Origin of the sequence: Heliorestis acidaminivorans (assembly GCF_008933955.1) — a bacterium.
Taxonomy (GTDB): domain Bacteria; phylum Bacillota; class Desulfitobacteriia; order Heliobacteriales; family Heliobacteriaceae; genus Heliorestis; species Heliorestis acidaminivorans.
Genome location: NZ_WBXO01000003.1, coordinates 1 through 57,671 on the forward strand (window position 1 = coordinate 1; position 57,671 = coordinate 57,671).

Annotated in this window: 48 protein-coding genes (1 of these 48 running past the window's edge); 11 read left to right on the forward strand and 37 right to left on the reverse strand. The window is 40.7% G+C overall.

Going from position 1 to position 57,671, the window contains the following annotated elements; translation table 11 throughout:
- Nucleotides 1-198: hypothetical protein (locus tag F9B85_RS14555; RefSeq protein ID WP_207707040.1), on the reverse strand; the 198-nt coding region annotated here is incomplete at its 3' end.
- A 384-nt stretch (nt 199-582) separates the two neighbouring features.
- Here F9B85_RS14555 and typA point away from each other — a divergent pair.
- Nucleotides 583-2,424 carry a translational GTPase TypA gene (gene typA, locus F9B85_RS04860; protein WP_151619122.1) on the forward strand — a complete coding sequence of 614 codons (1,842 nt, stop codon included), beginning with the start codon at nt 583-585 and terminating at the stop codon, nt 2,422-2,424.
- 93 nt (nt 2,425-2,517) lie between these two features.
- Here typA and F9B85_RS04865 read toward each other — a convergent pair whose 3' ends face one another.
- Nucleotides 2,518-4,428, reverse strand: a complete 1,911-nt coding sequence (locus tag F9B85_RS04865; RefSeq protein WP_207707041.1) for an SLC13 family permease — start codon at nt 4,426-4,428, stop codon at nt 2,518-2,520.
- 86 nt (nt 4,429-4,514) lie between these two features.
- A complete protein-coding gene (locus F9B85_RS14875) occupies nt 4,515-5,336 on the reverse strand; it encodes a methyl-accepting chemotaxis protein (protein WP_279237724.1) in 822 nt (273 codons plus the stop codon).
- 249 nt (nt 5,337-5,585) lie between these two features.
- Here F9B85_RS14875 and F9B85_RS04875 point away from each other — a divergent pair, with 249 nt between their 5' ends.
- On the forward strand, nt 5,586-7,208 hold the full coding sequence (locus F9B85_RS04875; RefSeq protein ID WP_151619124.1) for an ATP-binding protein: 1,623 nt from the start codon (nt 5,586-5,588) through the stop codon (nt 7,206-7,208).
- A 106-nt stretch (nt 7,209-7,314) separates the two neighbouring features.
- Here the strand turns inward: F9B85_RS04875 and nhaA are convergent, their stop codons facing one another.
- Nucleotides 7,315-8,628: a Na+/H+ antiporter NhaA gene (gene nhaA / locus F9B85_RS04880; protein WP_151619125.1), complete on the reverse strand. Its 1,314-nt coding sequence runs from the start codon at nt 8,626-8,628 to the stop codon at nt 7,315-7,317.
- 138 nt (nt 8,629-8,766) lie between these two features.
- Here nhaA and F9B85_RS04885 point away from each other — a divergent pair, with 138 nt between their 5' ends.
- Entirely contained in the window at nt 8,767-8,958 is a 192-nt protein-coding gene (locus F9B85_RS04885; protein ID WP_151619127.1) for a hypothetical protein, read from the forward strand.
- Nucleotides 8,959-9,426: 468 nt separating this feature from the next.
- Here F9B85_RS04885 and F9B85_RS04890 read toward each other — a convergent pair whose 3' ends face one another.
- The 10 genes from F9B85_RS04890 to purB all read right to left on the reverse strand — a co-directional run bounded on the left by F9B85_RS04890 (nt 9,427) and on the right by purB (nt 19,104).
- A complete protein-coding gene (locus F9B85_RS04890; protein WP_151619509.1) occupies nt 9,427-9,675 on the reverse strand; it encodes a DUF2325 domain-containing protein in 249 nt (82 codons plus the stop codon).
- Nucleotides 9,676-9,869: 194 nt separating this feature from the next.
- On the reverse strand, nt 9,870-10,304 hold the full coding sequence (locus F9B85_RS04895; RefSeq protein WP_151619129.1) for a CBS domain-containing protein: 435 nt from the start codon (nt 10,302-10,304) through the stop codon (nt 9,870-9,872).
- Between the two features lie 122 nt (nt 10,305-10,426).
- Nucleotides 10,427-11,746, reverse strand: a complete 1,320-nt coding sequence (purD, locus tag F9B85_RS04900) for a phosphoribosylamine--glycine ligase (protein ID WP_151619131.1) — start codon at nt 11,744-11,746, stop codon at nt 10,427-10,429.
- A gap of 107 nt (nt 11,747-11,853) precedes the next feature.
- Nucleotides 11,854-13,467: a bifunctional phosphoribosylaminoimidazolecarboxamide formyltransferase/IMP cyclohydrolase gene (purH, locus tag F9B85_RS04905; protein ID WP_151619133.1), complete on the reverse strand. Its 1,614-nt coding sequence runs from the start codon at nt 13,465-13,467 to the stop codon at nt 11,854-11,856.
- 69 nt (nt 13,468-13,536) lie between these two features.
- Nucleotides 13,537-14,142, reverse strand: coding sequence for a phosphoribosylglycinamide formyltransferase (gene purN, locus F9B85_RS04910; RefSeq protein WP_151619135.1), 606 nt, complete (start codon nt 14,140-14,142; stop codon nt 13,537-13,539).
- A gap of 27 nt (nt 14,143-14,169) precedes the next feature.
- Nucleotides 14,170-15,267 carry a phosphoribosylformylglycinamidine cyclo-ligase gene (gene purM, locus F9B85_RS04915; protein ID WP_151619137.1) on the reverse strand — a complete coding sequence of 366 codons (1,098 nt, stop codon included), beginning with the start codon at nt 15,265-15,267 and terminating at the stop codon, nt 14,170-14,172.
- Nucleotides 15,268-15,300: 33 nt separating this feature from the next.
- Nucleotides 15,301-16,749 carry an amidophosphoribosyltransferase gene (gene purF / locus F9B85_RS04920; protein ID WP_151619139.1) on the reverse strand — a complete coding sequence of 483 codons (1,449 nt, stop codon included), beginning with the start codon at nt 16,747-16,749 and terminating at the stop codon, nt 15,301-15,303.
- Between the two features lie 24 nt (nt 16,750-16,773).
- Nucleotides 16,774-17,025, reverse strand: a complete 252-nt coding sequence (gene purS / locus F9B85_RS04925) for a phosphoribosylformylglycinamidine synthase subunit PurS (RefSeq protein ID WP_151619141.1) — start codon at nt 17,023-17,025, stop codon at nt 16,774-16,776.
- A gap of 16 nt (nt 17,026-17,041) precedes the next feature.
- Nucleotides 17,042-17,758 carry a phosphoribosylaminoimidazolesuccinocarboxamide synthase gene (gene purC, locus F9B85_RS04930; RefSeq protein WP_151619510.1) on the reverse strand — a complete coding sequence of 239 codons (717 nt, stop codon included), beginning with the start codon at nt 17,756-17,758 and terminating at the stop codon, nt 17,042-17,044.
- Between the two features lie 50 nt (nt 17,759-17,808).
- Nucleotides 17,809-19,104: an adenylosuccinate lyase gene (gene purB / locus F9B85_RS04935; RefSeq protein ID WP_151619143.1), complete on the reverse strand. Its 1,296-nt coding sequence runs from the start codon at nt 19,102-19,104 to the stop codon at nt 17,809-17,811.
- Between the two features lie 593 nt (nt 19,105-19,697).
- On the opposite strand from purB, the gene purK reads away from it, so the two are divergent.
- Together purK and purE are read left to right on the forward strand one after the other, a co-directional pair.
- A complete protein-coding gene (gene purK / locus F9B85_RS04940; RefSeq protein ID WP_151619144.1) occupies nt 19,698-20,834 on the forward strand; it encodes a 5-(carboxyamino)imidazole ribonucleotide synthase in 1,137 nt (378 codons plus the stop codon).
- Nucleotides 20,835-20,919: 85 nt separating this feature from the next.
- Nucleotides 20,920-21,405, forward strand: coding sequence for a 5-(carboxyamino)imidazole ribonucleotide mutase (purE, locus tag F9B85_RS04945; RefSeq protein WP_151619146.1), 486 nt, complete (start codon nt 20,920-20,922; stop codon nt 21,403-21,405).
- 163 nt (nt 21,406-21,568) lie between these two features.
- On the opposite strand, the gene F9B85_RS04950 is transcribed toward purE, so the two are convergent.
- Nucleotides 21,569-22,936, reverse strand: coding sequence for an NCS2 family permease (locus F9B85_RS04950; protein WP_151619148.1), 1,368 nt, complete (start codon nt 22,934-22,936; stop codon nt 21,569-21,571).
- A 122-nt stretch (nt 22,937-23,058) separates the two neighbouring features.
- Between F9B85_RS04950 and F9B85_RS04955 the strand changes: the two genes are divergently transcribed.
- Entirely contained in the window at nt 23,059-23,874 is an 816-nt protein-coding gene (locus F9B85_RS04955; protein ID WP_151619150.1) for a UbiA family prenyltransferase, read from the forward strand.
- A gap of 5 nt (nt 23,875-23,879) precedes the next feature.
- Here the strand turns inward: F9B85_RS04955 and F9B85_RS04960 are convergent, their stop codons facing one another.
- The 10 genes from F9B85_RS04960 to F9B85_RS05005 all read right to left on the reverse strand — a co-directional run bounded on the left by F9B85_RS04960 (nt 23,880) and on the right by F9B85_RS05005 (nt 36,122).
- Nucleotides 23,880-25,169: a Ger(x)C family spore germination C-terminal domain-containing protein gene (locus tag F9B85_RS04960; RefSeq protein ID WP_170270186.1), complete on the reverse strand. Its 1,290-nt coding sequence runs from the start codon at nt 25,167-25,169 to the stop codon at nt 23,880-23,882.
- Nucleotides 25,170-25,249: 80 nt separating this feature from the next.
- Nucleotides 25,250-26,347, reverse strand: a complete 1,098-nt coding sequence (locus F9B85_RS04965) for a GerAB/ArcD/ProY family transporter (RefSeq protein ID WP_151619153.1) — start codon at nt 26,345-26,347, stop codon at nt 25,250-25,252.
- A complete protein-coding gene (locus F9B85_RS04970) occupies nt 26,340-27,944 on the reverse strand; it encodes a spore germination protein (protein WP_243138091.1) in 1,605 nt (534 codons plus the stop codon). Before F9B85_RS04970 ends, F9B85_RS04965 begins: the two co-directional genes overlap by 8 nt.
- A 157-nt stretch (nt 27,945-28,101) precedes the next feature.
- Complete coding sequence (locus F9B85_RS04975; protein WP_151619157.1) at nt 28,102-29,502, reverse strand: methyl-accepting chemotaxis protein; 1,401 nt, start codon at nt 29,500-29,502, stop codon at nt 28,102-28,104.
- A 39-nt stretch (nt 29,503-29,541) separates the two neighbouring features.
- On the reverse strand, nt 29,542-31,545 hold the full coding sequence (locus tag F9B85_RS04980) for an ATP-binding protein (protein WP_151619159.1): 2,004 nt from the start codon (nt 31,543-31,545) through the stop codon (nt 29,542-29,544).
- Nucleotides 31,546-31,629: 84 nt separating this feature from the next.
- A complete protein-coding gene (locus F9B85_RS04985) occupies nt 31,630-32,013 on the reverse strand; it encodes a flagellar brake protein (protein ID WP_170270187.1) in 384 nt (127 codons plus the stop codon).
- 542 nt (nt 32,014-32,555) lie between these two features.
- Complete coding sequence (locus tag F9B85_RS04990) at nt 32,556-32,816, reverse strand: AbrB/MazE/SpoVT family DNA-binding domain-containing protein (protein WP_151619164.1); 261 nt, start codon at nt 32,814-32,816, stop codon at nt 32,556-32,558.
- A 343-nt stretch (nt 32,817-33,159) separates the two neighbouring features.
- Nucleotides 33,160-34,038, reverse strand: a complete 879-nt coding sequence (gene speE / locus F9B85_RS04995) for a polyamine aminopropyltransferase (RefSeq protein WP_151619166.1) — start codon at nt 34,036-34,038, stop codon at nt 33,160-33,162.
- Nucleotides 34,039-34,328: 290 nt separating this feature from the next.
- Nucleotides 34,329-34,700 (reverse strand): hypothetical protein, encoded by a 372-nt coding sequence (locus F9B85_RS05000; protein ID WP_151619168.1) that lies wholly within the window; start codon nt 34,698-34,700, stop codon nt 34,329-34,331.
- A 159-nt stretch (nt 34,701-34,859) separates the two neighbouring features.
- Nucleotides 34,860-36,122 (reverse strand): methyl-accepting chemotaxis protein, encoded by a 1,263-nt coding sequence (locus F9B85_RS05005; protein ID WP_151619170.1) that lies wholly within the window; start codon nt 36,120-36,122, stop codon nt 34,860-34,862.
- 271 nt (nt 36,123-36,393) lie between these two features.
- Between F9B85_RS05005 and recQ the strand changes: the two genes are divergently transcribed.
- The gene (gene recQ / locus F9B85_RS05010; RefSeq protein ID WP_243138079.1) at nt 36,394-38,217 is read left to right on the forward strand and encodes a DNA helicase RecQ; all 1,824 of its coding nucleotides are present in this window, start codon (nt 36,394-36,396) and stop codon (nt 38,215-38,217) included.
- Between the two features lie 92 nt (nt 38,218-38,309).
- On the opposite strand, the gene F9B85_RS05015 is transcribed toward recQ, so the two are convergent.
- The 4 genes from F9B85_RS05015 to F9B85_RS05030 all read right to left on the reverse strand — a co-directional run bounded on the left by F9B85_RS05015 (nt 38,310) and on the right by F9B85_RS05030 (nt 41,544).
- Nucleotides 38,310-38,627, reverse strand: coding sequence for a DUF4405 domain-containing protein (locus F9B85_RS05015; RefSeq protein WP_243138092.1), 318 nt, complete (start codon nt 38,625-38,627; stop codon nt 38,310-38,312).
- Between the two features lie 108 nt (nt 38,628-38,735).
- A complete protein-coding gene (locus tag F9B85_RS05020) occupies nt 38,736-39,212 on the reverse strand; it encodes a hypothetical protein (protein ID WP_151619174.1) in 477 nt (158 codons plus the stop codon).
- A 120-nt stretch (nt 39,213-39,332) separates the two neighbouring features.
- Nucleotides 39,333-40,820 carry a sensor histidine kinase gene (locus F9B85_RS05025; RefSeq protein ID WP_151619176.1) on the reverse strand — a complete coding sequence of 496 codons (1,488 nt, stop codon included), beginning with the start codon at nt 40,818-40,820 and terminating at the stop codon, nt 39,333-39,335.
- A 13-nt stretch (nt 40,821-40,833) separates the two neighbouring features.
- A complete protein-coding gene (locus F9B85_RS05030; RefSeq protein ID WP_151619178.1) occupies nt 40,834-41,544 on the reverse strand; it encodes a response regulator transcription factor in 711 nt (236 codons plus the stop codon).
- Between the two features lie 205 nt (nt 41,545-41,749).
- On the opposite strand from F9B85_RS05030, the gene F9B85_RS05035 reads away from it, so the two are divergent.
- Together F9B85_RS05035 and F9B85_RS05040 are read left to right on the forward strand one after the other, a co-directional pair.
- Nucleotides 41,750-42,526, forward strand: a complete 777-nt coding sequence (locus F9B85_RS05035) for a class I SAM-dependent methyltransferase (protein ID WP_151619180.1) — start codon at nt 41,750-41,752, stop codon at nt 42,524-42,526.
- 139 nt (nt 42,527-42,665) lie between these two features.
- Complete coding sequence (locus F9B85_RS05040; RefSeq protein WP_151619181.1) at nt 42,666-43,118, forward strand: hypothetical protein; 453 nt, start codon at nt 42,666-42,668, stop codon at nt 43,116-43,118.
- A 62-nt stretch (nt 43,119-43,180) separates the two neighbouring features.
- Here the strand turns inward: F9B85_RS05040 and F9B85_RS05045 are convergent, their stop codons facing one another.
- From F9B85_RS05045 to F9B85_RS05055, 3 genes are all read right to left on the reverse strand, one after another.
- A complete protein-coding gene (locus F9B85_RS05045; RefSeq protein ID WP_151619183.1) occupies nt 43,181-44,779 on the reverse strand; it encodes a sensor histidine kinase in 1,599 nt (532 codons plus the stop codon).
- Nucleotides 44,776-45,483 (reverse strand): response regulator transcription factor, encoded by a 708-nt coding sequence (locus tag F9B85_RS05050; RefSeq protein ID WP_151619185.1) that lies wholly within the window; start codon nt 45,481-45,483, stop codon nt 44,776-44,778. The genes F9B85_RS05045 and F9B85_RS05050 overlap by 4 nt, the downstream gene beginning before the upstream one ends.
- Before the next feature lie 246 nt (nt 45,484-45,729).
- The gene (locus tag F9B85_RS05055; RefSeq protein ID WP_151619187.1) at nt 45,730-47,172 is read right to left on the reverse strand and encodes a 4Fe-4S dicluster domain-containing protein; all 1,443 of its coding nucleotides are present in this window, start codon (nt 47,170-47,172) and stop codon (nt 45,730-45,732) included.
- A gap of 494 nt (nt 47,173-47,666) precedes the next feature.
- Here F9B85_RS05055 and mgtE point away from each other — a divergent pair, with 494 nt between their 5' ends.
- Nucleotides 47,667-48,761, forward strand: coding sequence for a magnesium transporter (gene mgtE, locus F9B85_RS05060; RefSeq protein ID WP_151619188.1), 1,095 nt, complete (start codon nt 47,667-47,669; stop codon nt 48,759-48,761).
- Between the two features lie 179 nt (nt 48,762-48,940).
- On the opposite strand, the gene F9B85_RS05065 is transcribed toward mgtE, so the two are convergent.
- The 3 genes from F9B85_RS05065 to F9B85_RS05075 are packed head-to-tail and all read right to left on the reverse strand — an operon-like array spanning nt 48,941 to nt 53,803.
- A complete protein-coding gene (locus F9B85_RS05065; RefSeq protein WP_151619190.1) occupies nt 48,941-52,030 on the reverse strand; it encodes an efflux RND transporter permease subunit in 3,090 nt (1,029 codons plus the stop codon).
- On the reverse strand, nt 52,027-53,265 hold the full coding sequence (locus tag F9B85_RS05070) for an efflux RND transporter periplasmic adaptor subunit (protein ID WP_243138080.1): 1,239 nt from the start codon (nt 53,263-53,265) through the stop codon (nt 52,027-52,029). Before F9B85_RS05070 ends, F9B85_RS05065 begins: the two co-directional genes overlap by 4 nt.
- Before the next feature lie 13 nt (nt 53,266-53,278).
- On the reverse strand, nt 53,279-53,803 hold the full coding sequence (locus F9B85_RS05075) for a PadR family transcriptional regulator (protein WP_170270189.1): 525 nt from the start codon (nt 53,801-53,803) through the stop codon (nt 53,279-53,281).
- A gap of 219 nt (nt 53,804-54,022) precedes the next feature.
- Here F9B85_RS05075 and F9B85_RS05080 point away from each other — a divergent pair, with 219 nt between their 5' ends.
- Nucleotides 54,023-55,534, forward strand: a complete 1,512-nt coding sequence (locus F9B85_RS05080; protein ID WP_151619196.1) for an N-acyl-D-amino-acid deacylase family protein — start codon at nt 54,023-54,025, stop codon at nt 55,532-55,534.
- 124 nt (nt 55,535-55,658) lie between these two features.
- Here F9B85_RS05080 and guaA read toward each other — a convergent pair whose 3' ends face one another.
- Both guaA and hpt read right to left on the reverse strand, forming a co-directional pair.
- A complete protein-coding gene (guaA, locus tag F9B85_RS05085; RefSeq protein WP_151619198.1) occupies nt 55,659-57,200 on the reverse strand; it encodes a glutamine-hydrolyzing GMP synthase in 1,542 nt (513 codons plus the stop codon).
- 36 nt (nt 57,201-57,236) lie between these two features.
- On the reverse strand, nt 57,237-57,671 hold the 3' portion of the coding sequence (gene hpt, locus F9B85_RS05090; protein WP_151619200.1) for a hypoxanthine phosphoribosyltransferase. 105 nt of this gene lie beyond the right edge of the window; the window shows 435 of its 540 coding nt (coding positions 106-540); its start codon lies off the right edge, out of view; it ends in the stop codon at nt 57,237-57,239.

A 57,671-nucleotide genomic window follows, 5' to 3' on the forward strand; every position in this document is an offset into this window, starting at 1 on the left:
GCGCCATGGATGGCAATAGCGGTTAACATCCTTTATATCCTTATATTCCGGAGCTTTGACAAGCTCTAAATAGACTTTAATGATAACTGTTACTTTCCTCAGTTCTACATTGTCTATTACGACAACGCAGAAGGCTAATTCAAGCAATAGTTTCAGAATTGATTGGTGTCTCTGCCTTTCGGCTTCGACGTTTCGCACGCTTGACTTTTTTTACAACTGTTTGATTTTCAAGGACCAGATGTTATTTCGTCGCATTTCTTTGTTTTTTCGTTGTTTGCGACGGAATTACATAGTATCACGGAACATTATTGATTTCAAGTGTTAATTTGTTCCTGTTCGGGTGAAACTGTTTTTTGTGTGACCCGAACGAGATAGAATGTTATCATAAAAAATCGAAACGTGCAACCCCATTTTCAAAAAAAGATATAGAATTGTTTAACAAAAGTTGCTTGACTCTTATTTTTCTATGAACATATAATTGAAAGGATCGAAAGCTAGAAAAACTAAGAAGGTAGTAACGAATCAAAGAAGATAGGCTCGTTTATCTAATGCAAGGGCTCATCAATTGAAGGAGAGAAATTTGTGAAACGGACTGACCTAAGGAATATCGCGATTATTGCCCACGTTGACCACGGCAAAACCACTTTGGTTGATGGCTTGCTAAAGCAATCTGGTATTTTCCGTGAAAATGAAGAAGTACAGGATTGCGTCATGGACTCTAATGATTTAGAGCGAGAGAGAGGTATTACCATCCTCGCTAAGAACACGGCTGTTTCTTACAATGGAATCAAAATTAATATTGTTGATACACCAGGTCACGCAGACTTTTCAGGAGAAGTTGAGCGCATCCTCTCTATGGTAGACGGTGCTATTCTCCTAGTTGACAGTGCTGAAGGTGTCATGGCACAGACAAAGTATGTTCTACGTAAAGCCCTCGAGAAAGGCTTGCGTCCTATTGTAATCATCAACAAAATGGACCGTCAAGATGCAAGACCTGCTGAGGTTCTTGATGAGATACTGGAGCTTTTCATTGATCTTGGTGCTGATGATGATCAGCTTGATTTCCCTGTACTCTATGCTGTGGGCCGTGATGGCTGGTCTAGTCTAGAGCCACACGAAAAAGGTGAAGATTTACAGCCTCTTTTTCAAAAGATTGTAGAACACGTGCCTGTCCCTGAAGGTGATAATGAAGGTCCCTTACAGTTCATGATTACCACATTAGATTACGATAACTATGTAGGCCGTATTGCTGTTGGACGTATTCATCAAGGTAAAGTAAGAACAGGACAGCAGGTATCGGTCTGTAAAATCGATGGTACTGTAGCTAAAGGTAAGGCTCAGCAGATTTTTACCTATCAGGGCTTAAGCCGTATTGCTACGGAGGAAGCAACAGTCGGTGATATTATTGCCATCACCGGTTTGTCTGATATTAATATAGGTGAAACTATCTCCGATCCAGAAAACCCTGCACCTCTACCAGTCATGAAGATTGACGAACCTACCTTGCAAATGACTTTTCAGACCAACACAAGTCCCTTTGCTGGTAAAGATGGCGATTTCATTACCTCGCGTCACTTACGCTCACGGCTTTATAAAGAGTTAGAAAAAAACGTAGCTCTACGCGTTAGCGACACAGAAGATCCTGATGTTTTCCTTGTTTCTGGTCGTGGTGAACTACACTTGTCAGTTCTTATTGAGACAATGCGCCGTGAAGGCTACGAGTTGGCTGTTTCCAAGCCACAGGTTATCATGCATAGAGACGAAGCAGGTACTTTACTTGAGCCGATTGAAGACTTAATCATCGACGTTCCAGAGGAATATATGGGCGTCGTTATGGAAAAGCTTGGCACACGACGGGCCGAAATGACTAACATGAATCCATCAGGTTCTGGGCAAGTTCGTATCGAATTTACTATACCTGCTCGAGGCCTAATTGGATATCGCACCGAATTTTTGACAGATACAAAAGGTTTTGGTGTTATGCATCATCTCTTCCGTGGTTACGAAGCACATCGTGGCGATATTCCCGGACGTTCCAAAGGTGCTGCTGTGGCCATTGAGCAAGGCACGGCCACACTATACGCCATGGGATACTTGCAAGAACGGGTAAACTTTATAATTGAACCAGGTGCAGACGTTTACGTTGGCATGATTGTTGGTGAAAACGCTAGAGAGCAAGATATGGAAATCAACGTAACGAAAACTAAGCACTTAACAAACATGCGCAATAGCGGTTCTGAAGGTGCAATTTCTTTGAAAACACCCATGCGTCTTTCATTAGAAGATGCTCTAGAGTGGATTGACGAAGATGAGCTAGTAGAAGTTACACCTAAAAATATCCGTCTTCGCAAAAAAATTCTTGATCCTCATGTGAGAGCCAGAATGGCAAAAGATAAAAACATGGCTACAAAAAAAGGAAAATAAAAAGGAAAGACCTTAAAAAGCCTTTCCTTGCGGCTGTCGATAAATCAATCTTATCGACAGCTTTTTTATTGTATTACATCTCTCTAATTGTTCTTAAAAGGGAAAAAGCAAAGGTAAAAGGAACATCATAACAACACCAATTAAGATCTGTAAAGGAACTCCTACTTTTGCAAAGTCACTAAACTTATAACCTGCTGGAGCCATAACCATAGCGTTAGTTGGTGAGGCGACAGGTGTAGCAAAAGCCATACTGGCAGCTATTGCGACAGTTAGCAAAAAGGGATAGGGACTTACGCCTACACTAACGGCTGTAGCAATCGCAATGGGAGCAAATAAAACGGCCGTTGCTGTGTTGCTGATAAACTGACTAAAAAATGTGGTCAACAAATAGATGCCGGCCATCACTGCAAGTGGGCCATAGGGGCCTAGTAATTGTACTAATCCTTCGGAAACAACAATTACGCCACCTGTCTTTTCCAGTGCTGTAGCCATAGGTAGCATAGCCGCAATAAGAATAACACTTTCCCAGTTAATTGAATTATAGGCTTCTTCAACATTGCGCAAACAACCCGTAATAATCATCAGAATCGCCGCAACTAGTACAGCAATAACAGCTGGAACAACTTCAAAGGTCATCATCGCTAGCATGGCAAACATAATAGCTACAGCTACAGGTGCTCGACCACTAGTTGCCGCTTTGCTCGCTTCTTCTTTTGTTTGCCCTACAACAACCACATCATGTGTTTCTTTAGCTAGTAATTCAATCTCTTCCCAGGGCCCTTGCACTAATAAAGCATCGCCAAAGCGCAGTCGCTGTCTTGGAATGTTTTCTAAGAGCTGTTCCCCTCTTCTATTAATGGCAAGTACATTAACATTATACTTTTCTCGAAAGCGCCATTCTTCAATGTTGTGATCAACCAAGCTAGAGTGAGGTGTTAAAAGCACCTCTGCCAATCCCAGCTCCCGTCCTACAAGTTGATCAGCCGTAGTAAGGGGAGACTCAGAAAAGCCCTCTGTATCTTCTCGATCTACTTCTGCTTCTTCTGGTCCTTGTTGAATAGCCAAGTTGTAATTAAGAGCCAGCTTATGCACTTGTTCCGGCACACCCTGTACATAAACAATATCCTGATCTTTGATTACACTATCCGGTCCGGCCATCTCTCGGGACATAGTTGTACGCAAGGGACTTCTGCCGCCCTTGCGTTTGATCTCTAATACTGAAATATCGTATTTCGAGGGAAGGGCCAGATCTGCCAATTTCTTTTCTACCATGGGGGAGCTACGACGAACACGAAGCCGAAAGATGTTGCCTGATAAGTGGTAAAAGTCAGCCAACTCTTGTGGTGTCAAATTGGCCGAACGGTTTAGCATTCTTTCATCAAGATTCTGTCCCGGCAATAGCTTCCTACCAATGGTGAGCATAAAAAGAATACCAAGCAACAATGCCACCAAGCCTGCAGGTGTATAATCAAAAAAGCCCAGTCTTGCATAGCCATATTGATCAAGTGTTTCACTTACGATTAAGTTAGGCGGTGTACCAATTAAAGTCATAACCCCGCCGAGACTACTAGCGAAGGCTAGAGGAATCAATAGACGACCTGGATGAATACGTGCGTCCATGGCCAGGCTAACAATAATCGGTAAAAAAACAGCAACAGTACCAGTATTGCTCATGAATGCACTCAACACCGCAACCACAATCATAACCAGTACTAATACATAAGTCTCATTATTACCAGCCGTGCGCAGTAATCTACTGCCCACGGCTTTAGCTACTCCTGTTCTAAAAAGTCCGCCACCGACAACAAAGAGACCTGCAATCATTAGTACAATTGGATTAGAAAAACCAGCTAATGCTTCTTGTACATCTAATATGCCTGTCAAAGTTAAAGTTAGCAGAGCACCTACAGCTACAAGATCAGAGCGAAGTCGATCAACCATAAACAAAGCTGTCGTTACTGCCAATATAGAAAAAACAAGCACCATTTCTGCAGTTACAGTCATCCTTATCTACCTTCTCTCCTCCCAGCAAATGCTCTTAGCTAACTATTCCATCTTCATCCTTTCTTAACCTGCATAAGGCGATAAAATTATACAATCTTCGCGACTTCTTCGATTTTGTGGGCTGAGTCGGAAAACTCTTGTACGGAAGCATAGATCTCTTCAGTAGCCGCTACTTGTTGATGGCCAATATCTGTAGTCTGTGAAATCTTACTGTTCATTACTGTAACACGCTCTTTAATTAAATCTAGAATCTCACGAATTTCTTTTACAGATTGAGCACTGTTTACGGCCATTTTACGAATCTCCTCAGCCACAACGGCAAACCCCTTGCCTTGATCACCTGCTCTAGAAGCTTCAATAGATGCATTGAGACCAAGCAAATTCGACTTCATAGCTACATCATTAATAAATTTTAAGATCTTATCCGTCTTTTTTACCTGTTCCAAAACTTCATTGCTTAAGCGATTAAGCAATTCCTGTTGCAAAGCTAGCTCTTCTGCCGACTCTGCTAGTTCTTTGGTGGCTTCTGATATTTCTTTTGACGATGTCACGATCATTTTAGATATGCCTAATAAAGTTTCCTGTGTCTTCAAGCTTAAGCCTAAGGCTATCGCTCCGACTACCTGCCCATGGTCGTCTTTGACTGGAACGGCAAGGGATTTGAAGGGAATTCCAAAAACTTCAGCTGGTATGGTTACACTGTGCTCCCTACCTGAGTTGATGGCATGATAAAGTCCATCTTCAGTAGAAATTTTTCTACCTTTTAAGTCGCTCCCTAATGAAATTTCCCTACCTGGAAGATAATATAAGAATTTTTCCCTATCTGTAATACCTATCATACAATCTAGGGGCATTAGTTTTTGAATCAGTGGAGCTACATTGATGATTGATTGTAGTCTTTCATCCATTTTGTAGTACCTGCCTCTCATCAAAATGTTCACAAAAGAAAAATCATAACAATACTTTCCTATTAATTTCTTCTACAGAAGGTTAGTGAATCCTTCAATTTTAATGTAAATTATCCTAATATAACCTGAGCATTATTTTTTATTTATTTGGCCATTAAAATTAATTTCTAGGAAGATCGTCATTCTAACTCTAAAAAAGCTGTGGTATGATGAATTCATATTTTTACCTGCACATAAAGGAGATTATTGATGGTTATAAGCATACATTTTGCAACTTCTTTTTCTAAAAATTTCTTACTAGCCTATCGATATGCTAGCAAGCATAGTACTTTTCGCAAAAAAAGCCATAACGGGCGGCAGGGCTATCAAGTAGAACTTGGAAAAAGTCCTGAAGACTTAATCTTCCTCACTGAGATATGGGATCTTGTAAAGGATGACCGCAACAGTCAGATCCTAGCAGATGAGCAGGCTGTACAGCGAGACTCTTTTGAGTTAATCATACAATGCTTGCGCCAGTGTCTAAAATCTTCGGACCGAAATATCCATTGCAATGGACTGACACGTGATTACATAGATCATGATGGAGCTATTTATTTTTTGCCGGGCTGTCGATTCCTTGTCTTCGATGATTTTGCTGTTAACGACTCGGGACAGCGCTGGTATCGTTATGGTACTGTTGATAGCGAAGGTGTTTTTTACGTTGATAAAAGTGCCATATCATCTGCTGTTGAACAGTTAGCCAAACAAAACAAATGTTTTTATTGTCCTCTCTTAACATGGAAGGATGTACAAAAGCAAGTTCAAGCTTTGCCAGATAGCATCAATGCTGAAGAAGATTCAAACTGGATTCATCTATCTCGTGAAGGACGTATCATTGGTGTAACTCGTAAACCTTCTGTATCAGCACGCGGTCGAGCAGACATGGATACATCTCTAACAGGTCAATATGCTGATGCATCGAAGCGAAAAAGAGAGGAAGCTCTTACTGCTTCTTCAGAAGGTACTAATGATATAATCGAACCAGTAAAAATGCCCAAAAAAATCTCCTACCATGATGTAGGAGGATTAAGAGAAGAAACTCGTTTACTTAGAGAAGCAGTTGAACTTCCCCTGCGCTATCCAGAGCTTGTACAAGATCTTGGTATCAAGCCACCCAAAGGTGTTCTGCTATATGGTCCGCCAGGTTGCGGTAAAACTTTACTCGCCCAAGCTGTAGCACAAGAAGTACAAGCTACTTTTTTCTCTGTAAAAGGTCCTGAATTTCTGTCACCTATGCACGGACAAAGTGAAAAAAAACTACGTGAACTCTTTGCTCAAGCAGAAAAGAAAGCACCATCGGTAATTTTTTTCGATGAAATTGACGCCTTTGCTTTTGACCGTAGCCGAGCTACAGCAACTTTTGAAGCTACTTTAGTCGCTCAGTTTCTCTCACTAATGGATGGCTTTGACCGACGTGGTCAAGTAGTCGTCATTGCCACAACAAATAGACTGGATATCTTAGACCGAGCTTTACTGCGACCAGGTCGCTTTGACTATCGAATTCGTGTTTCTCTCCCTCAGCGAATTGATCGAGAGCATATTCTACGACTCCATACAACCAAAATGCCCTTAGATGAAAAAGTTGATTTGCCAGACTTAGCCGATAAGACAAAGGGATATACTGGTGCAGATCTTGCGGCCCTTTGTGCTAAAGCCGCTCTAATCGCAGTTAGCCGTGCCTTAGGTCAAGATATGAATCACTGGCCATCAAGTCTTGATAAGGAGCTTACATCGCGCATTAAGGTTACTCTAGAAGATTTTAATGACGCTCTTCAACAAGTTGTTCCATCGACTGAAGATGATGAAGATGACGACCTTGCTAGAGCTAAGTAATTTTAAGGTTAAAGTAAAATGCAGAAGAGCCTACTCCTCATATATGGAGTAGGCTCTTCTTATTGCATTCTAAGCATTTATTATATTGAGTCAATTAACTATCTTGTTAGGAAGTGGCAGTTGCTTTGCTAGCATCACGCTTTGCCATATAGCGAAGCGTGAAGTATCCACCAAGACCAGAAATAAGAGAAGCAAAGAGGATGCCCACTTTAGAAAGTGTTAGGAGACCATGATCTTCAAAGGCCAAACCGCCGATAAAAAGAGACATGGTAAAACCAACACCTGCTAACATACTAACGCCATAAACGTGGGTCCAGGTAACACCTTTTGGCAAGGAAGCCCAGCCCATTTTGACAGCAATATAAGAGAATAAGGTAACACCAATCTGCTTACCTAAGACAAGACCAAGGATGATACCTAAGCTAACAGGGTGGGTCAATGAATCTACTAGTCCACCTTCAAAGACAACGCCAGCGTTCGCTAGAGCAAAGACAGGCATTACGAAGTAAGAAACATAAGGATGTAAACTGTGTTCCATACGATGTAGCGGAGAGTCTACACTTTCACAGTTGCTTTCTAAGGCTTGTACACAAACTTGATGATTTTCTGTCATGTTTACTTCGCCTTTGCGACCGTTACCTGCATTCTCAAAATCTTTGATCAGTTTGCGTGTCCGATTCATAAACTCTTCGGCATTAATCTTAGAACTAGCAGGAATAGTCATAGCCAGTAAGACACCGCCGATAGTTGCGTGTACACCTGACTTTAAGAAAGCAAACCAAAGTCCAATACCAAGTAAGATGTAGATTAGAGGGTGACGAACTCCAATAAAGTTAGCTAAAGCTAATACAGCTAAGAAGCCAAATGCAACAGCCAAGGCCATTCCAGAGATATCGGCTGTATAGAAAAGAGCGATGACGAGAACTGCGCCAAGGTCATCGACAATAGCTAAAGCAGCGAGGAAAATTTTCAAGGCAAGTGGAACTCTTTTTCCAAGTAGTGCTAAGATACCGAGGGCAAAAGCAATGTCCGTAGCCATTGGAATACCCCAACCGGTAATCCCTTCTGTTCCCCAATTCAAAGCGGCATAGATACCGGCAGGAACAACCATACCACCAATAGCTGCTGCAATAGGGAAAGCTGATTGGCGAGGCGATTTTAATTCACCGTGCAAAACTTCTCGTTTAATCTCCAAGCCAACGACAAAGAAAAATATGGCCATCAGACCATCGTTAATCCATAGAACTAGAGGCTTCGTAAGGACAAATTCACCAATGCCTATTGTAAAAGGAATTTGCCAGACCATTTGATAAGATTCGCCAAGGGGTGAGTTAGCCCAGGTCAGCGCAATGACGGTACATAAGAGTAGAAGAATCCCGCCTGATGCCTGTAACTGAAAAAACTGCTGAAATGGACGCATTAGTCTCTCTGTGAAGGTAATGGGCTTACTTATAGCGAGCACTCCTCTCTTATTTGATCAGTGATAAGCCTATGCAATCTGTCTTAGATCCTTCTCTTCGCATTCTCTTCTCCACAAAAAGAAGCCTTTTTTCCTTGAATGGGCACAAAAAAGGGAGGAAAGGAAGATCTCCCCAACCCCCATTGGAAAAGGGATGCAGTGGACTATGTACAAGGCTACTATGCCCTATACAAATATTCCAATCTGCTAGCCTTAGCTTCGTCCATTCATTACAAGCCTGTCCACCTAATTCATCTATTTTTGACTTATCAGCTTATCTTAGACAAGTAAATGAATTAGTGAGTAAGGATCTACGTCATATTCTATCAAATCTGTATATTTATTTTCAACCATTCTCTCAGAAATTTTATGGTTATTTTTTACACAAACTTTTTTGAATGTCTGTAGCTCCGCTTCTCTCTATTGTAAGGGGTCACTTGAGAAACTCACATGAAGAAGGACTTGCTAAGTCATGGACAGCATTCATAGCTTTCGAGATCACCGTGCTTATCACACTCAAATATTTTCTTATAAGGGGGACTCTTTGTCAATATCCTTTGTGATTGTTACTGCTATCATTATTATGTTAGATAACTTTACTTTTATCGGTGATCGTAAGTTTTTTTATAAAAAAAATTGTTCCTATTTTTTTCTTTTTACCACGTTTAAATACACTTTGCCATGAAAAAGCAAAACGACCTTATTTAGGAAGGTCTCAAAATCATAAAAAATTTTATGTAAACTTTTTAATTGTACAAACTAACAGCGTAAGTCGGAAATACCTCTGCGTAAAAAAATCATGCTAATCCCACGCTTTTTAGCTTCTTTTTTTACAAAGTTTACAGCATTATGGTTAATAAAACCTGTAAGTACCACAATTTTAGTAATTCTAGATAAACTAGGGCGACGACTTCTGCCATCCCAGTGAATTAATTCTTCTTTACTGTACTCTGGTGGCAATAAGCGTTCAACTGCACCTAAACGATCTGCACCGACGACAAGACACATTTTCTTCAATACCTCCTCATGATCACTAATAACAAGAGGTTTATAAGTTATATTAATAATTATATGCTAATTATAGTTGATATTGGTTTTCATCGTCAATGGTAATTTTTATGACTTTGCTGTAAGTACACAAAAAGAGCTCTTAAACTGCAGTTATGAGTACAGTAAGAGCTCTTTTTAGTTTGAATATATTACTACATCAAGGGGCGCGAGGGCTCAGAAATATCCGAAAGGGCATCTCCTGCTTCATCATCGTAGATATCCATCACAGCTAGATCGCCCAGTGCTAAAATACCAACCAATTTTCCTTGATCAGTGATGAGCAGACGACGAATCTGATTTTCAGCCATAATTTCAGCAGCTTCATGAATGTCTGTGTCAGGTGAAGCTGTGATTAACTCTTTTGTCATGACTGATTGAATTTTAGTTGTCTTTACATCTTGGCCTTTGGCCACTGCTCTAATGACAATATCTCGGTCCGTAATGATGCCCACACATTTGCCATTATCAACAATAGGCATGGCACCAACATCAATAGAGCTCATAGTTTTGGCCGCGTCAACTAAAGTCTGATCAGAGCTCAAAGTTTTTACATCGCTGGTCATGATATCTCGTACAGGCTGGTTCATAGACGAAACCTCCTTCCCTACTATCGTAAAATGAATCACACACACTATAGAATGCCTCTTCTTGATGTAATTCATCCCGATGAGAGAAGGAGGTTTTGGAAGTTTAAGGTTTGAGATTTAGTTTAAGATAAACGTTCTAAAGCTCTACGTCCAATATCTTTACGGTAATGTGCACCAGCAAATGTAGTTTTTTCTGCTTGACGGTAAACTAATTCAATAGCTTCTCGAATATCTTTCCCTTTAGCCGTTATACCTAAAACGCGACCACCACTTGTTACAACATCACCATTAGTTAGATTTGTGCCGGCATGGAATATTTCCACCTTTTCCAGCACATCGTCAAGACCTTGAATAACTTGACCTTTTTCATAACTATCAGGGTAGCCTTTAGCTGATAAGACAACGCAAACTGTTGCTTCTTCGCTCCACTTAATTTCTATTTGATCAAGCTTTTTCGTCAAAATAGCTTCAATGATATCGACTAGGTCTGTCTCTAAGCGCATAAGTACAGGCTGGGTCTCGGGATCACCAAAGCGTGCATTGTACTCTAGTACTTTAGGACCTTCAGAGGTAATCATTAATCCAGCATATAAGACACCACTGTAGGGACGACCTTCTGCTTTCATGGCCTCAATAGTGGGCTTTAAGATTTTTTCTAATACAATTGGTGCTAAGTCAGCTGTATAAACCGGTGCTGGGGAGTAAGCTCCCATACCACCTGTATTGGGGCCTTCGTCGTTGTCAAAAATGCGTTTATGATCTTGAGCAGATACCATTGGTACAATGACATCGCCATCAGTAAAGGCTAGAATACTAACTTCTTCGCCTTCCATAAATTCTTCAATAACTACACGGCTTCCCGCATCACCAAAGCGATTACCTTCTAGCATTGAACGAACAGCATCTTTGGCTTCCTCAATAGAAGATGCTACAATAACGCCTTTACCAGCCGCTAAGCCGTCAGCTTTAACTACACAAGGGCAGGTACTTTGAGTAGGTTGGCGTGATGCAAGATCATCGATAAAGGTAAGTGCCGGTTCCACTTCCGTAAATACGCCATATGCGGCTGTAGGAATATTGTATTTTTGCATCAAGTCTTTGGAGAAAGCCTTACTTCCTTCAATCTCTGCCGCCGCTTTTGTAGGACCAAAAATCATCAAGCCATGGTTAGTAAAAGTATCTACAATTGCTTTGGCCAAAGGTGCTTCAGGACCTACTACGGTAAGATCTATTTTGTTTTCCCAAGCAAAAGTTAATAAAGCCGTTACATCGTCTGCCGGAATGTCGAGACATTGTGCCATTTGAGCAATTCCTGCGTTTCCAGGCGCACAATAAATTTCATCAACGCGAGGACTTTGTTTTATCTTCCAGACAAGAGCGTGTTCACGACCGCCGCCACCTACAACTAGTACTTTTAAGCCTTTTGCTTTCAATGTATTCACTAAAGTAACTCTCCTTCCCAAGGATCGAAATCTACCAAAAATTCTATATGCCAATCTGGCCTGAGAAAATATCCTCAGGCCAGATTGAGCGCTTTATTAAATATTTATTAATGCTTGAAATGTCTCATGGCTGTAAAGACCATAGTCAAGCCAAGACGGTTGCAAGCCTCAATAGACTCTTCGTCACGAACAGATCCACCCGGCTGAATGATAGCGGCGATTCCATACTTAGCCGCCATTTCTACAGTATCTTTGAAGGGGAAGAAAGCGTCAGAAGCTAGAACAGCACCTTTTGAAAGCCAGCTATCAAGATCAGGGCTTGCTTCTTTTTCTGTACCGATAGCCGTTCCCCGAGCTTGTTCAAGAGCAATATGGGCAGAACCAACGCGGTTCATCTGTCCTGCACCTACGCCAATAGCTACACCATCTTTAGCAACTACGATGGCGTTAGACTTGACGTGTTTTACTACTTTCCAAGCAAAAAGCAGATCACGGAGTTCCTCTTCTGAAGGAGTTCGCTCTGTTACTACTTTTAAGTCTTCTGCTTTGATCTGGCCATAATCGCCATCTTGTAACAGGAAGCCACCACGAATCTTTTTCAGATCGTAGGAAGGAGCCGCTCCTTCAAGTGAACCTACTTCCATGATGCGCAGATTCTTTTTCGTTTTCAATACTTCTAGTGCTTCTGCTTCATAAGAAGGTGCAATAACTGCTTCCATGAAAGTTTTGACAAGTTCTTGTGCTGTGGCAACATCAACTGGACGGTTGCAAGCTGTAATACCACCAAAAGCTGATACTGGGTCTGCGTCAAAAGCTTTGATATAAGCTTCTTCTAAAGTTCCAGCAATAGCTGTCCCGCAGGGGTTGTTATGTTTAATGATCGTTACTGCAGGATCATCAAATTCACGGACAAGCTCTAAAGCGGCATTTAAGTCAAGCAGGTTATTAAAAGATAATTCTTTTCCCCACAGTTGCTTAGCTGTTCCAGCACCAGCTCCTTGATAAGCAACTTCTTTATAAAAAGCCGCTTTCTGGTGAGGATTTTCTCCGTAGCGTAGATCTTGGACTTTTTCTACTGTGCCTTCGGCAAAAATAGCTAGTCCACAATCTTCACACTCTGCTTCCTTATCCTTGAGGCCTTCGCATTGCCCTTTTAAGTAAGCGGCAATGGCACTGTCGTACTCGGCTGTATGGGCGAAAGCTTCTAAAGCTAGCTGGCGGCGTGTCTCTGCAGAGACGACACCTTTTTCTTTCAGTTCCGCTACAATGCCGTCATATCGATCTGGGTTTACAACGATCGTTACAGAAGCATGGTTCTTTGCAGAAGCACGCACCATAGCAGGTCCACCAATATCGATGTTTTCGATGGCTTCTTCAAAAGTAACGCCTGCTTTGGCAATTGTTTCACGGAATGGATAGAGGTTAACAGCTACTACGTCGATAGGGGTAATGTCATTATCTTTTAATTGCTCTAGATGGTCAGGCGTACGACGAGCTAAAATGCCGCCATGTACTTTGGGATGTAAAGTTTTTACACGTCCATCAAGAATTTCAGGGAAGCCTGTAATTTCTGTAACGTATTTAACTTCTACACCTGCAGATTTGATCGTTTTAAAAGTGCCTCCTGTAGAGACTACTTCAAAGCCTAATTCCACCAAAGCTTGGGCAAATTCAACTACACCTTTTTTGTCTGAAACACTGATTAAAGCACGACGCTTCACAGCGGATACCTCCTCAGTTTGATAACCTTAATTTGACAAACAGCTCTAGATGCTCTTGAAGAGCATTTATTAAAGTATTTGCACTTTGCGTCCTTCTACACGCAATCTTCCCTGAGCTAACAGTTGTAAAGCTTCCGGAAGGATACGATGCTCTTCTTGTAAGATGCGAGCCGCCAAGGTTTCTTCTGTATCGTCCTTTTCCACAGGCACAACAGCTTGTACAATAATTGGTCCTGTATCCATCCCTTCGTCAACGAAGTGAACGGTACAACCACTGTATCGAACACCGTATTCAAGTGCCTGTTTCTGGCTATGAAGACCTGGAAAAGCTGGTAAAAGGGCGGGGTGTATGTTAATAACCCTTTCTGGAAAAGACTCCAGAAAAGGTCTGGAGATGATGCGCATATAGCCAGCCAATACAATTGCTGTGGCGCCTCTCTCTTTAAATAGCTCTGCTATGGCTAGATCATAACTTTTTCTGTCATTAAAATCTTTGGGATTTAAATGGACGGCAGGTACACCTTGGGCTGCTGCTCTATCTAAAGCCATCGCATTTTGTTTATCAGAGATAACTAATACGATTTCTGCGTCTAGTGTTCCTGCAGAAATTGCATCAAGTAGAGATTGTAGATTTGAACCTCGACCTGAAGCAAGCACTCCGATTTTCAAAGCCATCTTGTCACCTCCTTGTTGCAGGCAACATTACGCCCAGGGAAGTTCACCACGATAACAAACTTCAGGCGTCTTATCTCCATCTTCTGGTATAGACTCTATGACACCGATAGTGTAAAACTTTTCGTTTAAGTCTGACAAAATGGCGCTTACTTTGCCCACTTCTTCTGGTGATACTACGATTACATAGCCAATACCACAGTTAAAGGTTCTCAGCATTTCTGCTTCAGCTACATTACCTAAAGATTTAATCACCGAGAAGATAGGTGGTACATCCCAACGACCAAGTTCTACAGAAGCTCGCATTCCTTCTGGCAAGATTCGTGGTAGATTCTCAGTAATACCGCCACCAGTAATATGGGCCATTCCTTTAACATTAGCACCAGTAAGGAGAGCCTTAACTACGTTGGCGTAGATACGTGTCGGTACTAGCAACTCTTCTCCTACCGTTTTACCTAGTTGCGGTAACTCAGTATGAATATTGTGCCCAGCATGTTCGAAGAAGACTTTACGTGCTAATGAATAGCCATTACTGTGAATGCCTGAAGAAGGTAAGGCGATAAGTAAGTCTCCAGGCGCAATGGTTGAGCCATCAACAATCTTCGCTCGATCAGCTACACCAACAGTAAAGCCAGCAATGTCATAATCTTCATCGGCATAAAAGCCGGGCATTTCTGCTGTTTCTCCTCCGATGAGAGCACAGCCTGCTTGACGACAACCCTCAGCTACGCCTCCAACAATAGAGGCTACTTTTTCTGGATCTAATTTGCCTACAGCAAGATAGTCTAGAAAGAAGAGGGGTTCTGCACCTTGAACAAGGATATCATTAACACACATAGCTACACAATCAATTCCAATCGTGTCATGACGATCCATCATCATAGCTACTCTTAACTTTGTGCCCACACCATCAGTGCCTGATACAAGAACTGGTTCTGCATATTTTTTGATATCTAAAGCAAAGAGACCACCAAAGCCACCAATGTCTGTTAATACTTCACGACGAAAAGTGCTTTTTACAGCGCTTTTCATTAAATCGACGGCTCGGTTGCCAGCAGTAATATCGACACCAGCCTGGGCATAGGTAAGACTTTCTTGGCTTGCATCTTTTTGATTATTTTTAGACACGAACGTACCTCCCGCACTTTCTAATGCTATCTCTTAACAGCAGGAGGGATCCTGCATATCATGCTTATCAGAAACTTCAATAGGATAGTCACCAGTAAAACAGGCTGTGCAGAAATCTTTGCCAGTCATAGTATCGCTTTGTTGACCCATAGCTTCTAAGATTCCTTCTTCAGTGAGATAATGCAGACTATCAGCACCGATTAATTCCCTAATCTCCTCAATAGTTTTGACAGCGGCAATCAGTTCTTTCCGAACAGCCGTATCAATTCCATAGTAGCAGGGATAAGTTATTGGTGGTGATGATACAAGCATGTGCACTTCTTTGGCACCAGCTTGACGCAACATTTGAACGATCTTACCGCTCGTTGTACCACGGACTATTGAGTCATCAATCATTATGACTCGCTTACCTTCGACAGCTTTTTTAATGGCATTAAGTTTTAACCGGACAGCTTGGCTACGCATTTCCTGTGTCGGTTGTATGAAAGTGCGTCCTACATAACGGTTTTTCATTAAACCTTCTTCAAAAGGAATGCCTGATTCTAGAGAGTAGCCAATAGCGGCGGCTGTTCCAGAGTCAGGAACACCAATAACAATATCAGCATCTATTTGTACTTCCCTCGCCAACTGACGACCCATGGCACGGCGAGCTAAGTTTACCCAGATACCATCAATAACAGAATCTGGTCGCGCAAAGTAGATGTATTCAAAGATACAGGAAGCTTTGCGTAGAGGTGATAGGGTTTTCAAAGAGGTTAGACCTTTTTCATCAATAACGACAATTTCACCTGGTTCAATGTCTCTAATAAAGGTAGCACCCATTGTATCAAGAGCACAAGATTCTGAGGCCAGTACATAAGCACCGTCTAAGCGACCTAAGCATAAAGGACGAACCCCGTAAGGATCTCTCATGCCTAGAAGACGATTTTCTGTCATTACTAATACAGAGTAAGATCCTTTAATGTCAATCATGACTTTCATCAATGCTTCTTCCAAAGATGATTGACTGTAACGAGCTAGAAGGTTGACAATAACTTCTGTATCTGTAGTTGTTTGAAAAACAGCGCCTGTTACAGCTAAGTCCTGACGAAGTTCACTGGCGTTAGTAAGATTGCCATTGTGGGCTACAGCCAACATGCCTTTGGCATAGCGAAAAACTAGAGGTTGAGCATTGCTGACTAAGCTAGATCCTGTTGTAGAGTAGCGAACGTGACCTATCGTTACTTGGCTTTTTTCATTTTCTATTTCGGCAATTTTTTTCTCGCCAAACACTTCTGTTACTAGGCCCATTGCTTTATGAATAGAGATTTCTTGGCCATCACCTACAGCCATACCAGCACTTTCTTGACCACGGTGTTGTAGGGCGTGCATTCCAAAATAGGCTAACCGGGCAACCTTTTTGCCCGGTCCATAAATTCCGATCACCCCGCACTCCTCCTCCATTTTGTCCCAGGGGAGATCATGAATTCCTTCAATAGACATGATTTGGCCTCCTGCCAGATATTTTTATGATATTTCATCAAGCTGAATCTCATATCGCTCTATCACTGGGTTTAACAAGTTATCTTCAATAAACTGACTTACTTGTCTTTGGGCTTCCAGCTTGTTTTTACTATCTATAACCATCTCTACATAACGGCCTGTGCGCACTTCTTTGACATCATGCAAAGTTAGATGCTCACTAGACTGTAGTAAGGACTCTCCCTCTCGGTCCGGTATTATTTCTTTGAGCGTAATCACAATTCGGGCCTTATACACGAAGGTAAGGGCCTCCCTATTTTACTAGTTTGCTTTCTAGACGACGCAAAATCTCTCGATAAGCTTCTTCCAGACCGCCTAAGTCACGACGAAAACGATCTTTGTCCATTTTTTCTTTCGTATCTTGATCCCAGAAACGACAATTGTCTGGAGATATTTCATCACCCAGAATAACTTGCCCCTTATGAAGACCAAACTCAAGTTTAAAGTCCACGAGATCTACATTAATTTGAGTCATTAATTCCGTTAAAATGCTGTTGATGCTTATGGCTAGCTCCTTAACCTTATCCATCTGTTCCTGTGTCGCTAGATTCATGGCATCAATATGATACTCGTTAATCATGGGATCGCCAAGAGCATCATCTTTGTAATAGAACTCTATTACAGGCTTCGATAGTACAGTCCCTTCCGGTTGTCCAATTCGCTTGGCTAAGGAGCCAGCGACGATATTTCGAGTAACCACTTCTACTGGAATAATTGTCAGCGAACGGACTAGCATCTCTCGATCATTAAGCAATTCTACAAAGTGCGTCGGAATGCCCTGTTGGGACAGATATTGAAAGAAAAGAGCTGAGATTCTGTTGTTGAGAGTGCCTTTGTTAGCAATCTCTTCTTTTTTCACGCCATTAAAGGCTGTAGCTGAATCTTTGTACTCTACCCAGACAATATCATGATCCGTTGTTTTGTAGATCTTTTTGGCTTTGCCTTCATAGAGTTGTTCTAACTTTTCCACTTGAGCCATGGCAAATTGGGCCCACCTTTCTACTTAGGAGACAAAAGTGACTAGGCTAGGCCTACCCGTTTGAAAAGAGTGTCTACATGCTTCGTATGATAGTCGTAGTCAAAGAGGCCTTCTACTTCTTCAGTTGTCATTTTGTCCATGATCTCTTCATCTTGCAACACTAACTCTTTAAAAGGTTTTTTGACTTCCCAGGCTTTCAGAGCGTTGCGCTGTACCCAGTGGTAAGCTGTCTCGCGTAATACGCCTTTATCAACTAGGGCAAGCATAACCCGTTGGCTATTTACCAGACCAAGGGTTTTCTCTACGTTCTTCATCATGTTTTCAGGGAAAACTTTCAGGTTATCCACGACATCAATCATCTTAGCTAACATGTAATCTAGTAAGATAGTGGAGTCGGGAATGATAACACGCTCTACAGAAGAATGGGTAATATCACGTTCATGCCAGAGTGCTACGTTTTCTAAAGCGGCAATAGCATTGCCACGTAAGACCCGAGAAAGGCCGGAGATACGCTCTGATGTGATTGGATTTTTCTTATGAGGCATTGCAGAAGATCCTTTTTGACCTTTGCTAAAAGATTCTTCTACTTCGTGAATGTCTGTTCTTTGCAAGTTTCTAAACTCTGTAGCAAATTTGTCCAAAGTGCTAGCGACAACAGCTAAAGTAGACATATATTCGGCATGACGATCCCGCTGAATGACCTGTGTAGAAATCGGTGCGGGCTTCAATCCTAAGCGGTTACATACGAATTCCTCTACTGATGGATCGATCTGAGCAAAAGTTCCTACAGCACCAGAGATAGCTCCAACGCGAATTGTTTCAATAGCATGGTTCATTCTAGTAATAGAACGTCCTACTTCATCGTACCAAAGAGCCATCTTAAGACCAAAAGTTACAGGCTCAGCATGAATGCCATGAGTTCTACCCACCATTACGGTGTACTTGTGTTCAATGGCTTTTTCACCGATGACCTCACGAAGCTTTTTCAACTTCTCTACGATCAATTCGCCTGCTTCTTTCATTTGCATAGAAAGAGCTGTGTCCAAAACGTCAGAAGAAGTCATACCCATGTGAACATACTTAGACTCTTCACCAATATATTCTGCAACACAAGTTAAGAAAGCTAATACGTCGTGTTTCGTTACTTCCTCGATTTCCAAAATACGCTGTACATTAAAGCCCGCCTTGTCACGAATAGCTTCATAAGCTTCACGAGGAATCTTACCTTGTTCAGCTAAAGCTTCACAAGCGGCTACTTCAATATCTAGCCACTTTTGGAAACGATTCTGGTCCGCCCAGATAGCGCCCATCTCGGGCAGGGTGTAACGTTCAATCATTCAACCATGTCCTCCTTGCAAGTCCTTATGGCTTCGGGTTAAAAAGTTTGACAAAGTTTAGCGAATCCTGTCATCTATTTATATTGTCCTTCAGAATTGAAATAAAGGCAAGAAATAAAGACTAGGATTCAAAAAAATCAAGCCCAAGCGGATAGATTCCCCCACTTAAAAGGTGGGAACCTATCCGCCTGGGCTTTTCTCCCTTCGGTGTAAAAGATTGAGCCTCTTAGGGCAGAATCTTTTTGCAGCGCTCGGACCAGACCATAAATGCGGAACCCTGAGCTGCACTTCCACGCGAAAAACGCTTATATACTTGTATAGTGTCCTTACAGCGTCAGTTTACCACAGGAAAAGGTCTTAGGGAACCATGGATTTGCAGAAAATCACGATAATTGTTGGACTTGAGAACTCAAACTCAGCCGTCGACAGCTTGCTGTCAATAACAGCGTGGGACCAGTCCAGATCTAAGGGAGTTATATGCACTCTTCCTGTGTCTCTGTAGTTTTCCCATCATAATTATTGCACAGGATATAAGTATCTGATAGAATTTGCCTAGTTATGTCAACTGATGGCGAAATGAGGAGGATCTTGTTTTGAGTAATTTTACGCCGATTCTACCTGGCAAAACAATCGGCCTTCTCGGTGGAGGCCAATTAGGTCGTATGTTGGCCATGGAAGGCAAGCGCATGGGTTATCAAGTTATTTGTCTTGATCCAACGCCTGCAAGTCCTTGTGGTCAAGTATCTGATGAGCAAATTATTGGTTCTTTTGAAGATCTTGAATCGGCCCGTAAGGTAGCAGAACGCAGTGATGTTCTGATTTATGAAACTGAAAATATTAACGCCCAGGTGGTAAAAGAGCTTGAAAAGTCGCACTGGGTGCCTCAATCAAGTAAAATTCTTTCCTATTTTCAAGATCGGAGAGAAGAGAAGACGCGGCTTGCTATGGCTGGCTTTCCTGTTGTGCCTTATCGAATTACGGAGAAATCTGCTGAGATCCCAGCATTGATTGATGAACTAGGCTGTCCTTGCATTCTTAAGACAGCTCTCGGGGGTTATGATGGCAAAGGTCAATGGGTAATTCGTGAGAAGTCGCAATGGGATGAGATTCGTCACGAGATCAAGGATGGTCAATGGGTTCTAGAGAAGATGATGAATCTAACGACAGAGCTTTCTGTGATTGTAGCACGTACACCCGATGGTAGCACACGCTCTTTCCCAGCGGCGGAAAATATACATCAACATCAGATTCTACGCGCTTCTATTGTGCCTCCTCGCATTGCGCCAGAGATCGTAGCAGAAGCACAAGATATAGCCGAGAGAATTACGGAGCATTTTAAGGTTGTTGGCCTTTTGGCTGTAGAGTTCTTCCTTGTTGGCGATAAGGTTTATGTAAATGAAATGGCCCCTAGACCCCATAATTCTGGACATTACACCTGGGAAGCTTGCTATACTTCTCAGTTTGAGCAATTGATTCGTGCTGTCTGTGGTCTTCCTCTTGGCCCTGTCGATCTTTCTTTCCCTGTTGTCATGGTCAATATCTTAGGCGAAGATTACGATAAATTAGAAGCATTAATTCCTCACCTTTCAGAAGAAGTAAAGCTTCATATATATGGAAAAAAAGAGATGGCTTTTCGTCGTAAGGTTGGCCATCTTACCATTAAGACAGATAAGCCAACAGAGTTCCTTGCTGATTTAACCGAAAAGATGGGCTGGGACCCAATAGTATAAATAAAGTTCTATCAACACTTATTAACAGAATTATCATAGTGGCTGAGAAAAGGGATATGCCTTAAAAAGTAAAGGAGTGAGTACCATGGTTGGTTTGCTTATGGGTAGTAAAAGCGATTGGCCTATAATGAAAGAAGCGGCTATCATTTTAGAACAACTAGGTGTTCCTTGTGAGAGTCAAGTCGTTTCAGCTCATCGTACCCCTGACTGGATGTTCCAATATGCCGAAAAAGCACGGGAAAAAGGAATTAAAGTGATTATTGCTGGTGCTGGTGGTGCTGCTCATTTGCCAGGCATGGTAGCTTCAAAAACAACTTTGCCAGTCATAGGCGTCCCTATTCCAGCTACTAAACTTGAAGGCATGGATGCTTTGCTCTCTATCGTGCAGATGCCCGGTGGTGTTCCTGTCGCTACAATGGCTATTGGCATTCCTGGTGCCAAAAACGCAGGCTTAATGGCTGCTCGTATTCTATCTATAAACGACAGTGCTTTAGAAGCTCGTCTGGAAGAATACAAAGCCAAAGAAGCTCGTAAAGTAATGGAAGCAAACGAAGAAGGACTACCACTATAAGTATAGAAGTTAATCTTTAAAACAAAAGCCAGAGATAGTCTCAAAGACAATAAATTGAGATTATCTCTGGCTTTTTATTTAGACCAGCTTTACAAGTGCCTTCTTCATGAACAGAAGTTTGTAATTCAATGCTTCATGTTATTTTTTTCTATTCATGATCTCGTCAATGCCCTGCTCCAAGGCTTACATAGCGCCAAACAATTAATATTGAAACTACATACATAAGCCAGTGTACCTCGCGCCCTTTGCCAACAAAAACTTTCAAAAAAGTGTAGAAAACGATACCTGCAGCGATACCGTTGGCAATATTGTAGGTAAAAGGCATAAGTGAAAGTGTTAAAAAGGCAGGCAAAGCTTCGGTAAAATCATTAAAGTCAATATCGCGTACAACAGAGATCATAAGGACGCCAACAATAATTAAAGCTGGTGCAGTAGCAGCGTCTGGAATGATTCTAAAGAAAGGGGCTAAGATAAGAGCCACTAGGAAGAGTAAGCCTGTCACTACTGCAGTTAGACCTGTACGACCACCTTCACTAATACCTGCAGCAGATTCTACATAAGCTGTGATGGCTGACGTTCCTAGAAAAGCACCTAAGCTGACACCACCAGCATCGACCATCATCGCTTTACCCAGTTTAGGCGAATTACCTTTTTCATCAAGCAACCCTGCTTTGTTAGCCGTCCCTACAAGTGTCCCAAAAGTATCAAAAAGCTCTACAAAAGTAAAGGTCAATACGACAGCAATAATACCCATTTCAATAGCCCCTCGAACGTCCAAAGCCCCGACGGCAAGATCATCAAAGGCCGGCCAAGCGAAGGTGAAGTCTGCAAGATTTGTTACTCCTAAAGGAATTCCAATAATGGTCGTGAGCACGATACCTATCAAAAGAGCGCCTCGTATCTTCAAGGCCATCAAAGCGGCTGTCAAAGTAAGTCCGATCAGGGCCAATAATGTATCAGGTCGCGTTAAAGCACCCATCGTAATATCCCATTCAAAATGAAGGAGATCGCCAAAGCCTCTTGATTCAATTACTTGATCGAGAGAAGGTCCTAGGTGTAGGCTTACAATAGTTAAATGGGAAAGCTTTAAACCGATGATAGTTATGAAAAGCCCAATCCCCACGGTAATCGCTTTCTTAAGAGAATTGGGAACAGCCACCACAAGGAGCTGTCGTATCTGTGTCACTGTTAAGATAAGGAAGATTACACCGGAAAGAAAGACAGCTCCTAAAGCAACTTCCCAAGGAATACCACCTATGGGTGAAGCAACCACAGCAAAGTAAGCATTTAAGCCCATACCAGGTGCTAGAGCTACAGGATAATTTACATAGAGACCCATAGCGATGGTAACAAGGGCGGCACCGACACAAGTAGCAAAAAATACAGCGTCGCGACTCATTCCTGTAGTCGCCAGAATGTTCGGGTTAACAGCCAAAATATAAGCCATGGTCATGAATGTGGTTACGCCGGCTGTTACCTCAGTTCCTACTGTTGTTCCTCTGTTTTGTAGTTGAAATAATCTTTCTAGCAACTCTGATTTCTCCTTTTTTTCAACCTCATTCTATTAGGAGGTGAAATTTTGATGTCAACGAAGGGTAGTCTATTGTCAGAGCCAAAAGTGCCCTCGTTGTGATATTGGGAAAGGAGAACTTTATGCAGATACTTGATAGCTCTCTATGGATCTCTCTGGCTCGAGGTACTGTAGCGATTCGTTATGCTTTTACCGTTGCTGTATCAGCTTATGTTGAAGGTGCAACGGCCTTGTCCATGCTCACTTTAGCACTAGCTGGTTTTTTTCTTATTCTAGCTGTACACTCTTTTGATGATATTCACGACTTGGCGGAAGACCGGGTCAATCATCCTGAAAGACCTTTGCCAGCTGGTAAGATTACAGTGTCACAAGCACGTCTTTTTGGAGCGGCTACTTTGATTCTTTCTTTATCATTAGCCATTTTCCATCTACAAGCTTTAATCATCATTGCAGTAATTACAGCCTTTGTCGTCATCCCTCCTTTGCATCGCCTTATGCAAGAACATTGGTATGGACGTAGTATATCTATTTTTCTATTTATTTTTTCCGCTTTTTTACTAGGTTCTACTTCTACGGCAGATTTACCATCTACTAGATTACTTCTATTGGCTTTGGCCATTAGTACACTTCATTTGGCTAGTCGGGTGATTCGAGATGAATGGGATCTAGAAGGCGACTCTCAGCGACCTCTGCGAACTTTACCACATGTCAACCTTTCTTTGGCACGCCTCTGGGTCCGTTATAACCTTATTGCCGCCGCTATTTTGCTACTTCTTCCTGCTTTCTTTAACTTCCATATCCTCTATCTTCTCTTGGCAGGTCCTGCTTCTTTAGCCATTATGGGACATGCTCTACGGTGGGATGAAAACCATTCGGCCAGTCATCCTAGTCATCTCTGGGCTTTTCTTGTCTTGATTGGTGCTATGTTGGGACGTTAATTTCACTAACGAGTTGCACCTAAAACTCTTACAGTTACTGAAACATTTATGGTTACTTCTGGATATACATCGAACCAATCCATAGCCTCCCACTCACGTATATCTATAGGTCGCACATAGCGACCTAGGTGGAGCACATCAGCTTTTAACTCTTTTTGGATCTTCTCTATTACTGCTTGCATTTTCTTTTCTAGAGCCTGAGCCGCCTGTTCGTTCATGGCATCAAAGTCATCACGGTCATAACGAACTTGCGGTGGATTAGCATCACTGAGCATACCAGTAAAGTGAACATGAATATTAGCTTCGTATTGTTGAGAGCCTATCTTTTCGATATCATAACTTCTCTGAACTCGATAAAAGCGTAGTGTCATGCGAGAAGCTTCTTCATCAGGTACATCCATTTTGCCTTCTCGCTCAGGTCTTCCTTCGACACCATTACTTTGCTTTTGCTCTTTTTTCGGTTCTCTATCACCTTCTGCTAAGTGGCCTTTTTCTGGAGAAGAACCTTCTTCGCTATCTTCTTGGACTTGCTCTTCGGCAGTTTGCTCTTCCTGTACTTCTTGCCGCTCTTCTACTGCTGGGACTTGCTCGTCTTCTTGTCCATTTTCTTTCACTTCCGGAGGGATAAAGTCAAAAGTAAAAAGATAGGGCATTCTCTCTTCTGCGATAATATTTACAAAAGCAGACTCGTCGGGATCAAGCAGACCAATCATGCGATCGCCATCGAAGACAGCTGACCCTTCATAATAAATGCGACCTTCTTGAGAGCGAACAAAAGGTACCATAAGACTACCTGTTCCATCCAGTTGAATTCGATAGGCTTCCCATAGATTTACTCTAGTTAGGGCGGCTGTCTTTCGATCAGCCATAAGCTGGCTTACTAGTAGCGCCCCACCCATTGTTCCTTCAACAACTCTTGCTTCTTCAGTAAAAAGTTTTTGTAGGTCCGTGCTCGTCACAATAACATAAGAGTTGTTGCGCACATTGGGATGAAAGAAAATCCATGATAGATAAGGAAAAATTCCTTCTCTAGCCGCATCTTCTGTAATAACCACAGCAGAAGCAAGGCCAAAGTCAATACGCCTGGGCATATTGCGCCGCTGTTCTTCTAAGCATTCATCAATAGTAGTTCCTTCTGTTCTAGGTGCAATCACAGCAGGTCCTAAAGCTCCAGGCGGTCCAACCATGGTATTGGCATCAGACTGTTTGGCGTTGTGAATGTCTAGAACAAGAGCTAAAGGTTTTTCTTCACCTACATCAAAGCCAATGTTCATAACCAAAGCTCGACGCTCCATAGCGGTAGAGTCCCAACACCCTGTCGTAAGTAAAAATAATAAGACTATGAAAAAAAATGTTAGCGATCGCATCGGTATTATCACCTTCTTGGGGAAGCTTTTTGTGGATTTTTCCAAAGTGAAGCAACAGCTAGAATTAGCAAAATTAAAGTAAGATAAAGCATCCAGATAGGACCTAGATAGAGCAGAGTTCTTTTAGCATGCTGGAAAGGAAGCATAAGGGGCGATAAGGTAATAATAACGAGGTAATATATAATAACGAGGCGTCGATAGTCCGGCAAAGACATCCACTGCCCTAGTGCTCGAGCACCTGTAACAATCAGTACAGCTTTCGAAGTTACTGTTGGAAACAACCAGAGGAGGACTAGAAAAATATCAATCCGTTCAATAAAGACGGTCTCTCGTAAGGTCGTCATTTTTACCTTTAAAGGCTGATCAAAAGTTGCGGCCATTTCCATGCCTAGTGTTCCGAGGATCATATAAGCTGTAATGAATAAGTAAATAGCACCAATAAATTTAAGCCCAAAGATCATACGGTAAATTTTGGTGCTATGACTTATGGAATTGTTTAAAAAAAGAACAATAGTAAAGCTAAGAAACAGAAGTAAGGAACCATAAAATTCAGGTTGAATCCAATAAGAGAAGTCCACTTGTAGATAAGGACGTGTTAACTCCGGTCGGATATCGGAGAAAGACAAAAGAAACATGATCATTGTTAATGGAAAGATAATTACCAAGTGTTCATCATTAGTACGGGCTACTGCTTCAGTCCCTAGCGTAGCTATCCAGCAGGAAATGGAAAGCAATACTACTGTCATGGCCCAGGGTGGTGTTTGTTCTAAATAAACATCAACAATCAGTTCAGATGCAATTCTCGAGATAGCAAGAGGAAGAGTAAAGTGAGCTACCACTAGAGGAAAAACGATAAGAAAGCCAAAAAAAGGCCCTACTAATTCATTAGCCATAGTTAAAATATTTTTGCGAGGGTAGCGAGCACAGAGCCAAGCCGCCAAACCTGCCGGAATAAAACTTAGTAAAAGTCCTGAAAAGAGAGGAACAAAGGGATTATAATCAACAGTTTGAAAGAGAAAGCCATTGTAATACAAACCTGCACCAGCTACAAAAAAAGAAGCCATGAGCAAGCCGATTTGTAGCATTGAAATTTTTTCACTATACATCGTCCAGACTATCCTCGTTATATTTCATCTTTTTCGAATCCCAGCGTTGACCATCAATAGTTTTGAAAGTACGTGGCCGATGGGTTCGCATTTTCGGAGAAAAAACGTAAATCGTATCGAAAACATCACGGAGGTGAATAGCTGACATTTGACTCAAGTAAGGTATACCATAAGATTTGAGCGAACCAACATAAGCTAGCACTGTTGTAGCGGCAAAGACAATGCCAGCTACACCAAAGAAGGCGGCCCACAAAACAAAGTAATATTTGAGAAGTCGCATTGCCGGTAACATGGCCAAGTTAGAAACGGTCAAATTAGTAATAGCTGTGACAGCAACGACGATAACCATAATATTAGAAGCTAACTTTGCTTGAACAGCCGCTTGCCCGAGAATTAAACCGCCCACAATGGTAGTTGCGCCGCCTACGAGACGAGGCAAACGTTGGCTAGCTTCTAAGATAATGTCTAAAAGAATTAGCATAAACAAAACTTCTAGTACGGGCGGGAAAGCAATTCCTTCTCGGGAGGCCGCCATGTTCATTATCAACTGAGAACCAATGATCCCTGAAGGAAAATTCGTAAAAGCTACATAAAAAGCTGGTAGCATCATAGTCAAGTGATTGCCAAAAATCATGCGCAGAAAACGAAAAAAAGTAGCCAACACAGGTGAACTATAGTAATCTTCTGGCGTTCGCCAAAAATCAATAAACAGAGCTGGTACAACCATAGCCGCTGGAGAATTTTCTAAAAAAATTGCAATTCGCCCTTCCATAAGGGCTGCTGATACTTTATCTGTTCGTTCACTAGTCATGCTTAAAGGAAAAATGTTAGCCGATCGTTTCTGTAGTAAAACCGATAACTCAGCCACATCATGAACAATATCTATATCTAGACTCTTAATATCTTCTTTGACGGCATCGACGCGAGGTTTATTAGCAATCCCATCGACATAGGCCACAATAACATTGGAGCGACTACGCCGACCTAGACGCATACTATCTAAGCGAAGCCTTTCATCTTTGATATGTTTGCGTAAGAGAGCTCGATTCACTTGCAAAGATTCAACGAAGCCTTCTATCGGACCTCGAATGACTTGCTCTGTTATCGGTTCGTTTACAGTACGATGTTCATATTCATGGTTGAAAATAACGAGCGCCGAAGAAAGACCATCAGCAAAAAGTAAGCTGTTACCATCGAGAAGCTGGTTTTTTGCTTCATCAGTGGTATCGATTTTTTCCCATTGTGAAACAGAGATAATCTTTTCGCCTAAGGCTTCTAGAATATCTTCAGTTTCATCAAGCACTTCTTTGGTTGTCTGTAATGGTTCAACAACATGGAGAGACAGTTCTTTCTGATCCACCAGTCCTTCTAGAGCACAAATCATAAATTTGCGTTTGAGAGCTGGCGGCTTAATAAAGCGAAAGAAAAGATCTCCTGGTTTTCCTAGGCTTTTTTCCAACATCTCTTTAGCCGCAAGAAGAGAAGAGGGCAGAACTTGTTCCACCTTATAGTCATCTTCTTCAGGCGGAGGAGTGCTTTCTTTTTCTCTGTGTTTGTATAAGAAAGTCTTCCAAAGACTTTTTCGATCATTTTCCATATCTGTCACCCGAGACTAGCTTTTCCCAGAACAGAAAAAGAATGCTCTTTAAGGGCATAGAATACAAAAAGCCTTCTGTAATGGCTCAATTAATGAGCCCTTACAGAAGGCTTTTATAATATTAATATAGCTGGCTATGTTCGAGAAAGAGAAGTCACTAAGCAACTTTGAACTTGTCTACCAGCAGATTCAATTCAGTAGCTAAGGCACTTGCTTCTTCTGTTGTAGCCGCAATCGTTTCCATAGAAGTAGAAGCTTCTTGAGTCTTCGCTGCTACTTGTTGGGCGTTCTTTGCGGCATCTTCAATTACTGTAGCTACCGTACCAATTAAGGCTACAATCTGATCCGAACTAGCTACTGAATCATCAGCGAGCTTGGCAACACTGTTGATTTGCTCTACTGTACCATTGACAGCTTTTAAGATGTCTTGTAAAGCTGTTCCCGCTTGGTTAATTAGCAAAACACCTTGATCGATCTCTGACCTACTTTGTTGGGCCGATTGTACTGCTGATTCGGTAGCACCGAGAACTTTTTGTAATAGCTTATCTACTTCTGCAGCTCCTTGATCTGATTGTTCTGCTAGTTTGCGAACTTCGTCTGCAACGACTGCAAATCCCCGTCCATGTTCACCAGCTCGAGCCGCTTCAATAGCCGCATTAAGGGCTAACAAGTTAGTCTGATTAGCAATGCTTGTAATGGTGTTGGTGATGGTGCTAATTTGACGAGAGTAATCTTGTAAGTTCTTCATTTGCTCTTCCGTCTCGCCCATCTTACCTTTGATATCTAACATCTGCTTATTGTTCTTGTCTACGCTTTCCTTTCCTGCCACAGCTTTGTCCATAGTTTTATTCGAGCTCTCTGTTGCAACACGAGCTTTTTCTTTGGCTATCTGTAAAAGTGAAGAAATCTCTACGAGTACCTGCGCAACTTCTGCAATCGACTGAGTCCCCTGCTCAGACTCTGTCGCTACTCCTTGTGTACTTGTGGCAATCTCTGATACAGAATAACGTACTTGTTGTGATGAAGCGGCCATTTCTTCTGATGCCGCCGCCAATTCTTGAGCGTTTTGTTTTACCTTTTTGACTAGTTCTGTTTGATTAATAACCATGAGATTGAAGGCAGAACCAAGAGCTTGAATCTCGTCTTTAGAGCGAAAATCGACTTGCACGGTAAGATCTCCTTCTCCAAGACGTATCATCTTGTCACCTAGTTCTTTTAAGGGATTTAGAATAATGATATTAAGCATGAACAAAACAATGAGAGCCGATACAGCTAGATTTAGTACTGTCGATATATAAATAGAGAGGTTACCTACTGAAATTTCGGAAGCTAACAATAAGTCCTGAATAAAACGATCTAAAAAAACAGCAATAGTAGGGCTAATTAATAAAGCAATTACGAGGCTTAAAGTAATTTTTAGCTTAATGCTAAGAGGTACTTTATTCATATTAGTAACAGAACCGAGCATTGTTTTGGTTAGTTTGTCAACTCCAACAGTCTTTACCAACTTTTCTATTTCATTGTCACCCTTTTTTTGTCTTTTTCCTTCTTTCTTCAAAGTTAACTCTCCTTTTCCACTTCTCCACTAGCATCACATCTATATATCTAATTCACCTTTATGATCATTAGGTAATCTAAATGATACAGTTGTTCCTTCATTCTCCACACTAGTTACCCAAATAGTTCCTCCCATCAATTCAACGAGGTATTTACTAATTGTCAAGCCTAGTCCAATACCACCATACTTTCGTTCTAGGGAGCTATCACTTTGTACAAAAGGCAAAAATAATTTTTCTAGTATAGTTTTTGTCATGCCTACGCCTTTATCAGCAACATCAAAACGCAACCATTCCTGATTACCTTCTTGTTCTATAGTCACTCTTAATAGTATTTCTCCTTTGTCTGTGAATTTGATGGCGTTATCTAATAAGTAATCTAAAATCTGTCTTAGCCGTAAAGGATCGCCACACCAATAACCTTTAATAGCTGGATCAACCTTCTTGATCAGCGTTAAGCCTTTGTTAATGATGGCGTAGTTTTTCCGTTCCGTTAATTCTTGTAAAAAAGTGTGCATGTCAAATAAAACTGGTTTTAAGCTTTTATTTCCTGCCTTGATATCACTAAAGGTTAATAAAGCTTCTATGATTTTCAAGAGATCTTGAGCAGATTTTTGCACTGTTGAACTAAACATTTGTTGTTCATCGTCTAGCTCCGTCTCTATTAAGAGCTCATTCATACCTAGAATGCCGTTAAGTGGTGTCCGTAATTCATGACTAATAATTGAAACAAATTCGCTTTTGATACGTTCTGCTTCTACAGCCTCTTCCTTAGCTTTAAGCAGTGCTTTTTCATCTGCTCTTCTTTGACTAATATCTTCTTTGACAGCAACAAAGTTAACAATATGGCCTTGATCATCTGTAACAGGCGTAATTGTCATTTCTTCTACGTATAAGCTCCCTCCTTTACGTTTGTTAATTGTTTCTCCTTTCCATACCTTTCCTAATAATATGGTCGACCACATCGTTTCATAAAAGCTATGACTATGGTGACCTGATTTCCATAGCGAAGGAGTTTTCCCGCGGATCTCTTGTGCTGTAAAGCCAGTTAAGTCTTCCAAAGCTTTATTATTCCAAGAGATAACACCCCTAGAGTCTGTAATTAATATTGCATTAGCTGTAGATTCAACAGCAGTTGTTAAGAGATTTATCTCTTGTCGCCGCACTGCACCAGCTAAGGCAATGGAAACTTGTTCGGCACATCTTTTGAACGCTGCTACTTGTCTTGCTTGTAATAGTTCATAAGTACCAGCGTATAGCGCAAGGTATCCCTGCACACCTTTTTTGGTCTTTAATGGAACAATTACACAAAAACGCACTTCTTCAAGAACTTTTTCTTCTTCTTGAAGCTGAAAGTGTGAGTCCGTAATAAGTAAACCTTCCATACGCATGTTCAGTGCTTCTACAATATTTTCAGCCAGAAAAGGTTGAGACCTCCTATAGACTTCATCACTGTGTAAGCGTAAGGAGAGAAGTTGATCACCTAGTTCGCCAGCATAAGCTTCGATGGAAACAGTTTCATCTTGATTTTTAATGCCAACCCAAACTAAAGGCAACTCAAATATTTGTACCATTCTTTCACAAACAAACTTTAGGATTTTATCTAAAGGTTGCCATTCGAGGACTTGAAAAGAAATATCACTGAGTAGTCGTTCTCCTTCTTCTGCTTTTTGAAGTCTTCTTTTTTCTTGAATTCTTTCAGTTAAACGAAAGATACTTCTTCTGACTGCTTTTTCGGTAAGTGGTTTGAGAATAAAGTCAATAGGCTTAATTTCATAAGCTCGCAGAGAGTTCTCAGAGTACCCTGTGACAATTACAACTTCTATATCTTTACCTACGAGGAGGGTTCTAGCTATATCTATCCCGTCTTTACCATCAAATTCTACATCTAAAAAAATAGCATCTAACTCTTCAAGAGCAATTATTTCAATTAGTTCACTTTGATCTCTTGCCGTACCTATCACTTCTACGCCAGAGATATCATTGATTAGTAATTTGAGTCGCTCAATTGCACCTAGATCATCATCTACAATTGCTACACGCACATATATCCCCCCACACTCGGACCAAGTAAGATTGCTATTTTATATCAATGTTTCTCTTGAGATAAGGTGCTCTTTTAGGTCATTTCAAGCTTGATTTGCTCCCTTACTTCGCATTTCTTTCATTTGATATTTTGCGACATAACGAGCTATTATATTTTTATCATTTTCCAGAATATTTGAAAATTGAACACCAAGCTTATAAGAGTGCGATGTTTCTGTTTTTAATTTTTCAACGTGACAAACAAGCATATTGCATAAAATATTGTTTGTATCTAAGTTGAATTCTAACCACAGTTGTTCTCCAGACTTTCTTTCTTCTTTGGTTATAATACTTGCACCACCTAATGAAAGGTTTGCAATCAAACAATCATGCCAATCCCATTCATCCATTTGACTTATGTCTAGTTGCGGAGTGTAAATAGCAGATAACAAAAAATCAATACGGTAAAAGTTGCGACGACACTTCATTCTCATCACCCATTCTGCAAATATGTAAGATCAATTATTTCTATAAACTTTTATAATTATCTCTATTCTAATTTATAAAAGTTATTAGGCTTATATGGTATTGTAATAGTTCTCTCTTTTCTTTTGAGCTACATAACATAACCTCTCTACAACCATTGCGTTACTATAATTAATAAATATTTCTACAGCTTATTACAATGTCCTTCCTTTTTTCTTTTTTTTTGGAATTTCACTATGAAGCTTTACTTTATTTTTCTCAGTCCTGTCGAAAGCCCTTATTTAGAGTCTTTTACAGATGAATCGCTTCCTCCTTTGCCAGAACCAGAAAACCCCGGCTTTATACTACACAGGAAGATCGTAATCCACCTCAACAAGAATTCTACAGTAAGTCGCTGTCAATATTTCTCTAATTTAGTTAGTTTTATGTATATAAAAAGGCGAAAGATAAGTTTCTTATCTCTCGCCTTTTATGTTCGGAATATTAATTTTAACACTCCTATGGCTGTAAAAAATATTGCAATAACCTATGTTCAGATGGGTCATTAACCTGCTACGGAAGTAGCATTCTGCCCCATGGAAATAGCACATTCATTACATACTACTTTGCCTCGGAAATTCTGCACATCTACAGCACTCCCACAGAAAACACAAGCTGGCTCATATTTCTTGAGGATTATCTTTTCGTTGTCAACGTAGATCTCCAAGGAATCTTTCTCATCAATGCCCATTGTGCGGCGTAACTCGATAGGTATTACAACCCGACCTAGCTCGTCCACTTTTCGTACAATACCTGTTGATTTCATAATGTATAAATCCCCCTTAATATAATTCATCAAGATTCGACACCGTTTGACACCCTTATAATACCATTCAAGTTAATATAAGTCTAGCCCCTTTTTATATAAAATTTAAAGGATAGAAGATAATACCTTTTATAGCAGTTGCAATTTCATTTGTCATCTTTTGCACATTATTTGTTAATCTTTCTTCTCTATAAGAACAGGAGATAAAAAGCTTAGGTATATGGGCAGAGAGAAAAGTTTTTGAAAAAAACAATAGCCTTCCTGTACCAGAAAAAGGTATCTGATGCAGGAAGGCCTAAGAAGACTAAAACGATTCTATTTGAAAAACTAGACATGATTGTAGTTATATTTGCTTTCTAGATTGTGCTGATAAAACTTTTGACTCCGTTGATTCTTGAAGAACTTCTTGAATAAAAGGTGGTAGTGCAAAAGAGGCTCGATGAATCTCTGGTGTGTAGTATCGTGTCTGTCCGTCAAGGTATGAAACGTCGCGAAGTTCAAGGGGATCTATTCCTTTTGAGCCGTAGATTAGGCTATAAGGCCCTGTACTGTACGTCGGAATTGAGGCCATATAATAGCTGGTATTCTGGAATAATTTTTTTACCCTTTTATAGACTGTTTTTAACTTTTCTAATTCAAAAAGAGGCGAGCCGATCTGGGCCGTAAATATTCCTTTGTCTTTTAATCCTGCTTCTACAAGCTCATAGAACTTACTTGAAAATAGCGGTGCTGCAGGTCCAGAGGGATCACTGGAGTCTACTAGAATAACATCAAATTGATTTTTGTGCTTGGCAATAAAATCAAAGCCGTCTTCAATAACAACATTTACTTTAGGGTGTTCTAAAGAGCGACTAAACTCAGGTAAATATTTCTTCGATAGAGCTACTACACGCTCATCAATTTCGACAAGGGTAATCTTTTCTACCATAGGATGTTTGAGCACTTCTTTGATCATGCCACCGTCACCGCCACCGATGATCAGTACCTGTTGTGGATGAGGGTGACTGGCCAAACAGATATGGGCCATCAATTCATGGTAGATGAAAGCATCCTGAACAGTGATTTGCATAGCACCATCTAAAATTAGACAACGTCCAAATTGCACTGTCTCTGCTACCGTAATCTCTTGATAAGCACTAGTCTCCTGATGTAGTATTGACTTTATTTTCCACTGGAGATTGTAACCTTCCGTGTGTTCTTCTGTAAACGTCTTAATGCTCATTCTCTACTCCTCTTCTATTTATTAGGGTACTTTTATTTATAGTTCATCTGTTTTTTCTCTCTGAACTTCTTTGTTTATTAATATTGTTTTCAGTAATACTTTGATACTCTCCATCAACTCACTAGTTTACATAAAAAAAAGGGGCTCTTCAAATCTCAAATTACTATTGTATGCTGTGAATACTGCCGAAAATGCTTGTTCTAGATAGAAAAAAACAAAAAAACCAGAGCTTTTGCCATAATGGTTGCTCTGGTTCAGGTATAACTTAAGAATAGAAATATTTCGGCTCTTTACCAGTCTCCGCTAACAGATACATAAGTGTCTTTAATATCATAAATAACATCAAGAACTGTGCCTACCGAACCTTCAAAGTGCATGTCGTAGTAAAGGCTTTTTTTCAAAGAGTCGTACAAATCTTGAAACTCTTCAAAGTCACTAACAACTAGCGAACCGTTAAAGGTAAGCTTGTTGATTGCATCAGTATCAATTTCTAGTGTATCTCCTGAAGTAAGCGTGATTTTGATAGTGCTTTCACTGTTTTCTTTACTTTGAATCACTGCTTCTCTGTAGCGGTTATCGCTAGTAATTAACTTATTAATCGCTTTACCCGACTCTTGTAATCTTGTAAGCATATAGTCGAGCATTTGACCGTATTGATTCATTTACTAAGTGCCCCCCTTTTTAATCAATAGCCATATTCTACCTATACATTCTTTATTCAGTCAACTACTTTTGAATAACTTTAACATTCTCTTTTAGGTAAATTAATTTTATGGGGGGCGGCTTATATGCGCCCATCATTAACTTGGTAGACCTAAATCTTAAACTTTCATTTGTTTCAATAGAGCATTCATTGTCTCTGCCCTTTGGACTAAGTTATCACTGGCCGTAGCTATTTCCTGCATAGACACCCTTTGTTCTTCTACAGAGGAAGATGCTTCTTCTATATTTGCAGAATTTTCTTCTGCGATCGCTGTAAGATTTGCTAAGACTTCTATGATTTGATCTTTTTTCTTGTCCATTTCTTGACCTGTCTTTTCAATTGTCTCAGACATTTCCCTGACTTTAGTAATTGCACCAGCCATACCGGCAAACTTTTTCTCTGTTATATCAATACTTTCATTTTGCTCTTCCACAAGGTGGGAAGCCGCTTCAATTACTTGTACTGCTTTTTGAGATTCTTTGATTAGCTCAGCCAAAACTTTTTCAATTTCTCTAGAGAATAGATTTGATTGATCGGCTAGCTTACGAATTTCTTCAGCCACTACAGTAAAACCACGACCAGCTTCACCTGCTCGAGCCGCTTCAATAGCGGCATTTAAGGCTAATAAGTTCGTTTGTTCTGCAATATTTCCTATCATCTGACTAGCTTCAGCTATTTTCTGTGCATTTGCATTATTCTTTTCTATTACTTTATATACCTGTACTGTCGATTGGTTGGCTTCCTCAGCTTTTTTTACCAGTTCATGAAAAGCTTCTTCGCCTTGGTTTTTGATGCGCATCATGTTATTAGCAAAACGGCTTAGTCTTGCCACAAGCTTTTGTTCTTGTTCAATTAATTCACCAAAATCTGTTACAATTTGTGCTCCCTGTTCTGTGTCCTTGGCTTGTTCATGTATGCTACCGGAGATTTCCTCAATCGTTCTAGCGCTCTGCCCTACAGTGGTCGTCATATGCTGGAACTTTGCTGTCATTTCTTCAGCTGATGAAGCTAGTTGTTCTGCTGACTTACTAACTTTATCAGCTAATTCGTGAAAGCTATCTTGCATGGCTATAACAGCCTGCGCTAGCCTTCCAATCTCGTCTTCTCGTTTTATGTACTGCTTAGCTACCTCTTGGCCCTGTAAACTAAAATCACGGTGAGTAACTTTCTCCATAGCCTCTGTCAGATCGCTAATTGCTTTCGTTAAGTTACCAAGCATAATGTAAAGAGAAGTTGCTACTAGAGCTATGGCAGAAAAAGAAAGCACTATATATAGTCCCACGTTTGGATTAGCTTGGCTAAGCATTACAAAATAGATAATCGAAAAAATTACTGTTAAAAGTGCTACCATCATTAGGACAAGCTTCATTCGCAAGTTCATAAAGAGCTCTCCTTCACTGAATATTGTGAATAATTGCTACCTCGCCCTTCTTCTCACAATTTATATATAAAAGATACTTATTTATTATACTTTTTTCTTTCCTTCTTTTCCATCTTTCTTTCTATACTTTCTTTTATTCTTTGAAATTAGACTTTTGATCAATTCAAGTAGTAGGGCGATAAAGGGAAGGATATTCACGAGATACGAAGAAATTTTATTAAAAAGATTAACTTTATCATCTTGCGTGGCATTAGGTACGAGGAGTCAAGGAGTGGTTTGTGTGCAGGAGCCTGGTTATCAGCAACACTGTAATTCTATAATTGAGCAGGCTGAAGTTGTTTTACATAAATATTACGGTTACTCATCTTTTCGTTCAGGTCAGGTTCAATTAATTAAGCAAATTCTCCATGGACAGGATGCTCTGGGCATAATGCCTACTGGTGGGGGCAAATCTATTTGCTATCAAGTTCCGGCACTTATGTTACAAGGACTGACAATCGTAATTTCTCCCCTCATCTCGTTAATGAAAGATCAAGTAGACAACTTGAATAACTTAGGTATTTCTGCAACTTATATTAATAGTTCTCTTACTTGGAAAGAGGTACAAGAGCGAATCTATAAAGCATCACGAGGCTGGTACAGACTAATTTATGTAGCGCCAGAGCGTTTAGAAGTAGCCTCCTTCCAAGCTTTACTTCGTAATCTGCCTGTATGTCAAATTGCTGTGGACGAAGCTCATTGTGTTTCTCAGTGGGGTCATGATTTTCGTCCAAGTTACCGATCAATTGCTCCTATGATTGCCCAGTTAGCTTATCGCCCTATTGTCACAGCTTTTACTGCTACAGCAACAACAGAAGTAATTCATGACATTATTCATCTACTCGGCCTGAGAAATGTGACACCTTCTGTAGCTGGTTTTGATCGTGAGAATTTAAGCTTTACCGTTTTGCGCGGTGAAAACCGTAGAGATTTTATTTTTCGCTATCTTTCTGATCATATCAATGAATCAGGGATTATTTATGGCGCTACACGTAAAGAAGTAGATGCTCTTTATGATTTTTTGTTAGCCAAGGGTTTTTCTGTGGGGCGCTATCATGCTGGTCTCTGTGACGAAGAGCGCAGTCGTAACCAGGAATTATTTTTGTATGATGATCTAAAAGTTATGGTGGCCAGCAATGCTTTTGGCATGGGTATTGACAAGTCTAACGTTCGCTTTGTAATTCATCACAACATGCCCAAGAATATGGAGGCTTATTACCAAGAAGCTGGGCGAGCTGGTCGCGATGGTGAGCCTAGTGAATGCATTCTTCTGTTTAGCCCGCAAGATATTGTAGTTCAGAAGTTTTTGATTGAACAAGGTCAGATGACGGAAGAACGGAAAAGCTACGAATACAAAAAGTTACAAGCTATGATTGATTATTGTTATACAGCCCAATGTCTTCGTCAGACTATATTGCGTTATTTCGGAGAAGAGTCCTCCTTAGACTGTGCTAATTGTAGTAATTGCCTTGATGATCGAGAATCGGTAGACGTAACTATTGAGGCACAGAAAATTTTCTCTTGCGTAAAACGCATGGGAGAGCGTTTTGGTACTTCCATGGTTGCCGCTGTTCTAAAAGGCTCTAAAAACAAGCGCGTTCTCCAGTTTAAGTTTGATCAGCTTTCTACTTACAATATTATGAAGGAATACAAAGAAAAAGAGATTGTTGATCTGATCAATCTCTTTTGTGCCGAAGGTTATTTGGCTATGTCGGAAGGGCAGTATCCTGTTCTTAAGTTAACGGCTCGAGCTTATGCTGTCTTAAAAGGACAAGAAAAAGTTTTTCATAAAGTTCTTAAGCCCTTAGTCAAGAAGCTAGAGGAAGATTCCAGCCTTTTTGAGGCCTTAAAAGCTTTGCGTAAAGAAATTTCTCAAAAAGAGCAAATCCCACCTTATATTATCTTTCATGATAGTACACTGCGAGAGATGGCTGACTTGAAACCCCTTGATCGACAGTCTATGTTATCAATTAAAGGTGTAGGCGAAAACAAATACCGACTTTATGGAGATTTATTTCTTGCTTTGATTGAGGAGTTTACCAAGCCTGATAAATAATAAATAGCCTTACCAGAACCTTTCTTCTGTGGTTCTAGGTAAGGCTATTGCTATAGCTGGACCTAATTATTATATAGTTTGTTCAGTTAAATCTATTTGAATAAGAGTTTCCACTCCTGATAGAACATCTTCAAGTTCAAAATAAAATGAACGAGTACGAGCAATACAATTAAAAAGCCTAGCCATATATGAAGTTCCATCATTAAGCCATAGGGCAGGCCCAGAAAAGTAAAGCTCCTAGCCATAGGTCCATGAGGGGCTATCCAGAGACCTATACCTGTTACCGTTACGATAAGGCCTAGTAAAAAAAGACTAAGTGACGTTATTGCTTTAACTTTAAGGATACTTTGACTAGATTTTTTAGGAGATTGAAGGCCTTCTTCTCTCGCGTCCGAAGTGACTGTCGTCATCAAAATATTCACTCCAAAGGTTTATTGATACTATCTCTTTAATCTAAATAAGACCATAATTTGACCGCTCACAGACTGAACTGTGAGCGGCTATAGAGAGGGTGAAAGTTATTTGCTGAGCATAATATCTATTTTCGTTTCCATAAGCTTTTGCATTAAGTCAGCTTTTTCTTGTGTAATTGTGCCCTCTGCAACTAAAGGCTCAAATTTTTGCTTGTGCACTTCTAGCAATTTGGCCTTCACATCGGCTTCAGAAAAGCCTTTGGCTTCGATAACTTCTAGAAAAGTCTTGCCAGCTTGTAATTGTTCTCTTGCTTCTTCTGCTGTAATACCTAGTGCTTCCATAAATTCAGGGTGCATACCTCTCATAGTGTGAAAGCCTTTTCCTGCTTTATTGCCAAAGCCTCTCATTTCACCTTGCGAACACATTTCACCTCGAGCTGGTCTTTGACATTCACCAAAACGGAAAGATTTTAGGCCTGCCTCTTGCGTAGAGTCAGTAGCGGCAAAGGCTACGAGTCCACCAGCAAAAATCGAGCCGATCACTGCTGTGGCGATAATGCTTTTTTTCAAATTTCCTTGCATGCAGAACACCTCACTTCGTTATGTTACAGGAGAATTGTTAACCATCGTTAACCATCGCCCTGTTAATACTAGTGTACCCTTATCTTTTCAAGTACTTATGAATCACTTTTTAAGATTTTTTCAAGATTTCCCAAGCTCTTCTTCTAACTGAGGAAGGAAGATGGCAAAGCAAGTACCTTTATATTCTCCTTTTAGTACAGTAATCATACCTTGATGGGCAAGGACAAACTCTTTAGCTATAGCTAGTCCTAAGCCGCTTCCTCCTCCTCTTTGTCGACCTCGAGAAGAATCACACCGGTAAAAACGGTCAAAGATATGAGGCAAGTGGTCATCTTCTATACCTGGACCTTCATCAACTATGGCGATGACCAATCCTTTATGGCCTGCCATGGAAGAGCTCTGGTTTTCTTCCATAGACTCTTTACGAAGCCATTTTTGCACTTTTTTTTCTAGAGCTTGTTGATCTTGTAGATTAGGTAGAGAGGTCCAGAAAAAAGTTATAGTAATCTTGCTCTTTGGTGGACTATGCTCTAAAGCGTTGCTTAAAAGATTGACCATAACTTGCGTAATCCGGTCGGGATCTACGGTGAGTGAAACAGGCTCTTTTTCTTGTGGGCTTTCTAATTCTACGGTAAGCCCTTTTATCTCAAACTCTACGGAAAAGATATCTATAATCTGGTTGATTCGCTCTCTAAGATTAGTCTTTATTTTCCGAAGCGGCAAAGCGCCTGATTCCGCTAGAGTCAGTTGACGAAGATCATCGATTAGTCGATTGAGTCGAATCACTTCATCGTTAATTGGTAAGATATTCTCTACTGTTGCAGGAATCAAGCCTTGTTGAATTGATTCAAGCTGTCCTTGCATAACTGTCAAAGGTGTACGTAGTTCATGAGCTACATCGGCCAGCATATTTTTTCTAACTTGTTCACTGCGTTGTAATTCCTCGTTCATTTCATTAAAAGCTTGTACAACTTTACCTACCTCATCTTGTGACGGAATCGGTAGCCGTAAGTCAAAGTGCCTTTGCTTGATTTGCTCTGTTGCAACAGCTAGCTGATGCAAGGGTCTTGTTAGACGATTGGCCAGTAAAAAGCTAATGGCAAAAGCAAGCAAAGAACTGATAAGAATAGCGAAAAGAAAGCTTGCCATTATGGTTGATAGCACTTTCACTTTTATGCCGTCTAAGTTCATGATGTTTTGCGAAGGTAACCAGAGTGTTCCTACAACTTTGTCCTCTACTTCAATAGGCAAGGTAAGGCCAAAAGTCTTAAAATCTACATCTGCCCAGCGCTCTTCTGTACCGCGAGGCCAAGCCGCCACAACCTCTTCATTATGATCAAAAAGCACCATGGCAGGTCTTCTATAGTTGCCTCGATCTCTTGGGGAGAAAGGCATAAATTGTTGCTGAACTCCCCGCCAGCTTCCGTTATTAGCTACATAATAGTGAGCTAGTGTCTTTTGCATTTGATCGTCTATATGATGTTGTACCATTTTTTCATAGCGCTCAAAGACAGTATTTGTTGTAGACATGGAAATTATTAGAAAGACAAAGCTCAATGTTACAATAATGAGGAAAGAACTTAGTAATATTTTCGTCCGTAATTTCATAAGCCTTTCCTCCTTATGAGGTCAATGCTACAAATTTATAGCCTATTCCAAAGACAGTCAAAATATATTGTGGGTTTCCTGGTGAATCACCAATTTTTTTACGCAAATTGCTTACGTGCGTATCTATAGACCGTTCATAGTTTACATAAGCTTCTCCCATAACAATGTTCATTAATTGTAAACGACTATAGACGATACCTGGACGCTGTGCTAGTGTCTGTAAGATTTTGAATTCTGTAGCTGTCAATTGTAAAGACTTGCCGTCTAAGGTAGCTTCGAATTTTTCTATATCAATGGCCAAGCGACCGCGCTTTAAGATATGACTTTGTCCTTCTTTTTGCTCAATTTTTTCACTTTGAACAGCATAACGACGCAGGACAGATCGAATGCGAGCGGCCAGTTCGCGAAGGCTAAAAGGCTTGGTAATGTAGTCATCAGCACCCATTTCTAAGCCTAATATTTTTTCACTTTCATCTACTCTTGCTGTTACCATAATAATGGGTATAGTCGTGGTACTACGAATCTCTCTGCATATATCAAGTCCACTTTGTCCTGGTAACATCCAATCTAGCAAAACTAAGTCTGGTTTTTCTTGCATTACTATGTCCATAGCTTTCTGTCCTTCTAAAGCTTGAAGGACCTGATAGCCTTCCGTAAGAAGAAATTTGGTAACCATATCGAGAATTTTTTGTTCATCGTCAACGACGAGGATTTTTCTAACCATAGCTATACATCTCCTGCTTTTTGTTAAAAGGCGATAAGTGGACGATTTTATGAAGCTTTTTGTACAAGTGTACTACATAGTTGTTTAGATTTTTTTAAGTTCTGCAATTATGTTACACTATTCCTTAAGTACGAAAAATCTACTATTAAGTAAAGTCATAGAATTCACATGAAAAGATTTGTTTTTTGAGAAAAGAGCTGATGACATGAATAACAAAAAGCATGATTATTGTGATCCTTACGATAAAAATGAGCCTTTTTATTGGATGAAGCTAGAGCATTTAGGCCGCTATTTATATGGAGCTTATCTAGCAAAAGAAAAAAATTATCGCAGAATAGTTGATGGTGCTTCAGCTAATGGTTATGGTTCTTTGCTACTTGCTTCCTTGCCTTCCGTGGAAGAAGTTATTGGCCTAGAGTTAAGTGACTTTTTAGTCAATGAAGCCTGGAGATTAGCGGAACAAGAGAAGAATAAAAAGGTGTCTTTTAAGCTTTGCGATCTAGAAGAAGATGCTTTTGCCGCCGCATCTATTGCAGGTCCTATTGACATGGTTATATCTTTTGAAACCTTAGAACATTTGGAAAAACCGAAGCAGGCCTTAAGACAGTTTCATCAACTGCTAACTGACGATGGCTTGTTACTTCTTTCTGTTCCTAATGCTTATTACGAAGCTAAAAACAAAGAAGGTAAGTCCAAAAATCCACATCATAAACACCTTTTTGATGTAAGCTCAATTAGCGCTCTATTGGAAGATGAGGGGTTCAAGGTTCAAAAAGTTCTAGGTCAACCTCTAGCTAATACTTGTTTGTATCGCGAGAAAACAATTGTTAATCTTTACAAGTATGATGTTCAAGAAGTTCAGTCCTTCTATAACCAAAGCAAAGAAGGTCTTTACTATTTTAGTAGGCTTTTTGCCTGGCCTGAGGTAGATCAAGTAGAAGGCTCTTATTCAATTATTGTAGAAGCTACTAAAAAACTATAAGTGCTTAGGAGTTTTACAAAGTGTCACAAAACTGTAACTTTGTCGACACCTTCTTGTCATCTTTTTTAGGTATATTAAAGGTGCTAGGAGCACTGCTCTTGGTTGTAAGAAATATTTGTTTTGGAAAGGAGATGAGCCCATGAAAGGAAAGAAAAAAATTCTAGCCTTAACTCTCGGTTTTGCTATGCTCTTTGGATTCGTCGGTTCAGCCTCTGCTGTTACTCCTGAGCAAGCAGAAGCAATGGCTAACCATCATGAGCTTAGAGTACAAGAGAACAGGGAAAGATTGCAAACACTTGTAGACGCGGGAAGGATTACAGAAGAACAAATGACTGCCGCACTCGCTAAAATGGCTGAAAACTATATAGTAAGGCAAAGTAGCGATTCTGCCTGCCCTGGTATTCAACCTGACGGCACTTTCCTAGCTCCTCAGCGAGGTACGCAAGCAGGTCAAGGTATGGGTAAAGGCATGCTTCGATCCGTAACGGGTGGAGTTGGCAATGGTGAAGGCTTTGGTGCTAAGATGGGGCAAGGACAAGGATTTGCACAAGGTTCTCAAGGTCTCAAGAAAGGTCCAGCCTGGTCTAGATAAGTAATAAAAAGATAAAAGGTTGAGCTAGCAATTGCTATAGCTCAACCTTTTTTCATATTCTCCTATTCTTCACTCTTATAAGGAATAAAAAAGAAGAATCTAGCCCCTTTACCAGGATTATTTTCTAAGCCAACCTGACCATGATGACCTTCTACAATCGCTTTTACAATAGCTAGTCCAAGCCCTGATGCTTCCGTTTGACGACTTCTTGATTTGTCACCGCGATAAAAGCGCTCCCAGACTCGTGGTACATCTTCTTCTGTTAAGCCTGGACCTGTATCTGCAACTGAGAAAATTAATCCTTTTTGAGAAGGTTCAAGATTTATTCTTACTTCTCCCCCCTTAGGCGTGTGCCTCAAGGCGTTTTCTAGTAGATTAATCAACGCTTGTTCTATGCGACTTCGATCAGCCCAGATCTCTTGTAAGACTATTGATCTTTCTGTCGTCTTAGTTGGTACGCCGTAATGTAGTTGAATACCCTGATCCTTAGCAGGTCCTGCCATTTTGTGACATAACTCTTCTACCAGTTGAACTGGCGAAAAAAAGGCCATCTCAAAATGAAAATAGCCTGATTCAAGACGAGCTAGTTCCATTAAGTCTTTAACGAGTCCTTCCATTCTCGCTGTTTCAGACAAAATAATCTCTGCCATCTCCCTGCGTTCTTGAGCAGACCGTGGCATGTCATCACGCAATGCTTCAGCATAACCCTGAATCAAAAACAAAGGTGTTCTTAGATCGTGCGATACATTAGCCGCTAAATCTCGCATGCTCTGCACACCTCTAGCTAATTGCTGATTCTTCTGTTCTAAAGTCTCTACTGTCTTTGCTAATTCTTGAGATAAGGTGTGCAAAGTTTGCCCTAATCTCCCAATTTCATCGTTTCCCTCTACTGCTAAAGGTTGTTGGTAATTTCCACGACGCATCTCTTCTGCTGTCTTATGCAGTCTTGTTAAAGGCCTAGCTACTTTTCGTGATATCAAAAAGGCGGAAAAACCAGAAAGAAGCAAAAGAAAAAAAACTGCACTAAGAAGTCCCATCTGTAGTTGTTGTAAATCTTGAGTTATGCGATGAAGAGGCGACAATATATAGACAACACGAGACACTTCATCATCTTCTAAGATCGGTACAAATACAGCTAATACAGGCACATCCAGAAAGGGCAATGGTCCTTGTCTGCTTATCACTTGACCTTGCTCTAATTGAATTTTTTCCTCTACAGTTACATTAATCTGTGCATTGTCATCAGTTAATGTGGGAAAGGATAGAGTGTTTTCTTGTCTTTTTAGCTCTCGGCCTATACCTGGTCCCATAAGTGGTTCTTGTTGACCCCAGCGGTGAAGCCTTCCCTGCCTACCCATTCCCATTTCTTGCATTGATGTGATAGGCTGAGCAAAAGTTTCCTCTATCCTGCCATTGCTATCTCCAAACATAACGAGAGCACCTGTCTCAAAAGAAATAGCATGTGCCAATTGTGTGGCCCGATCCATATCTTTTTCTAATCCAACTAAAGCCGCTTTGCCAGCTAAATCTCTAGTTTCTCGCTGAACCGTAAATGTTCCTATCATATCGTTAAAAAGCCATCCCGTAAGGGCTAGTAAAGCTAGTGAAAAAAGAATTAAAACTAACCATATCTTAAAAACAATACTTTGCCAGTACTTCATCGTAGGACCTCAAACTTATAGCCAGCTCCTCGTACTGTAACTATGTAGGAAGCAACTTTCTCGGAGTTACGTGATATTTTTTCTCGAAGTCGCCGTACATGGGTATCTACGGTTCTACTATCACCAGCAAAGTCATAACCCCATACCCGATCTAAAAGCATATCTCTAGTTAGAACTCGTTGTGAATTCCTGGCCATAAAGAGAAGTAAATTATATTCTAGCGGAGATAGAAGGGCACTTTGACCTTCAACTAATACTTTATGTTCATCTGGAAAGATGTCTAGGCCTGGAAAGTGAAGCGCTTCTTCTCCCTGATCTACTTTTTGTTTTGCCTGACCATTACGGCGCAATAATGCTTTGATTCGCATAACAATTTCCCGAGGACTAAAAGGTTTGACTACATAGTCATCAGCACCTAACTCAAAACCAAGTAAGCGATTGGCTTCATCTCCTCGAGCTGTTAGGATCAAGATGGGCATATCTCCCTGCTCTCTTATTTTTCGACAGGTAGTCCAACCATCTAAGCCAGGCATCATCAGATCCAAGACGATAACATCTACAGCCTCTTTGGCTAAGATTTCAAGAGCGGCAAAGCCTTCTTCCGCTTCGAGTACCTGCATATTTTCTTGTTCTATAAACATGCGCAACATACGCCTTATTTTTATGTCGTCTTCGACTAACAGGATGGTTTTTTTTTCTTCCATTTTCTAAACCCACCTTAGAAACTGTCTTTTTCTACAATTTCGGTTATTTTTGCCTTTTTAAAGCTATTCTATATACAATTAATGATTCCTTTGTAAGTGCTATGCATTTATTACAGTTCTAAGTAGTACTTGCGAGATTGAAATGGATAAAAAGGAAAAAGCCTGCAACAGTTGATCTGCTCCCAGATCGCTGTTGCAAAGCTTTTAACTTTTGCTTATGAAACTTTTATTCTCGTAAAAGAACTATTATTTTAATATCGAGGTGGCTTCGGTAATTGTTTTCAGAATCGCCTTCTTGCTATGTTCGTCAACCATTCTTTTGGCTTTTGCTTTATGGTTAAATGAAGAAGGTCCTCCTACACAGCCGTTTACACAAGCCATTCCTTCGATAAAGTTACCAGGTGGCCTTCCTGCTTTGGCCATGCGTAATGCTTTTACGCATTCTGCCGCTCCATCGCACTTAACTGGAGTCACTTCTAAAGGCAGGTTATATTCTTTTACTGCCTGAGCAACAGCTTCACCAACACCACCACACCGAGCAAACGCGCGCCCAAAGACAGACGATTGTTCTAAGGGGACTGGGGTGCATTCAGCAGGCTCTATATCAGATGCCACAAATAGGGCTAACATTTCTTCAAATGTGATTGCATAGTCGATAGCATCATTGCGGTCGCTTTGTCGAGCTTCCATCTTTTTGGCAATACAAGGACCAATAAAAACTGTTACTGCATCGGGATGATGTTTCTTTACGTACCTTCCCACTGCTATCATAGGGGATACAGAAGTTGAGATATTATCTTCCAGTTCCGGGAAGTGCTTACGAATTATTTGCACAAAAGCAGGGCAACAAGAAGAAGTTAGAAATGAACCTTCCCGAACTTTTTCTACTACTTCTTCCGCTTCTTCCGCCAGTATCATATCAGCTCCTAGAGCCGCTTCATGAACTGCGGCAAAACCTAGTTTAATTAAAGCTCCGTGTATTTGTTCCATCGATAAATCTTCAAACTGAGCTACAATAGAAGGTGCTAAAACAACGTGTACTGGTGCTTCATCTTTTTTCTTTAAAGCTTCTACCACTTGAATAATACAGGAAACATCAGCTATTGCTCCAAAAGGACAGCGTAAAGCACAGAGACCACAATAGATGCACTTATCTTTTTTGATTCTAGCAATCTTGTCTTCACCGAAGTCAATGGCGTTAACTGGACAAGCTCTAATGCAGGGGCGTTGTGTATCTGCAATGGCGTCATAGGGGCAAGCGCTGTGACAACGTCCACATTCAATGCATTTCTCTTGGTTGATGTACGCTCTACGGTTAATCTGAATAATTGCATCTACTGGACAAGATTCCATACAAGGATGAGAGATACATCCGCGGCAAGCTTCTGTAACCGTAAAACGATCGACAGGGCATTCATCACAACCGGTCTCTAGGACTTGAATAAGTTCACCGCTCTTACAAGCTTCTGTGCCATCAACACCAATGCCACAAGCCAATTCTACCCGTTGTTTGACAACTGCTCTTTCTTTGTAAACACAGCAACGAAACCTAGCTCTTTTTCCTTGCACAACCACATAAGGTATCATTTCTTTATCTCGCTCAACAGTGCCACTCATGGCCATGCGAGCTACTTCTACTAAAACTTCATGGCGCAATAATTGCACAGTTGTTTCAAATCTACGGGCCATTTTTCTACACGACCTTTCTGAAGAAATATTCAGATTATACCAACTCCAATCTACATATTTTCGACAAAAAAAAAGTATACCCTTCCTTACACTGGCATAATAATAAACTTTACACCCTGCTTTTACCAACAAATGCTCTAGTCTTGCCATTTGCTACAATGATAGAAAAAATATTGACAGGCTTAGTCCATTATGCTACATTCGTTATGTTAAATATTAATACATAAAAAACCCTCACTTTTCTGGTGGGTTTTTTTATATTATATTGTATATTGCATCTATTTACTGTGTCCAATGAAGGATATATAGGCCTCTTGTTATGGCCTTTTATTATTGCTTTAAGGAGGTGAGGACTTCATGAGTACGGAAGCAGACCCGGCGAGTAGCACTTTTTATAATTTAATAAGGAAAGTCTCATGGAGTCCTCACCCACTGAATTAGAGCCTTGAGGACGAGACCTTCCTGATCTAAGAAAGACAGGAGGGATTTTTTTCATGACCAAGGCAATTTCAATCCACGGCGCTTCGCGCCCTCTGGAGCACGAAAGAAAAAGCCTTACTCGTACCACTGCTATAGCAGAAATTATTGATGAAACTAGAGAAGAGGCACTCTACGCACCTGAGTCCGTGGGCACTATCATGCATGATAACTTTCTAGCTGTACCTGAAGAATATTCGGTAGCAGAAGCTATGCAAGTCTTGCGTCAAAATGAAATTGGTCAAAAAAGCAAGTACTATGTATACGTTGTTGATTCTTGCCAAGTGCTCAAAGGAATCGTTCCTATTCGCAACTTACTTACAGCATCAGAGAAGCAAAAAATTGCAGAAATCACTTGTCCCGATGTCGTTTCTGTTTCTGCCCATCAAGATCGAGAAGAAGTAGCAACTTTTATGCAAAGTCGTGACTTTCTATCCGTTCCTGTAGTCAATGAGCAAGGCGTTCTTGTTGGTATTGTAAATGCTAGGGACGTACTTGGCATAGTTGAAGCAGAAACAACAGAAGACTTCCATAAGATGGCTTCTGTAAGCGCTTTGAAAACTAGCTTAAAATCTGCTAGTATTTACCTTCTTTTTCAAAAGCGAGTCGGCTGGTTACTTCTATTAGTCTTTGTAAACATCTTTTCCAGCACAGGTATTGCTTACTTTGAAGATACTATCGCTTCTATGGTAGCTCTCGTCTTCTTTTTACCCCTATTAATCGGCAGTAGTGGCAATGCTGGATCGCAATCTGCTACCATGATGGTTCGAGCACTAGCCACAGGAGATGTTAAACTTAGAGATTGGGCTAGTTTTTTGGGAAAAGAGCTTGTTGTTTCCGGATTACTTGGTCTAGCCATGGGGCTAGCTGTTGCTACCATCGGCTTCTTCCGAGTCGGTACAGAAGTCGCCATCGTAGTTGCATTAACCATGCAAGTTGTTGTTATTGTAGGTAGCTTAATTGGTATGTCTCTCCCCTTTGCACTTGACAAGTTGAAGCTAGACCCTGCTACTGCCAGTGGCCCACTAGTCACTTCTATTGCCGATATTGCCGGAATATTGATTTACTTTTCCATTGCGACTTGGTACCTTGGCCATGTTGGGATAATGTAAGCTATGGACGAAAATAAAAAGCAGACCCTCCCTTAATGATACTATTACGGGAGAGTCTGCTTTTTCGATCAAGTATACTAAAAAAACACTGTGTTCTTCACCATTTTTCGACATTTTTCTTTCGTGATTTTTGGGCATAAATGCTACAATGATCAAAAAAAAGGCGTGGCTTTGTAAGCCTACGCCTTTTCTTTTTCTCTGCCTCTACGCACTCTATCGAGCAAAATGTATAAAGAAGGTAATAGCATTAATGTCAACATGGTAGAGAAAAAGAGACCAGATATAATCGCTACAGCCATAGGCTTAAAGAGTACGTCACCACTGAGAACTAATGGCATTAGGCCTGCAATAGCTGTAAACGATGTAAGTAGAATTGGTCGTAGTCTAGCTTCGCAAGCACTTATGACAGCATCATCTAGTGATTGACCGCTTCGGCGAGCTTGTTCAATAAACTCAACTAGAATAATCCCGTTGCGGACGACAATTCCCGAAAGGCTCATAGCACCCATCATGGTCATAAAGCCAATAGGTGTCTGGGTGATAAAGAGGCCTAATAAGCTACCAGCAAAAGCTAAGAAGATGGTACTTAAGATGAGAATAGGTAAAGATAAGGAGTAAAACTGCAGGGCCATCAAAATAATGATCAAAAATACTACAACAATGAAAAGTTGAAAAATCTCTACAAAGACATCCGTCTGTTCTGATGTCTCACCGGCTATTTCATAGCGATAACCAGGCGGGAAATTCATCTGATCTAGTTGGGGAATGATTTCATTCATTACTTCTGTTGCTGTTCTCTCTCGCACATCACCTGTAATAGTAACAGCACGAGATAGGTTATAGCGATAAATTGAGGCAAGGGTAAAGTCAGGCTCAATCTTTGATACTTGATAGAGAGGAATTTGCTCCCCCCTAGTGTTAGTAACAGTTAAGTGTTGAATAGCCGCCAAAGGGTCTTGACCTTGTCGATTACTAAACAGTACTACATCAATTAACTCTTGACCTGTATCAAATTCTGTAACCTTCAAACCTTCACTGACCAAACGAATAGTTCGAGAAAGATCAATTTCTTGCACCATAAGCTGGTTCATTTGAGCTCGATCTACGTCAAAGTTTAAAGCATAACGCTCTACCCCGAAGGTGTCTTTAATGTCGAAAGTGCCTTGAACACTTTTTACGATCTCTTGAATTTCTTGTGATATGCTTCTTAAAGTTTCAATATCTTCACCAAAAACTCGTATCGATACAGGTGCTCCTACAGGAGGTCCAGCCATCAATTCTTCAGGTACAATTGATGCTTGGGGATAGTGATGCTTAAAATACTCTTCCCATTCACGAACTGATTCTCTAGTAGAAAGAAGCTTCTTATCAACACGGACAATAATCTGGGCAACATTATCTCCACTTCCCTCGCCCGTATCACCTGAAAACATCTTTGGTGCTATAGAACCTGCATAAGTAGCTGCAACTTTTACCCCAGGCTGTTCTAAGATCCATTTACTAGCCTCATTAGCTATGCGCTCTGTTTCTTCTAAGCTTGTACCGGCAGGAGTGCGCACATTAACTATCATCTCAGAGCGATCATCTGTTGGAAAGAGCTCAATGGGTGTAAAGATAGCTAAACCATAAGCCATAGCTCCGATTAACAAGCCCACAGTAGCAGTTCTTTTAGGATGACGAACCAAGATAGGCATTAACTTATTGGCATACCATTTTGAAAGCTTTTCTATCTTGTCTCCCAAAATACCTGGTGCTTTCCGTTTTTGTATTTGCTGTATTTGCTGTCTTTGCTGTCTTTCAATTTGTCTTGATTCATACCACTGTCTAAAGATAGGAACAACAGACAAAGACATAATCATAGAAGAAAGCATAGCCAAAATGATGATGATTGGTACAGGCTTAATAAAGTTTCCTATGTTGCCCGTCAGAAAAAGCAAAGGTGCAAAAGCACAAATGGTAGCTAAGTTAGCAGTAAAAATAGAGATAGCAACTTCTTTGACACCTTTAATAGAACTATCAAGAGGATTATCTTTGAAAACTTGTAAGCGTCGTTCAATGTTGTCATTAACAACTACAGCATCATCAATCAAAATCCCTAGTACGATGATGATTGCGATAAAGGAGATCTGATTAAGTGTAATCCCCAAAAAACCTAGTGGAATAAAGGCCATACCAATAGCAATTGGAATAGCCATAGCTACTACAATAACAGAAGGTACGTTCATACCGAGCATACAGACAAGCATAACGGCAATGACTGCAAAAAAGAGAGAACCTGTAAGGTTACTAAATAGTTCATCTACTCGCTCTTTTTGTGAATAGAGGGAAGATAAGCCTGCCCAAACTGGCAAGTCGCCTTCTAAGTAAGCCATCATATCGTCAATTTGCTTTTGTAATGAAGGAATATCGCTTCCTGTTTCACCACTAATGCTTAGACTGATAGCTGGCAAACCATTATGATAAGCCCTGGTATAAGAGTCTTCAGTTGTCAATTCAACAGTAGCAATATCACGTAAATAGATAGGTGTTCCATTTTGGGTACGCCATACTAAAACATTATTAAATTCATCTACCTCTTGCACATCTGTTAAGACTAATTCATAAACTCTCTGTTCTGTTTTAACTTCTCCGAGAGGTACTTTCTCGTTAAAGTTTTGAACAGCATTGCTGACAGCACCCCAAGGGATACCGTAGTTATGAATCTTTTGCATATCTAGCGTTATATGCACTTCTTGTTCAGGAAGACCTGTCAATGTTACGTTCGATACATTAGGCAAAGTTCGTAATTGGTCACGCCAACTGCGCAAGGTATCACGGAGTGAGTAAAGCTCTTCTCTTGATGGAGCAGTAATATTTAGAGTCTGAGCATAGATACGGTTAAGATCATCATTAATAATAGGCTGATGAGCTTCTGCTGGTAAATCACGTTCAGCATCGCGCACTTTATTGCGCATCTCATCAAACTTAGGCTTAGGATCTTCATCTGGATTGAGTTCAACGATGATCGAGGATAGTCCTGGCTTAGAGTGAGATTGTATGTATTTAATGCCTGAAATCTCATTAATCCGTTCTTCTATGATTCGTGTAACTGTCTGTTCTACTTTTTCAGGATGAGCTCCAGGGTAAGGTGTTGTGACTGTTGCTATAGTAACTACTATATCGGGACTTTCTTGTTTGGGAGTTTGCGTAAAAGACAAGATACCTAAGACAACAAACAAGGAAAAAAAGAGCAAGGTGATTTTGCGCTTTTTGATGATATATTCGATCATTCTACATCACCTGCTTGCCCCAAAGGCGTCACTTCATCACCATCAAATAGTCTATCCACAGCGGTAATAATAACTTGCTCACCTCTATTGAGGCCAGAAGTAATCGCAAAATGATCGTTGATTAGATCGCCTATTGTAACTACTCTTTTTACAGCTCTATTGTCTTCTAAGATAAATACATAAGGTTCATCACCACGACGTACAACAGCTGATACAGGAACCCAAATAGCTTCATAAGCTTCTAACTTCTTACTAACTTTAACTACTTGTCCAGCAAACCAATTATGTTCTCCATTAGCTACCCAAACTTCAACACCAATAGTACCTGCCGCCCTGTCCGTAGCCGGGTAGATATAACGAACTGTACCTTCCCGTTGCTGTCCATAAAGATTTAGAGTAACTTTTTCTCCTACTTGCCATTGTTGAATTTCTCGATCAGGCACGGGAATAACAACTTTTAGCTCATCAATTGCACCGATGTTATAAACTGGTGTTCCCGCATTAACTAACTGACCTTCTGAAGTTAGTCGATTGATAACTGTCCCTGTAAAAGGTGCTCGTAATTGCGTTTTATCTAAAGCACTTCTAGCTCTCTCTTCTCTTGCAATAGTTTGCTCGAGCATAGCCTGGTTCATTTCTCGAACTTCTCTACGTGCTCCTGTGACCATGTTTTGATGACTTTGTTCTGCTATTTCATAATCTTTCTTGGCTGATAGGAATCGCAAACGACTATTTTCATATTCATTAAGCGAAATAGCACCATTTTCTAAAAGCATTTCAAAGCGCTCATAATCGGCTTGACTTTTCTCATAGTTAGCTTTTGCTTTTGCTAGCATGGCCGCAGATTGATTCAATTCATATTCTGTAGCGCCTGTTTCTATTTGTTCTAAGTTTGCTTCTTGTTGACGTCTTTGGGCCGCCGCCGCAGTAAGGTCAAGGGAGTAGTCAGTACTATCTAAGCGTGCTAAAACTTGCCCCGCAAATACTCGTTCTCCTTCCTTGACAGCTAGGTCTACAATTCTACCAGGAACTTCGAAAGCAACAGCAACTTCTTCAATAGGTTGTAAAGTGCTTGAGAATTCACGACTAGATTCCTGTAAAGTCTCTTCAACTGTAAAAACTTCTACAACTGTAGCTCTTGATTCTAAAGTGTCTTCCTTGTTACCACAGGCTGAGAGTAATAACAAGGTTGATAATAATAAGAAGAGAAAGCCCCACTTATTAAGGCTCTTCAAAAGGATCACTCCTTCAATCGTTTTCATTTTTTATTTTGTCTTTTATTTTTTTTAAGCTTTGTAGAAAAGCTTCGTGATGTTCTAAGCCAATGTGCCAACAAAGTTCCTGTACAGGATGCCACTTTTTTTCCTTATCTTGAAGGATATTATGCAAACGATTGATACCTTCCTCGACAGTAAGCATTTCTTCATCAATCAATTGCAATAGTTGCTCTTGCGAACTGTGATGACCAAAAAAAAGACGCATGATAAAATCATAGCGAATCGATTTAGGTTCTAAGGGACTATCTAAGTAGGCGTAAAATAGTTCACGCCCTTTTTCCGTAATAGCATAAACATTTTTGTTAGGCTTTCCTTCTTGTTGCACTATTTCGCGAGTTATGTACGCTTCTTTTTCCATTTTGTTCAGTGTTGGATAGATAGTACCGAAAGTTGCCACGAAAAAATCGGGAAAAAGATTTTCAAACTCTCGTTTTATCTCATAACCTGTCCTAGGCTTGTCTATAAGCATACCAAGTATGACATCTTGTCCTTTCAACAGCTCCTCCCCCTTATGCCTTACTTTGTTCCAAGTCATATTAACATTATAAATATCAATGTCATTAATATAAGTTTTTTAATTACTACTGTCAATAGGACTACTTAGCGATAAATGCCAGATCTGACTGCTTGCTTTCTTAATTCTTTGCAGGATTCGACAATGGCGCTGTCGAAAAAGCCTGTAAGAGTGTAGGGCAAAGGGGGCAGGGGTCAGAAAATGGCAGAGTGGAATAGACGACAGTTCTTACTCTACGGTGGACTCAGTTTGGTCACAGTTGGAACAGCTGTTCTGGTTAGTAAAGGTGCTTTTGCTTTTGAGGAAAGTGCAGAAACAGCTAAAAAGCTCTCTCCTAACCCGATCCCTGTTAACTGGGATACTTTAATCTGGAACGGAAAAATCATTGATGGTACAGGTGCTCCCCTCTTTTTGGGTGCTTTAGCCATAGAAGGAGATAAAATCTCTGCTCTTTTTCGTGAAAAAGAAGGTGCTCGACCGGGGAGATTACAAGGTGATAATGGCCAGTTTTCATTAGCTGAGAATGAGCAAGTGCTTCAAGTTGAAAATTACGACAGTGCGATTAGTGATATTAGAGAGCCTCTCACTTTTTGGGCTGATGAAAATACACCTTTTGTTCTTCCTGAGCATTGTAAGATCATAAACGCCGCCGGGCGTTGTGTCACACCAGGTTTTATAGATGTACATAGTCACAATGAAGCTTATCTACGAACTAATCCTGAAGCCGAGCTCAGGCTTACACAAGGTATTACTACGCAAATCGGTGGTAATTGCGGCAATTCAGTACCATCGATCACTGCTTTTCGCAAGGAACTTGGACCATTAGGATTAAATTATAGTCAGTTAGTTGGCTATCGCAATCTCCGCAATCAGGTTATTGGTGATAGTGCTAGAAAAGCAACAACTGATGAAATTGACAAGATGGTCGCTCTTTTGGAAGCAGAATTAGCTGATGGCGCTCCAGGTTTTTCCGTAGCCTTGGAATATCATCCACAAACAGCAATTACTACTCAGGAACTAGAAGTTTATGCTAGAGTAGTTAAAGATTTTGATAAAATTTTAGCAGTTCATTTGCGTAGTGAGTCCGATGGCCTTCTTGAAGCTTTTGATGAAGTGCTGTCAGTAGCTCGCCAGACAGGTGTAGCTGTTCAATATGGTCATGTTAAGGCACTTTTTCAAGCTAACTGGTCTAAGCATAGTTTGTTGATGGAGCGCTTCAACAGTGCTATAGCTGAGGGCATCGATCTCTGGGGAGACGTCTACGCTTATGATTTTTCTTCTTGGGATTTCGGTACTAATCGTGTCTCTATTTCTGAAGCAAACTTAATTGATACACTACAACAAGATCGTATCTTTGTAGGAAGTGATAGCGGTCTTTATGAAGGCGGGCGTGTCAATCACCCCAGAGCTTGCGGTAACTTCCCTCGCATTTTGGCTCGTTATGTAAGAGATAAAGAGGTTTTATCTTTAGAAACAGCCATTGCTAAGATGACATCTTTACCTGCTCGGCGTTTTCGCTTCCATGATCGAGGTACTTTGGCAGTAGGTCAAAAAGCTGATGTGCTTGTCTTTGATCCTGAGCAAATTCAGGATAGAGCAACTCGACAACAGCCTGGTCTTATTTCTACTGGTATTGACTATCTTTTTGTTAATGGTATAGAAACGATTTCTGCCAGTCTTCCTACTAAAGCTCTAGCAGGACAATGGCTATAACGTAGCTAACTTGCTGCTTTTCTTAACAAATCATAACAAGTCATGACTACAAAAAATACAAAGAAAAAGGCCCTTTGCTAAATAATCTGCAAAGGGCCTTTTTTCTATGGTCTCTATTATGTCCTTACTCCCACTCAATAGTACCAGGTGGTTTAGAAGTAATATCATAGCATACACGATTGATGCCATTTACTTCGTTCACAATTCTTGATGATATACGTTCTAGCAGCTCATAAGGCAAACGTGCCCAGTCTGCCGTCATAGCATCGTCAGATGTGACAGCACGTAGAATAGCTGGATTAGCATAAGTCCGCTCATCGCCCATTACACCAACTGTCTTTACCGTTGTTGGTAGAACAACGAAAGATTGCCAGATCTGACGATAGAGACCTGATTTTTTGATCTCTTGGAAAACAATATCGTCAGCTTCTCGTAAAACATCGAGACTTTCTTTGGTGACAGCACCAAGGACTCGAATGGCTAGTCCTGGACCAGGGAATGGTTGACGCCAAACGATATCATCTGGCAAGCCTAGAGCTTGACCGACTGTACGCACTTCGTCTTTGAAAAGTGTTCGCAAAGGTTCAATCAATTCAAACTGCATGTCTTCTGGCAGACCACCTACGTTGTGGTGTGTTTTGATAGTAGCTGCCGTAGAAGTTCCGCTTTCAATAACATCTGGATAGAGAGTTCCTTGAACAAGGTAATCTACTTTGCCTATCTTGGCCGCTTCTTCTTCGAAGACGCGGATAAATTCGTTACCAATGCTTTTTCGCTTCGTCTCTGGATCGGAAACTCCTTCGATTTTTTTGAGGAATCGCTCTTCAGCCTCTACGAAGATGAGGTTCATGCCCAGTTCTTCGCGAAATGTCTTGACGACTCGTTCTGATTCATTGAGACGCATAAAGCCATGATCGACGTAGACACAGGTAAGTTGATCACCTACAGCACGGTGCACGAGTAAAGCTGCTACAGATGAGTCAACACCACCGGAGAGTGCACAAAGCACTTTCCCTTTGCCTACTTTATTGCGAATCAATTCAACTTGTTCTTCAATAAAGTTTTCTGTCGTCCAATCGCCTTGGCAACCACAAACGTCAAAAAGGAAGCTTTTCAGCATATCCATTCCTTGTGGTGTATGACGAACTTCAGGGTGGAATTGTACACCATAAAAACGGCGCTCACTATGACCCATAGCCGCAAAAGGAGCGTGATCTGTTTTACCTGTAACTATAAAACCAGTTGGCAAAGCTTCTACTTTGTCACCATGACTCATCCAACATTGAATAGCACCGCTAAGGTCTTTAAAAAGACCTTCTTCAGCAGTGATCGTTAGATCTGCTTTACCATATTCTCGCTTGTCGGATTTAGAAACTTTCCCACCTAATTGATGAGTCATTAACTGCATGCCGTAACAGATACCTAGAATAGGAATACCTAAGTCATAAATAGCAGGATCAACAGCGGGAGCTTCTTCTGCATAGACGCTTGAAGGTCCACCAGAAAAAATAATGCCTTTAGGGTTCATCGCTTTTATTTCTGCTATAGCCATGTTGAAAGGATGCATTTCGCAGTATACATTCAATTCCCGCACCCTTCTAGCGATGAGCTGATTGTATTGGCCTCCAAAGTCAAGGACCAATACTGTTTCGTGAGATTTTGTCAAAACTTTCGCTCCTCTCAATTCGGTAGAACTCTCTCTTTAGGATTCGTAAACTTCTCTTTTTAAGACGGCCACAAAGGGAAAGTGACGATATTTTTCAGCGTAATCCAAGCCGTAACCAACTACAAACTCATCAGGTATGGTAAAGCCATTGTAGTCCGGTTCAATGGGAATGGTACGACGATTGGGCTTGTCCAAGATGGTGCAGGTTTTTACAGAGGCGGCACCACGAGACTTTAAATTATCAATCAGGTAGTTAAGGGTCAAACCAGTATCAACAATGTCTTCTACAATTAGAATGTGACGGTCTTCAACAGCTTTATCAAGATCTTTAAGAATTCTTACAGCGCCTGAAGACTTAGCACCTTGTCCATAACTAGATACAGCCATAAAATCAATCGTTACAGGTATCTTTATAGCACGAATCAGATCGGCCATAAATACTAGTGCGCCCTTAAGAATACCTACCACTAG

Bases quoted from the DNA above. Each gene is read 5' to 3' on its own strand.
- F9B85_RS04865 (WP_207707041.1), bottom strand. From the start codon at position 4,428: ATGACTGTAACTGCAGAAATGGTGCTTGTTTTTTCTATATTGGCAGTA.
- F9B85_RS14875 (WP_279237724.1), bottom strand. From the start codon at position 5,336: ATGGATGAAAGACTACAATCAATCATCAATGTAGCTCCACTGATTCAA.
- F9B85_RS04875 (WP_151619124.1), top strand. From the start codon at position 5,586: ATGGTTATAAGCATACATTTTGCAACTTCTTTTTCTAAAAATTTCTTA.
- nhaA (WP_151619125.1), bottom strand. From the start codon at position 8,628: ATGCGTCCATTTCAGCAGTTTTTTCAGTTACAGGCATCAGGCGGGATT.
- F9B85_RS04885 (WP_151619127.1), top strand. From the start codon at position 8,767: ATGGGCACAAAAAAGGGAGGAAAGGAAGATCTCCCCAACCCCCATTGG.
- F9B85_RS04890 (WP_151619509.1), bottom strand. From the start codon at position 9,675: ATGTGTCTTGTCGTCGGTGCAGATCGTTTAGGTGCAGTTGAACGCTTA.
- F9B85_RS04895 (WP_151619129.1), bottom strand. From the start codon at position 10,304: ATGAACCAGCCTGTACGAGATATCATGACCAGCGATGTAAAAACTTTG.
- purN (WP_151619135.1), bottom strand. From the start codon at position 14,142: ATGGCTTTGAAAATCGGAGTGCTTGCTTCAGGTCGAGGTTCAAATCTA.
- purF (WP_151619139.1), bottom strand. From the start codon at position 16,749: ATGTCTATTGAAGGAATTCATGATCTCCCCTGGGACAAAATGGAGGAG.
- purB (WP_151619143.1), bottom strand. From the start codon at position 19,104: ATGATTGAACGTTACACCCTGCCCGAGATGGGCGCTATCTGGGCGGAC.
- purE (WP_151619146.1), top strand. From the start codon at position 20,920: ATGGTTGGTTTGCTTATGGGTAGTAAAAGCGATTGGCCTATAATGAAA.
- F9B85_RS04955 (WP_151619150.1), top strand. From the start codon at position 23,059: ATGCAGATACTTGATAGCTCTCTATGGATCTCTCTGGCTCGAGGTACT.
- F9B85_RS04960 (WP_170270186.1), bottom strand. From the start codon at position 25,169: ATGGAGCGTCGAGCTTTGGTTATGAACATTGGCTTTGATGTAGGTGAA.
- F9B85_RS04965 (WP_151619153.1), bottom strand. From the start codon at position 26,347: ATGTATAGTGAAAAAATTTCAATGCTACAAATCGGCTTGCTCATGGCT.
- F9B85_RS04970 (WP_243138091.1), bottom strand. From the start codon at position 27,944: ATGGAAAATGATCGAAAAAGTCTTTGGAAGACTTTCTTATACAAACAC.
- F9B85_RS04985 (WP_170270187.1), bottom strand. From the start codon at position 32,013: ATGAAGTGTCGTCGCAACTTTTACCGTATTGATTTTTTGTTATCTGCT.
- F9B85_RS04990 (WP_151619164.1), bottom strand. From the start codon at position 32,816: ATGAAATCAACAGGTATTGTACGAAAAGTGGACGAGCTAGGTCGGGTT.
- speE (WP_151619166.1), bottom strand. From the start codon at position 34,038: ATGAGCATTAAGACGTTTACAGAAGAACACACGGAAGGTTACAATCTC.
- F9B85_RS05000 (WP_151619168.1), bottom strand. From the start codon at position 34,700: ATGAATCAATACGGTCAAATGCTCGACTATATGCTTACAAGATTACAA.
- F9B85_RS05005 (WP_151619170.1), bottom strand. From the start codon at position 36,122: ATGAACTTGCGAATGAAGCTTGTCCTAATGATGGTAGCACTTTTAACA.
- F9B85_RS05015 (WP_243138092.1), bottom strand. From the start codon at position 38,627: ATGACGACAGTCACTTCGGACGCGAGAGAAGAAGGCCTTCAATCTCCT.
- F9B85_RS05020 (WP_151619174.1), bottom strand. From the start codon at position 39,212: ATGCAAGGAAATTTGAAAAAAAGCATTATCGCCACAGCAGTGATCGGC.
- F9B85_RS05025 (WP_151619176.1), bottom strand. From the start codon at position 40,820: ATGAAATTACGGACGAAAATATTACTAAGTTCTTTCCTCATTATTGTA.
- F9B85_RS05030 (WP_151619178.1), bottom strand. From the start codon at position 41,544: ATGGTTAGAAAAATCCTCGTCGTTGACGATGAACAAAAAATTCTCGAT.
- F9B85_RS05035 (WP_151619180.1), top strand. From the start codon at position 41,750: ATGAATAACAAAAAGCATGATTATTGTGATCCTTACGATAAAAATGAG.
- F9B85_RS05040 (WP_151619181.1), top strand. From the start codon at position 42,666: ATGAAAGGAAAGAAAAAAATTCTAGCCTTAACTCTCGGTTTTGCTATG.
- F9B85_RS05045 (WP_151619183.1), bottom strand. From the start codon at position 44,779: ATGAAGTACTGGCAAAGTATTGTTTTTAAGATATGGTTAGTTTTAATT.
- F9B85_RS05050 (WP_151619185.1), bottom strand. From the start codon at position 45,483: ATGGAAGAAAAAAAAACCATCCTGTTAGTCGAAGACGACATAAAAATA.
- F9B85_RS05055 (WP_151619187.1), bottom strand. From the start codon at position 47,172: ATGGCCCGTAGATTTGAAACAACTGTGCAATTATTGCGCCATGAAGTT.
- mgtE (WP_151619188.1), top strand. From the start codon at position 47,667: ATGACCAAGGCAATTTCAATCCACGGCGCTTCGCGCCCTCTGGAGCAC.
- F9B85_RS05065 (WP_151619190.1), bottom strand. From the start codon at position 52,030: ATGATCGAATATATCATCAAAAAGCGCAAAATCACCTTGCTCTTTTTT.
- F9B85_RS05080 (WP_151619196.1), top strand. From the start codon at position 54,023: ATGGCAGAGTGGAATAGACGACAGTTCTTACTCTACGGTGGACTCAGT.